Origin of the sequence: Collinsella aerofaciens (assembly GCF_040910245.1) — a bacterium.
Taxonomy (GTDB): domain Bacteria; phylum Actinomycetota; class Coriobacteriia; order Coriobacteriales; family Coriobacteriaceae; genus Collinsella.
Map to the genome: position 1 here is coordinate 1 of NZ_JBDGAY010000006.1, position 57,671 is coordinate 57,671.

General features: G+C 61.0%; 48 protein-coding genes and 1 tRNA gene (1 of these 49 running past the window's edge). 4 read left to right on the forward strand and 45 right to left on the reverse strand.

Features of this window, described 5'->3' with window-relative positions:
- The 4 genes from AB5Z20_RS03465 to ileS form a co-directional block, all read right to left on the reverse strand.
- Positions 1-924, reverse strand: a 924-nt coding sequence (locus tag AB5Z20_RS03465; RefSeq protein WP_368156241.1) for a glycosyltransferase family 2 protein, incomplete at its 3' end; no start/stop codon positions are given.
- An 82-nt stretch (positions 925-1,006) separates the two neighbouring features.
- Positions 1,007-2,020 carry an RluA family pseudouridine synthase gene (locus AB5Z20_RS03470; protein ID WP_368156242.1) on the reverse strand — a complete coding sequence of 338 codons (1,014 nt, stop codon included), beginning with the start codon at positions 2,018-2,020 and terminating at the stop codon, positions 1,007-1,009.
- A complete protein-coding gene (gene lspA / locus AB5Z20_RS03475) occupies positions 2,020-2,547 on the reverse strand; it encodes a signal peptidase II (protein WP_368156243.1) in 528 nt (175 codons plus the stop codon). The genes AB5Z20_RS03470 and lspA overlap by 1 nt, the downstream gene beginning before the upstream one ends.
- Positions 2,548-2,991: 444 nt before the next feature.
- A complete protein-coding gene (gene ileS, locus AB5Z20_RS03480) occupies positions 2,992-5,769 on the reverse strand; it encodes an isoleucine--tRNA ligase (protein ID WP_438861066.1) in 2,778 nt (925 codons plus the stop codon).
- Positions 5,770-6,279: 510 nt separating this feature from the next.
- Here ileS and AB5Z20_RS03485 point away from each other — a divergent pair.
- Positions 6,280-7,362, forward strand: coding sequence for an iron-containing alcohol dehydrogenase family protein (locus tag AB5Z20_RS03485; RefSeq protein ID WP_368156245.1), 1,083 nt, complete (start codon positions 6,280-6,282; stop codon positions 7,360-7,362).
- A gap of 50 nt (positions 7,363-7,412) precedes the next feature.
- Here the strand turns inward: AB5Z20_RS03485 and AB5Z20_RS03490 are convergent, their stop codons facing one another.
- Positions 7,413-7,868: a DUF523 domain-containing protein gene (locus AB5Z20_RS03490; protein ID WP_368156246.1), complete on the reverse strand. Its 456-nt coding sequence runs from the start codon at positions 7,866-7,868 to the stop codon at positions 7,413-7,415.
- A gap of 76 nt (positions 7,869-7,944) precedes the next feature.
- On the reverse strand, positions 7,945-9,837 hold the full coding sequence (ftsH, locus tag AB5Z20_RS03495) for an ATP-dependent zinc metalloprotease FtsH (RefSeq protein WP_368156247.1): 1,893 nt from the start codon (positions 9,835-9,837) through the stop codon (positions 7,945-7,947).
- A gap of 92 nt (positions 9,838-9,929) precedes the next feature.
- Between ftsH and AB5Z20_RS03500 the strand changes: the two genes are divergently transcribed.
- Complete coding sequence (locus AB5Z20_RS03500) at positions 9,930-10,415, forward strand: cob(I)yrinic acid a,c-diamide adenosyltransferase (RefSeq protein WP_368156248.1); 486 nt, start codon at positions 9,930-9,932, stop codon at positions 10,413-10,415.
- A 22-nt stretch (positions 10,416-10,437) separates the two neighbouring features.
- On the opposite strand, the gene AB5Z20_RS03505 is transcribed toward AB5Z20_RS03500, so the two are convergent.
- The 4 genes from AB5Z20_RS03505 to thyA all read right to left on the reverse strand — a co-directional run bounded on the left by AB5Z20_RS03505 (position 10,438) and on the right by thyA (position 14,313).
- A complete protein-coding gene (locus AB5Z20_RS03505; RefSeq protein ID WP_368156249.1) occupies positions 10,438-11,787 on the reverse strand; it encodes an MATE family efflux transporter in 1,350 nt (449 codons plus the stop codon).
- A 125-nt stretch (positions 11,788-11,912) separates the two neighbouring features.
- Positions 11,913-12,827, reverse strand: a complete 915-nt coding sequence (locus AB5Z20_RS03510) for a TrmH family RNA methyltransferase (RefSeq protein WP_349089566.1) — start codon at positions 12,825-12,827, stop codon at positions 11,913-11,915.
- A 109-nt stretch (positions 12,828-12,936) separates the two neighbouring features.
- Positions 12,937-13,455: a dihydrofolate reductase gene (locus AB5Z20_RS03515; RefSeq protein ID WP_368156250.1), complete on the reverse strand. Its 519-nt coding sequence runs from the start codon at positions 13,453-13,455 to the stop codon at positions 12,937-12,939.
- A gap of 9 nt (positions 13,456-13,464) precedes the next feature.
- On the reverse strand, positions 13,465-14,313 hold the full coding sequence (thyA, locus tag AB5Z20_RS03520) for a thymidylate synthase (RefSeq protein ID WP_055309513.1): 849 nt from the start codon (positions 14,311-14,313) through the stop codon (positions 13,465-13,467).
- A 166-nt stretch (positions 14,314-14,479) separates the two neighbouring features.
- On the opposite strand from thyA, the gene AB5Z20_RS03525 reads away from it, so the two are divergent.
- Entirely contained in the window at positions 14,480-15,244 is a 765-nt protein-coding gene (locus tag AB5Z20_RS03525; RefSeq protein ID WP_368156251.1) for a DUF134 domain-containing protein, read from the forward strand.
- Positions 15,245-15,360: 116 nt separating this feature from the next.
- Here the strand turns inward: AB5Z20_RS03525 and ffh are convergent, their stop codons facing one another.
- From ffh to AB5Z20_RS03655, 26 genes are all read right to left on the reverse strand, one after another.
- Positions 15,361-16,836, reverse strand: coding sequence for a signal recognition particle protein (gene ffh, locus AB5Z20_RS03530; RefSeq protein WP_349100254.1), 1,476 nt, complete (start codon positions 16,834-16,836; stop codon positions 15,361-15,363).
- A gap of 10 nt (positions 16,837-16,846) precedes the next feature.
- Complete coding sequence (ftsY, locus tag AB5Z20_RS03535; protein WP_117564147.1) at positions 16,847-17,764, reverse strand: signal recognition particle-docking protein FtsY; 918 nt, start codon at positions 17,762-17,764, stop codon at positions 16,847-16,849.
- Positions 17,764-21,300 carry a chromosome segregation protein SMC gene (smc, locus tag AB5Z20_RS03540; RefSeq protein WP_368156253.1) on the reverse strand — a complete coding sequence of 1,179 codons (3,537 nt, stop codon included), beginning with the start codon at positions 21,298-21,300 and terminating at the stop codon, positions 17,764-17,766. The genes ftsY and smc overlap by 1 nt, the downstream gene beginning before the upstream one ends.
- A gap of 10 nt (positions 21,301-21,310) precedes the next feature.
- Positions 21,311-22,036, reverse strand: a complete 726-nt coding sequence (gene rnc / locus AB5Z20_RS03545) for a ribonuclease III (RefSeq protein ID WP_117583423.1) — start codon at positions 22,034-22,036, stop codon at positions 21,311-21,313.
- A gap of 3 nt (positions 22,037-22,039) precedes the next feature.
- On the reverse strand, positions 22,040-22,282 hold the full coding sequence (locus AB5Z20_RS03550; protein WP_035138134.1) for an acyl carrier protein: 243 nt from the start codon (positions 22,280-22,282) through the stop codon (positions 22,040-22,042).
- A 124-nt stretch (positions 22,283-22,406) separates the two neighbouring features.
- Complete coding sequence (plsX, locus tag AB5Z20_RS03555) at positions 22,407-23,426, reverse strand: phosphate acyltransferase PlsX (protein WP_035138131.1); 1,020 nt, start codon at positions 23,424-23,426, stop codon at positions 22,407-22,409.
- Positions 23,427-23,513: 87 nt separating this feature from the next.
- Positions 23,514-23,693: a 50S ribosomal protein L32 gene (gene rpmF, locus AB5Z20_RS03560; RefSeq protein ID WP_022094017.1), complete on the reverse strand. Its 180-nt coding sequence runs from the start codon at positions 23,691-23,693 to the stop codon at positions 23,514-23,516.
- 64 nt (positions 23,694-23,757) lie between these two features.
- Positions 23,758-24,312 carry a DUF177 domain-containing protein gene (locus AB5Z20_RS03565; RefSeq protein WP_368156255.1) on the reverse strand — a complete coding sequence of 185 codons (555 nt, stop codon included), beginning with the start codon at positions 24,310-24,312 and terminating at the stop codon, positions 23,758-23,760.
- Positions 24,312-24,809 (reverse strand): hypothetical protein, encoded by a 498-nt coding sequence (locus AB5Z20_RS03570; protein WP_022094019.1) that lies wholly within the window; start codon positions 24,807-24,809, stop codon positions 24,312-24,314. Before AB5Z20_RS03570 ends, AB5Z20_RS03565 begins: the two co-directional genes overlap by 1 nt.
- A gap of 68 nt (positions 24,810-24,877) precedes the next feature.
- Complete coding sequence (coaD, locus tag AB5Z20_RS03575) at positions 24,878-25,375, reverse strand: pantetheine-phosphate adenylyltransferase (protein ID WP_368156257.1); 498 nt, start codon at positions 25,373-25,375, stop codon at positions 24,878-24,880.
- On the reverse strand, positions 25,368-26,012 hold the full coding sequence (rsmD, locus tag AB5Z20_RS03580; RefSeq protein ID WP_368156258.1) for a 16S rRNA (guanine(966)-N(2))-methyltransferase RsmD: 645 nt from the start codon (positions 26,010-26,012) through the stop codon (positions 25,368-25,370). The genes coaD and rsmD overlap by 8 nt, the downstream gene beginning before the upstream one ends.
- Entirely contained in the window at positions 26,009-28,186 is a 2,178-nt protein-coding gene (recG, locus tag AB5Z20_RS03585; RefSeq protein WP_368156259.1) for an ATP-dependent DNA helicase RecG, read from the reverse strand. Before recG ends, rsmD begins: the two co-directional genes overlap by 4 nt.
- A 9-nt stretch (positions 28,187-28,195) precedes the next feature.
- The gene (locus AB5Z20_RS03590) at positions 28,196-29,857 is read right to left on the reverse strand and encodes a DAK2 domain-containing protein (protein ID WP_368156261.1); all 1,662 of its coding nucleotides are present in this window, start codon (positions 29,855-29,857) and stop codon (positions 28,196-28,198) included.
- A 27-nt stretch (positions 29,858-29,884) separates the two neighbouring features.
- On the reverse strand, positions 29,885-30,274 hold the full coding sequence (locus AB5Z20_RS03595) for an Asp23/Gls24 family envelope stress response protein (protein ID WP_006234031.1): 390 nt from the start codon (positions 30,272-30,274) through the stop codon (positions 29,885-29,887).
- A 161-nt stretch (positions 30,275-30,435) separates the two neighbouring features.
- Positions 30,436-30,510: transfer RNA gene (locus tag AB5Z20_RS03600), tRNA-Asn, on the reverse strand.
- A gap of 188 nt (positions 30,511-30,698) precedes the next feature.
- Complete coding sequence (rpoD, locus tag AB5Z20_RS03605) at positions 30,699-32,039, reverse strand: RNA polymerase sigma factor RpoD (protein ID WP_368156262.1); 1,341 nt, start codon at positions 32,037-32,039, stop codon at positions 30,699-30,701.
- Between the two features lie 110 nt (positions 32,040-32,149).
- Positions 32,150-34,279 carry a DNA primase gene (dnaG, locus tag AB5Z20_RS03610; protein ID WP_368156264.1) on the reverse strand — a complete coding sequence of 710 codons (2,130 nt, stop codon included), beginning with the start codon at positions 34,277-34,279 and terminating at the stop codon, positions 32,150-32,152.
- Positions 34,272-35,279 carry a riboflavin biosynthesis protein RibF gene (gene ribF, locus AB5Z20_RS03615; protein ID WP_368156265.1) on the reverse strand — a complete coding sequence of 336 codons (1,008 nt, stop codon included), beginning with the start codon at positions 35,277-35,279 and terminating at the stop codon, positions 34,272-34,274. Before ribF ends, dnaG begins: the two co-directional genes overlap by 8 nt.
- Positions 35,276-36,208, reverse strand: a complete 933-nt coding sequence (gene truB / locus AB5Z20_RS03620; RefSeq protein ID WP_368156266.1) for a tRNA pseudouridine(55) synthase TruB — start codon at positions 36,206-36,208, stop codon at positions 35,276-35,278. The genes ribF and truB overlap by 4 nt, the downstream gene beginning before the upstream one ends.
- Before the next feature lie 15 nt (positions 36,209-36,223).
- Positions 36,224-37,267 carry a bifunctional oligoribonuclease/PAP phosphatase NrnA gene (locus tag AB5Z20_RS03625; RefSeq protein WP_368156267.1) on the reverse strand — a complete coding sequence of 348 codons (1,044 nt, stop codon included), beginning with the start codon at positions 37,265-37,267 and terminating at the stop codon, positions 36,224-36,226.
- Positions 37,260-37,670, reverse strand: coding sequence for a 30S ribosome-binding factor RbfA (rbfA, locus tag AB5Z20_RS03630; RefSeq protein ID WP_117647311.1), 411 nt, complete (start codon positions 37,668-37,670; stop codon positions 37,260-37,262). Before rbfA ends, AB5Z20_RS03625 begins: the two co-directional genes overlap by 8 nt.
- Positions 37,671-37,681: 11 nt before the next feature.
- Positions 37,682-40,396 (reverse strand): translation initiation factor IF-2, encoded by a 2,715-nt coding sequence (gene infB, locus AB5Z20_RS03635; RefSeq protein WP_368156268.1) that lies wholly within the window; start codon positions 40,394-40,396, stop codon positions 37,682-37,684.
- A gap of 91 nt (positions 40,397-40,487) precedes the next feature.
- On the reverse strand, positions 40,488-41,735 hold the full coding sequence (nusA, locus tag AB5Z20_RS03640) for a transcription termination factor NusA (protein WP_022094169.1): 1,248 nt from the start codon (positions 41,733-41,735) through the stop codon (positions 40,488-40,490).
- A 1-nt stretch (position 41,736) separates the two neighbouring features.
- The gene (gene rimP / locus AB5Z20_RS03645) at positions 41,737-42,231 is read right to left on the reverse strand and encodes a ribosome maturation factor RimP (RefSeq protein ID WP_118267782.1); all 495 of its coding nucleotides are present in this window, start codon (positions 42,229-42,231) and stop codon (positions 41,737-41,739) included.
- 256 nt (positions 42,232-42,487) lie between these two features.
- Positions 42,488-45,064, reverse strand: coding sequence for a leucine--tRNA ligase (gene leuS, locus AB5Z20_RS03650; protein ID WP_368156269.1), 2,577 nt, complete (start codon positions 45,062-45,064; stop codon positions 42,488-42,490).
- Positions 45,065-45,434: 370 nt separating this feature from the next.
- The gene (locus AB5Z20_RS03655) at positions 45,435-46,946 is read right to left on the reverse strand and encodes an IMP dehydrogenase (RefSeq protein WP_055251158.1); all 1,512 of its coding nucleotides are present in this window, start codon (positions 46,944-46,946) and stop codon (positions 45,435-45,437) included.
- Between the two features lie 193 nt (positions 46,947-47,139).
- Here AB5Z20_RS03655 and AB5Z20_RS03660 point away from each other — a divergent pair, with 193 nt between their 5' ends.
- Complete coding sequence (locus AB5Z20_RS03660; RefSeq protein ID WP_349088072.1) at positions 47,140-47,484, forward strand: winged helix-turn-helix domain-containing protein; 345 nt, start codon at positions 47,140-47,142, stop codon at positions 47,482-47,484.
- A 133-nt stretch (positions 47,485-47,617) separates the two neighbouring features.
- Here AB5Z20_RS03660 and AB5Z20_RS03665 read toward each other — a convergent pair whose 3' ends face one another.
- The 9 genes from AB5Z20_RS03665 to pelG all read right to left on the reverse strand — a co-directional run.
- Positions 47,618-48,610, reverse strand: coding sequence for a PLP-dependent transferase (locus AB5Z20_RS03665; protein WP_368156270.1), 993 nt, complete (start codon positions 48,608-48,610; stop codon positions 47,618-47,620).
- 96 nt (positions 48,611-48,706) lie between these two features.
- On the reverse strand, positions 48,707-50,239 hold the full coding sequence (locus tag AB5Z20_RS03670) for a glycoside hydrolase family 32 protein (RefSeq protein ID WP_368156271.1): 1,533 nt from the start codon (positions 50,237-50,239) through the stop codon (positions 48,707-48,709).
- Positions 50,240-50,345: 106 nt separating this feature from the next.
- Positions 50,346-51,746, reverse strand: a complete 1,401-nt coding sequence (locus AB5Z20_RS03675; protein ID WP_368156272.1) for a PTS transporter subunit EIIC — start codon at positions 51,744-51,746, stop codon at positions 50,346-50,348.
- Between the two features lie 184 nt (positions 51,747-51,930).
- Positions 51,931-52,902 (reverse strand): LacI family DNA-binding transcriptional regulator, encoded by a 972-nt coding sequence (locus tag AB5Z20_RS03680; RefSeq protein ID WP_368156326.1) that lies wholly within the window; start codon positions 52,900-52,902, stop codon positions 51,931-51,933.
- A gap of 248 nt (positions 52,903-53,150) precedes the next feature.
- Positions 53,151-53,816 carry a DUF4956 domain-containing protein gene (locus AB5Z20_RS03685; RefSeq protein ID WP_368156273.1) on the reverse strand — a complete coding sequence of 222 codons (666 nt, stop codon included), beginning with the start codon at positions 53,814-53,816 and terminating at the stop codon, positions 53,151-53,153.
- Between the two features lie 3 nt (positions 53,817-53,819).
- Positions 53,820-54,611, reverse strand: coding sequence for a polyphosphate polymerase domain-containing protein (locus tag AB5Z20_RS03690; RefSeq protein ID WP_368156274.1), 792 nt, complete (start codon positions 54,609-54,611; stop codon positions 53,820-53,822).
- Positions 54,598-55,041, reverse strand: coding sequence for a hypothetical protein (locus AB5Z20_RS03695; protein WP_368156276.1), 444 nt, complete (start codon positions 55,039-55,041; stop codon positions 54,598-54,600). The genes AB5Z20_RS03690 and AB5Z20_RS03695 overlap by 14 nt, the downstream gene beginning before the upstream one ends.
- A 48-nt stretch (positions 55,042-55,089) precedes the next feature.
- A complete protein-coding gene (locus AB5Z20_RS03700) occupies positions 55,090-56,367 on the reverse strand; it encodes a CotH kinase family protein (protein ID WP_368156277.1) in 1,278 nt (425 codons plus the stop codon).
- On the reverse strand, positions 56,357-57,671 hold the 3' portion of the coding sequence (pelG, locus tag AB5Z20_RS03705) for an exopolysaccharide Pel transporter PelG (protein ID WP_368156278.1). It continues 230 nt past the right edge of the window; 1,315 of the gene's 1,545 nt are visible here — the last part of the coding sequence; its start codon lies off the right edge, out of view; its stop codon occupies positions 56,357-56,359. The genes AB5Z20_RS03700 and pelG overlap by 11 nt, the downstream gene beginning before the upstream one ends.

A 57,671-nucleotide genomic window follows, 5' to 3' on the forward strand; every position in this document is an offset into this window, starting at 1 on the left:
GGTCATAAACATGTCATATGCGGCAAAGCGATGATAGCGGAACGTCGATTTGACCAGGTGCTTGCCGTAGGTAAAAAAGACCTGGTAGAAGCCCTTGGTCCAGCGCATACGCTGCTTCCAGGAAGCCTTAAACGTCACCGGCTGCTCATCAAAGAACTCCGCCGGCGCATAGCCAATGCGAATGCCGTGAATGGCGCAGAACGTGGTGAACTGGATATCCTCGGTCAGCGTATGGAACTGCCAACCGTGCATGCCCTCGATCACGCTCGCCGAAATAAGGTAACCCGAACCCGAGACAGCGCAGGACGTCTTGCAGATATTACGCGCGTTGTTGAGGAAGCGGGCCTCACGCAGATACCAGGTGGCGTTGGCAGACGAAATCCACGAACTGCCGAAGTTCTTAGAGTTGCGGTAGCTCGTGACCACATGGAAACCCTGGTCAAAGGCATCATTCATCTTGGAGACGTAATCGCGGGAGATAACATTGTCGGCATCGAAGATAAAGTAGCCCTCAAACGTGTCGGGATACTCGTTGAGAATGCGATCGAAACCATAGTCCATGACCCAGCTCTTGCCCTTGCGGGCCAGGTCGTTGCGCTCGTAAACAATGGCACCGGCCTCGCGCGCGAGCTGTGCCGTGTTATCGGTACAGGCATCGGCGACCACAAAGACCTCGATGAGCTCGGACGGATAATCCTGGTCCTTGATGGAGCGAACAAGATTGGCGATAACGGCCTCCTCGTTATGCGCCGCGATAAAGAAGGCATACCGGTGGAGTTTTTTGGCCTTGGGAGGTGCGACCTCGCCCCGAAGAGCGCCGATGACAAAAAAGACCACCTGGTAGAGGAAGCAGACCGTGAGCAACGTGACGACAATCTGGTTGAAGATCACGATGGGCGTGTTAGTTTGTAAAAAGGCGAGCATGCAGGCTCCCAGGAACGCGTTACGTAAACAACCGTATATCTTACCGCAGGCTAACCGAGTTCAAGAAACCACCTAATACTGGTTAGGATTCGAGAAGACCGAGCTGCGGGACGATTTCGTCGCCGGCAGCGGTGCGGCCGAGCGAATGCGGGGCCAAATCATCCAGAACCGCCGCAAGGTCCCACGGCAACTCGTCGCGGCACTCAATGCGCTCCCCCGTCACGGGATGGTCGAACGCGACGCGCCAGGAATGAAGGAATTGCCTGGTCAGCCCCTGATCGGCGCGTGCATCGCACTTGCCGTAGAGTGGATCACCCACACAGGCGTGGTTGATATGGCGCATATGCACGCGAATCTGATGTGTGCGGCCCGTAAACAGGTGGCACTCGACGAGCGTATAACCGTCGTCAAAACGCGTGGAATCGAAGCGCTCGAGGACCTTAAAGGTCGTGATGGCTTGGCGCGCGAAAGGATCGTCAGAAACCGCCATCTTCACGCGATCGCGCGTCGATCGGGCGATACCGGTGTTAATGGTTCCCTCGTCCATGGCAATGTGCCCGTGAACAAGTGTGATATAGCGACGGTCGAGCGTACGCGTGCGGATAAGATTTTGGAGCGCGCGCTGGGTGTCGTCGTCCTTGGCCGCAAGCATGAGACCCGAGGTATCGCGATCAAGACGATGCACGATGCCGGGGCGATCCTCACCCTGTACGGTACCAAGATGGTCGATGCCGCAGTGGTAGACCAAGGCGTTCGCAAGCGTACCGCTCTCATGACCATGCGCAGGATGGCACACAAGGCCGCGCTGCTTGGAGAGCACGATGAGATAGTCGTCTTCGTAGCGGATATCGAGGGGAATGGCCTCGGGAATCACGTCGGTCTGATCGTGCGGTTCGGGCAGGTCGACCGAAATGCGGTCACCGGAGCGCACGGCGTACTTTTTAGACAGGCAGATCTCGCCGTTGACGGCGACGGCGCCACCCTCGATCAGATGAGCGCAGGCAGAGCGCGTGGGACAGCCATCGTTGGCGCCCAGATAAGCGTCAAGACGCTGACCGGCGGCATCGTCGGCAACAAGAATATGGATGTCGGCCATTAGCGCTCATTCCTTTCGCGAATCTTGCGGGCACGCTCCCCACGCTGCTGGGCCTTGCGCTTAGCGCGGGCCTCGTCACGGGCGTTAAGCTCGGCGGTCGCATCGACCTCACGGGCGGCGGGACTCAAGAACATGTAGCCGAAAAGGGCGAGCACGACGCCCAAGGTAATGCCGATATCGGCCACATTAAAGACGGGGAAGTCGATGAAGGTGGTGGCAATAAAATCGGTCACGAAGCCAAAGGCCAAACGATCGATAGCGTTGCCGATAGCACCGCCCGCAACCATCGCCATGCCCACAACCTCAAGATGGGCGAGCTGGGGTGCACGAACGAGGTACACGGCAATAGCGATAATGACCGCCAACGCCAGCACGGCAAACGCGATGCCATGCCCCTCACCCATACTAAAGGCAGCGCCGATATTGCGGACAAACATAAAGTCGATCACACCGGGGACAACAGTCACATGCAGAGCATCGCCCACGGCACGAACCGCAAGCTTGGTCAGCTGGTCAACAAGCAGCACAACCAGCGCCACCCCACCAGCAACACCCAACCGCCAACGCAAAGGCGGCGTCATATCCCCAGTACGACCCAAAGAAATCCCCTACCCTCAGATAATCAAATTCCGTTTACGCAATAATCCATCTTATATTGCCATACGCAGAACGCACGACATATCCACCAACGCAAGCGAAATAACCAGCTAAAAAGTGACGAAAGTAGACGTTGGGGACGTTCTTGTTTGACTAGTCATTTAAGAACGTCCCCAACGACTAGTCATTTAAGAACGTCCCCAATGACTACCCCGATGTTTTGGCTTGTGAGCGAGCGGGTCGCATTTGAGACAAGGTGACGTGAAATGAAAGGGCGCTGACCTTTCGGTCGCGCCCTTGAAATTGAACGTCAGATTGTCCAAATGCGGCCCGCGCAGCGTCGAGCCGTTACGCGGTTTGGAAAAACCGCGTAACTACAAAGCCTCCGCGCAGCGCTTACAGATGTGAGCGTGGCCGTTGTACTCGCCGACGGTGGTGCGGTAGTTCCAGCAACGGTCGCAGCACTCGCCCTCGGCAGCCTCGATGGCAACGGAGAGCTCCTCGCCCTGGGTCAGCTCAACATCGGAGACGATGTAGAACTCGGCGAGGTCGACGGCCTTGTCGCCGGTCAGCAGCGCATACATCTCGGCGGGAACGACCGCCTTGACGCGGACCTGCTGGCTCTTAGTGAAGGTGCCAGCGGAGCGGGCATCCTCAAGGGCCTTGGTCACGGCGCTACGGAGCTCGAGCGAAGCCTCGAGCACGCCCTCAAACTCATTGGCCTCGTCGACCGTGATGGGCGACTTGTACCAATCGAGCAGCGCGGCGTACTTCTGGTGATCGACGCAGCCGGCGGGCGCATAGGCCATGGCCTCGTCGACCGTGTAGGACAGGATCGGCTGCAGGTCGCGCATGAGCATCGAGAAGAGCTCGGCAAGCACGGTCTGGGCGCTGCGGCGCTCGAGCGAGCCGGGCTTGTCGCAGTACAGACGGTCCTTCAGAGCGTCGAGGTACACGTTGGAGAGCTCGGTAACCACGAAATCGTAGAGCGCACGGTAGGCGCGCGGGAACTCGTAGCTGGCGTAGGCATCGTCGACCTCGGCCTGGACCTGGGTCAGGCGGGCAACCATGAGCTTGTCGAGCGGCAGCAGGTCGGCAAAGGCGACGCCGTCGGTCTCGGGCTCAAACTGGCCCTCGAGCTCGGAGAGCAGGAAGCGCAGCGTGTTGCGGAAACGACGGTAGGCATCGGACGTACGGGCAAGGATCTCGTGGTCGATGGACACGTCGGAGCTGGTATCGACGGAGGCAACCCATAGGCGGATGATGTCGGCGCCCATCTCGTCACAGACCTTGTTGGGGTCGATGACGTTGCCGAGCGACTTGGACATCTTGCGGCCCTGGCCGTCGAGGGTGAAGCCCTGCGAGACGACCGCCTTGTACGGAGCGTGACCGTTGGCGCCCACCGAGGTGAGCAGCGAGCTCTGGAACCAACCACGATGCTGGTCGGAGCCCTCGAGGTACACATCCGCCGGGTACTCAAGCTCAGGGCGATACTCGCAGACGGCCTTCCAGGAGACGCCGGAATCCCACCACACGTCGAGGATGTCCTTATCGGCCTTGAGGTGATGGCCGCCGCACTTGGGGCAGACGCAGGCCTCGCCCAGGTAGCTCTCGGGAGCGTCGGTAAACCAAGCGTCGGAGCCCTTCTCGTGGAAGAGCTTGATGACGGCGTCGAGCGTGGCGTCGTTCATGACCTTCTCGCCGCAGTCGGCGCAGGTGTAGCTCGGGATGGGCACGCCCCAGTTGCGCTGACGGCTGATGCACCAGTCGGGACGCTGCTCGACCATGGCGCCGATGCGGTTTGCCGCGTGGGCCGGATTCCACTTGACGTTCTCGCGGACCTCCTTGCCAGCCTGCTCGCGCAAACCGGTCTTGTCCATCGAGACAAACCACTGGTCGGTAGCGCGGAAGAGCACCGGGTGCTTGCAGCGCCAGCAGTGCGGATAGCTGTGCGTGATCTTCTTCTCGAGGACCAGGGTGCCGCGCTCGCGCAGGAACTCAATGATGTGCGGGTTGGCCTCATCGGTATCCATGCCGCTGAAGGGGCCACCGGTGCCGAACTCCTCACCGGTGTAGAACTTGCCGTCGTCATCGACCGGCATGCATATGTCGGTGATGCCCTCCTTGAGGCAGGCGAAGTAGTCGTCGACGCCGTGGCCGGGCGAGTTGTGGACGATACCGGTACCGTCATCGACACCGACGTAATCGGCCAGCAGCGCCACGCCCTCGACACCGTCAAAGATCGGCTGCTTGTAGTGAATGTGGTGGAAGGTCTCGGCGGGAACCACGTAGGGCTTACCGTCGACCAAAACCGGGGTGTACTCCCAGCCAAACTCCTCACAGCACTTGAGAGCCAGGTCCTCGAGCATGACCTCGGCACGACCGTCGTGCTCAACGGCGACATAGGCGGCGCCGGGCTTGAGGGAAACGGCCTGGTCGGAGGGGATGGTCCACGGCGTGGTCGTCCAGATGATAAAGTCGACCGGGCCGTCGAAGTTCTCGAGGCCGGCGGGCTTGGAGGTCATCTCAAAGCGAACGAAGATGGAGGGGCTCGTCTCGTCGGAGTACTCGATCTCGGCCTCGGCCAGCGCGGTGTGGCAGTGCTTGCACCAGTGAACCGGCTTGTGGCCACGATAGATCATGCCCTTATCGAACATGGCCTTAAAGACCTCGATGTCGGCGGCGTCATGCTGATGATAGAGCGTCAGATACGGGTTGTCCCAGTCGCCGAGCACGCCCAGACGACGGAAGCCGGCCTTCTGCAGTTCGATGTTCTCGACAGCGAACTTGTTGCAGAGCTCACGGATCTTGGCCGTAGAGGTCTGGTTGAACTTCTCGGTACCGAGCTTCTCCTCGACCTTATGCTCAATCGGCTGACCGTGGCAGTCCCAACCGGGGACATAGGGGACTTCGCAGCCCTGCATCATCCAGTAACGGTTGATCATGTCCTTAGAGATCTTGTTCATGGCGTGGCCGATGTGGATCGGGCCGTTGGCGTACGGAGGGCCGTCGTGCAGCACGAACTTCTTGTGACCCGCGTTCTTCTTTAGAACTTGCTCGTAGACCTTGTTGTCCTGCCAGTCCTTGAGTCGCTTGGGCTCGGACTTGGAAAGACCGGCACGCATGGGAAATCCGGTTTTGGGCAGATTCATCGTCTGCTTGTACTCGTTTGCCACGGTACTCCTTTCTTGTCATGGGCGCGCACGCCCTCTGGGCACCAAAAAAGCGCCCGTCCCTACAAGCTGGGACGAAGCGCCACAAAACGGGCAGTCTGCCCGTAAAAGCTCTTCGCTTAACCACCCAGCTTAGATGCCCTCGCTCGCGTCGCCGCGCGCTCGCATCCGTTACTCGGCTGGTCTGTATCGACGACCATCTCGGCGATGTCTACTAAGACGAACCTGCGCGGCACGTCCGTTGGGACCGCAGCTCCGGGGTGATTTTCATCGGTCGCATGCACGGGTTCTCAGCGCTCCCCGCTCTCTGTAGCATGCGGACGGCCGACTACTCGTCCCCATCAACGCTTATGCGGAGTATGCTAGCACGTTCCGCGCCGGCGAAAAACCCTCAACACTGGTTTTATACGTTCGAAATTTCTCGCGGCTGTGGACCTTCTCTTGGAGCAAAATACCTGAAAGCACTTTATCGAACGAAAGAAGGTTGCTATGCGCACGATTGGAATGAGCGACTACACCGTTGGCGAGGATTGCTTTGACGAGCTGCCCGCCGCACTGGCAGAGTACGGAGCGGCCAAGGTCACGATCATAGGTGGCAAGCGGGCACTGGCCGCAGCACTTCCCGGTATCGAAGCTGCACTAGCGGGTACCGACGTCGAGATTCTGGAGACGCGCGTCTATGGCACCAACAGTACGCGTGCCAATATCGCCAAGGTCGTAAACTCCCCTGCCTGCCAGGAAGCTGACGTTCTCATCGCCTGCGGCGGCGGCAAGGCGCTCGACACCGTGAAGACCGCAGCCATCGAGCTCAAGAAGATTGTCTTCACTGTCCCGACGATCTGTTCCAACTGCTCCGCCGCGACCGCCATTGCCGTCGTGTACAACGACGACGGCTCGCTCGAGGGCTATTCGTACCCCAACCGACCGGCGCACATCTTCATCAACCCCAAGATCATCGCCGAGGCACCGGCAGAGTACTTCTGGGCCGGCGTAGGCGATGCCCTGTCCAAGCAGCCCGAGGTCGAGTACGCCACGAGCGCCGGTAATTTGGAGCACACCGCCGGTCTTGGCCTGGCGCTTGCCCACACCTGCTCCGAGCCGCTGTTTACCTATGGCGTCCAGGGTCTTGAGGACGTACGCCAGGACCTGTCGAGCGAGGCCGTCAAGCAGATCGCGCTCGACATCGTGGTTAACACGGGCTACGTTTCCAACCTGACCAACCAGAACGATTACTACTACAACTCGAGCGTGGCGCACGCGTTCTACAACGCTACTTGCAGCATTCCGCGCGAGGGCACCTACCTGCACGGCGAGGTCGTGAGCCTGGGCGTGCTGGTACTGTTTGCCTATACGGGAGACACCGAGAACCTTGAACGCTACGCCGCCTTTAACAAGCAGATGGGGCTACCCGTGACGCTTGAGCAAGTCGGGCTTTCCGAATCCGATATCCCGGCCCTGTGCGAATACGCACACGCCACCAACGAGTGGAAACAGGGTAACCCGGAGCCCTTCACCGACGAGAAATTTGCCGCCGCTATCAAGGCCGCCGACGCCTACGGCCACACCCTCTAGCTCTAGCCCAAAACCACCACAAAGGGGACAGGCACCTTTGTGGTGGTTTTTTATTGCTCCAACATGCTGGGGTCGAACTCGCTTGCCGGGATCACACGGTAGCCGTGGCGCAGGAGCAGGTCGACGAAAACACCGTTGCCCACGGTGAGCGTACCGCTGAACGTTCCGTCGTAGATGCGGCCTGCGCCACACGAGGGACTACGGTCCTGCAGGATGCACGCGGCGATCTCTTCCGGACCGCCCGCTTGCTCGCACATATCGAGCGCACGTTGAGCGCCTAGGCGAAACTCACGATCGACCGAGATACCCTCGCAGGTACGGACCTCGCCGTCCACGATCTCGGACGGCTTGCGCGGTGTGGGCAGGCCGCCAAAGACCTCAGGGCATACCAACAGGACCTCGGTCCCCGTGCGCTCGCAAGCCTCGACCAGTTCGCGATGGTAGTTGTCGAGCCCGTTATACTTGCAGCTCTCGCCCATTAAACAGGCGCTCACCACGATCTTCATATACAACACTCCCCACGCAAAACGCCCCATTTGAGATGGACACTCAAATGGGGCGATTGACATTGCGTAACTAGTATTACTGCTGCTTCGGCATCAGCGGATTCTCGCGCGTGAGGAGATTCATAAACTCCTCGCCCGTGATCGTCTCCTTCTTGTACAGATAACGAGCCAGCTCGTGGAGCTTGAACTTGTTCTCCTTCAGGATCTGCAGGGCGCGGTCGTGCGCATCCTCGATCAGCTTGGCGACAATCGCGTCCACGCGCTCGGCCGTACCGGGGGCGCAGGTGAGCGACGTGTCCTGGTTGAGATACGCATTCTGAACGGTACCGAGCGCCATCATGCCAAACTCATCGGACATACCAAAACGCGTCACCATGTTACGGGCGAGCTTGGTGGCCTGCTCGATATCGTTGGCGGCACCGGTCGTCATCTCGCCAAAGATGAGCTCCTCGGCTGCACGGCCACCGCAATAGACGGCGAGCTTGTCCAGGACCTCCTGGCGTGTGGTCAGGAAGCGCTCGTCCTCCTCGACCTGCATGGTGTAGCCCAGAGCACCGCTCGTGCGCGGCACGATGGTAATCTTCGTGACCGGCGCAGAACCCTTTTGGCGAGCGGCAACGATGGCATGACCGATCTCGTGGTAAGAAACGACCTGTTTCTCGTGGTCGGACAGCACCGTGGACTTGCGCTGCTGACCGGCGATGACGACCTCCACCGACTCCTCAAAGTCATCCTGCGTGGCGCGCTTGCGACCCTCGCGAACGGCGCGCAGGGCGCCCTCGTTGATGATATTGGCCAGGTCGGCGCCCGAGGCACCGGGCGTGGCGCGGGCAATCGCGGTCAGATCGATCGGCGGCTCGGTCTTCACACTCTTGGCGTGGAGCTCGAGGATGTTCTTACGGCCGGTCAGATCGGGCAACTCGACGGGGATGCGGCGGTCAAAACGACCGGGGCGCAACAGGGCCGGATCAAGGCTGTCGGGACGGTTGGTAGCAGCGAGAACGACAATACCCTTGTGGTTATCGAAGCCGTCCATCTCGGTCAGCAGCTGGTTGAGCGTCTGCTCACGCTCATCGTTGCCGCTAAAGCCACCGCCATCGCGCTTCTTGCCGATGGTATCGATCTCGTCGATGAACACGATACACGGGGCCTTTTCCTTGGCCTGCTTAAACAGGTCACGCACCTTGGCGGCGCCGCGGCCGACAAACATCTCAACAAACTCAGAACCCGAAATACTAAAGAACGGCACGCCCGCCTCGCCGGCAACGGCCTTGGCAAGCAGGGTCTTACCGGTACCCGGAGGGCCGACAAGAAGAGCACCGCGCGGCAGCTTGGCGCCGATTTCCTCGTAGCGCTGCGGCTTCTCCAGAAAGTCGACGACCTCCTTGAGGGACTCCTTGGCCTCTTCCTGGCCGGCGACATCCTTAAAGGTCACGAGCACGTCCTTGGAGGCGATCACGCGCGCGCCGGACTTACCCAGTCCGCCGCCGCCAAAACCACCGCCGCCAAAGTTCATCGACGGACCGTCATCGCCCATGGCCTTCTTCATGCGGCGGTTGAGCCACCAGCCGATCAGGAAGAAGATGGCTATGGGAAGAATGAGGGTGAGCAAGTAGTAGGTCATCAGGCCCGAGTTCTTATCGGGAACAACCGACTCAAGCGAGGCGCCAGATTCAAGCACGCGATCGGTAAAGCCCGCGTCATTCGGCACACCGGTCGTCTTGTAGGCGATGTTCTCGTCCTCGCCATTCTTGGTGTAATAAATCGTGTAATCGTCCGTGTTGTACTCGACCTTGTCGACACTCTTCTTATCGAGCGCTTTGACAAACGTCGAGTAATCGGTCTTCGTAATCTGCTGCGTGTGACCGATGTTGGGGAACAGTACGGTCGAGAGCACGAGGTAGACGACGAAGGCGATGAGCAAGTAGAGGATCATATTCCGTCTACGTTTGTTGTCATCCATCTCCATCTGCTTGAACTCCATCTACTGGGGTTGATAATGTTTTCTAGAATACCCAACCCGGACGGCGATAAACCGACGCCGGGCACGAAAGGACAGAGATGGCATCACTGGAAGTCGGCAAGGTTCAAATCTATACGGGCGACGGCAAGGGCAAGACGACGGCTGCGCTGGGGCTCGCGCTACGCGCCACGGGCTATGGACTTAACGTGCTCATGCTTCAGTTTGCCAAGAAGCTGCACTGTGCCGAACATGACGCAGCACCTCGATTGGGGCTACGCATCGTACAAGCCGACCGCGACACGCCCGAAGCCTGTGCCGCACAGATCATGGAGCTGGCGCGCGAGCAGATTAGCCAGGTCGACGTGCTGATCTTGGATGAGCTGGGAGAAGCCATGCGACGGGGCTTTGTGACGCGCGAAGATGTCGAAGCGTTGATCGCGATGAAACCGACCACCACGAAGCTCGTGTTCACCGGCCGTGGCTTGCTGCCCCTCGCCGACCTTGCAGACCTAGTAACCGAAATGCGCCCCATCAAACACTACTTCGACGAAGGCCTCCTAGCCCGCCAAGGCATCGAATACTAGCCATTGCGGACGTCCCCAATGGCTAGGCAGTGGCGCGACCTAGCCAGTTGCCGCTGTGGTGGTAGATGGTGAACATTATGGCGGTGATGAGCCAGGTTACGGGGTAGACCAGCAGCAGGTGCTCAAGCGACGGATCGAACGGCATAATCGCAAACACCCAGATCACCCTGAGCACGACGGTGCCAAAAATCGTGAGCAGCATGGGCTGCAAGCTCACGCCGGCGCCGCGGATGGAACCCGAGGCGTTCTCGATAATCGAGAAAATCGCATAGAACGGCGCAATGAAATGGAGGATGGTCGTGGTGTACGCCGAGATCGAAGCATCGTCGACAAACAGACGAGACAGCGGACCCGAGAATACCAGCAGCACGGCAGACAGGCCACCAATGAGCATAAACGACAGTACGAGCGACGTATGGTAGCCCTTGCGCATGCGCTCGTAGTTGCGCGCGCCAAAGTTCTGTGCCGAGAACGTGGTGATCGACACGCCAAGCGCCTCGGTAACCATCCAGACAATGCCATCCAGGCGGCCCGAAAGACCCCAAGCCGTGGTGACATCGGCACCAAACGAGTTGACCGACACCTGAATCAAAACGTTGGAAATCGAATACGCAGCAGACTGAAAGCCAAGCGGCAGACCACACGAGATCATGCTCTTACAAATGCCAGGATCAATGCCGAGTTTGGACAGTGAAAGCCGCCACGCACCCGGTGCGTGCATCATACGAATCACGATCATCGTGGCATTGGAGCAAATGGTCAGCGCCACCGCGATGCCACAGCCCAGCGCTTCCATGTGAAGCACGGCAACGAAGATGACATCCAGCACCGCATTAACAAGGCAGCCGGAAGCGATGATCACAGCGGGCCCGCGCGTGTCGCCCACGGCGCGCAGCAATGCCGTTCCCATATTGAGTAGAAGCGCCGCAACCATGGCGGCAAAATAGCAACGAGCATAGGCCACGCCCTCGGCCAATAGTTCATGCGGCGTGTTCATAAGCACCAGCATGGGCTCAACGAACACTATGCCAAGAATCGAGAAGGCGATGCCGCCCACCAGCGCGAGCGTCATGGCCGTATGGACCGATCGGCTCAGGCGCTCGTCATCGTGCTGGCCAAAAAACTGGCCCGTAATGACCGCGCAGCCGGCACCGACGCCGACACAAAAGCCGATGCAGAGCTCTGTAAGCACCATCGTGGCCTGAATGCCACCCAGCGCGAGCTTGCCGCCAAACTGACCGACGATATAGGTACCGATAAGCGTGTATGCCTGCTGAAAGAACGAACTAAAGAAGATGGGGACGCACAGCGACAGCAGCTGCTGCCAAATAACGCCCTGCGTTACATCGATAGCCGTAGACTTCTTAGCCACACGCCCTCCCCACTAGCGTACGTCAAACAACAAAACGGCAATTTAAGACCAAAGCCAATACCAGCTTAGCACCGACCGGCGTTGACCGATACACCCCGAACCAGAGCCCGGTGCGAAATATCTGTCTAGTGATACAAACCCGGCTGGTAGTGGTATTCATTACTCACATGCGGGCACAGCTGCCAAAAGGCGACGGCACTTGCCGCGGCCACGTTGAGCGAATCGACCCCATGCGCCATCGGAATACGCACGGCGCGGTCACAGCCTGCAATGGTCTTGGCGCCCAAGCCAGCACCCTCGGTGCCCATAAAGATTGCCAGGCGGTCAATCTCCTGCAGCGCGGGATCGTCCAATGACACCGAATCATCCGTCAACGCCATTGCGGCACACGAAAAGCCGGCATCGTGCAGCGCCGCCAGCCCATCATGCGGCCATACGCGCGCCTCGCTGCCAATGCGTGTCCAGGGCACCTGGAACACCGTGCCCATGCTCACGCGGGCCGAGCGACGGTACAGCGGGTCACAGCACGTGGGGCTCACCAAAATACCATCGACGTTCAGCGCAGCCGCCGAGCGGAAAATCGCGCCGACGTTGGTGTGGTCGACAATGCCCTCAAGCACGCACACGCGCACCGGGCGCTCCCCCGCCGCCTCGACGACGCCACCCAAGAACTCATCAACCGGAATCTGACGCGGGCGACGGAACGCCGCGAGCGCACCGCGCGTCACGTTAAAGCCCGTCAGCTGCTCCATAAGCTCCATCGAGGCCACGAACACGGGAACCGGGCCCGCACCTTCGCGTACTGCCAGGCGCTCAAACAGCGGCATCATCTGGTCGAGCCAGCGTTCGCCCAAAAGAAAGCTCACCGGCTCGTATCCGGCGCGCACCGCGCGCTCGATAACCTTGGCACTCTCGGCGATAAAGATGCCCTTTTGCGGCTCCAGCACGCAGCGAAGCTCGCGCTCGGTCAGTCGCACGTAGGCATCGAGCCGCTCGTCCTCGAGCGAATCGATTCGCAGCACCTCAACGGCATCAGTCATAGCAGCCAGCCCGCACCCTTCTTTACAGCACCTATACAAATATCGGGGCAACGCCATGCGCCGCCCCGCCACTCATTCCAACCCGATAATACCGAAGCGATAATCGGGTTTACGCATCAACGCGACGATACGTCACGAACTCATATTTGAGGCCCTCATCGCCCTCTCCGGCAGCGACAACCGCCGATTCGCTGGCCCGCGCAATCTCCCAAGCGGGATCGGCATCCAGATCGGGAAAGTACGTATCCACGTCATGCACGCAATGGTTATGCGTAACCTCGGCCTCGACGCAATACGGCAAAAACTGTCGATATACCTCGCCGCCGCCAATCACCCACGCAACGCGTTCATCAGCTACCGCGGCGAGCGCTTCGTCGATGCTATGCACCACGTCGACGCCCTCGGCAGCAAAGCTCTCGTCGCGCGTGAGCACAATGTTGCGGCGATTCTTAAGCGGACGCCCGCCGGGAAAACTCAGCAGCGTCTTGCGTCCCATAATGACCGGGCACCCCTTTGTACACGCCACAAAATGGCGCATATCGGCGCGATTGGACACGACCATGTCGCCCTCGCAACCAATACCCCAGTCATCGCACACGGCGACAATAGCAGAAAGCTTACACGTCATGCGCGTCACCTACACCGCAATGGGGATGTTCTTAACCTGCGGACCGTGCTCATAGCCCTCAACGATCAGGTCATCGGTCGTAAACGCGTAGAAATCATGCACATCGGGGTTAAGCGTTACCTTGGGAGCCGCAAACTGCGGACGCTCGATAAGCTCGCGGACGATATCGACATGACGGTCGTAGATATGGGCGTCGGCGATCACGTGCAGCAGCTCGCCGGGAATCATATCGACGGACTGCGCGACCATCATCAGCAAAATGGCATACTGGCACACGTTCCAGTTGTTCGCGGCCAAAATGTCCTGGCTGCGCTGGTTGAGAATCATATTGAGCGTCGGTTTGTCATCCTGTGGGCGCTGCGTGACGTTATACGTCACGCTATAGGCGCACGGGTACAGGTGCATCTCGGACAGATCGCTAAACACATAGGTGTTCGTCATAATGCGGCGGCTGTACGGCGTGTGCTTAAGGTCGTACAGCACGCGGTCCATCTGGTCAAAGTCGCCCTCGGCATAATGGCTCTTCTGCCCAATCTGATACCCGTAGGCCTTGCCGATGGAGCCGGTCTCGTCAGCCCACTCATCCCAAATATGGCTGTTGAGGTCATGCACGTTATTGGACTTCTTTTGATAGATCCACAGGATCTCGTCCATAGCAGATTTGAGGGCTGTACGACGCAGGGTGAGCGCGGGGAACTCCTCACGTAGGTCATAGCGTGCCGTAACGCCAAAGTTTTTAATGGTATAGGCAGGGGTGCCGTCCTCCCACACCGGGCGGACCTTTTGGCCCTCGGTGGTGGTGCCATGGTCCAAGATATCGCGACACATGGTTACAAACTGTTGATCAGCCTTGCTCATTGACCCTCCTGTCAGTCGCCTATAAGCGAGATTCATTGTAGCCCAGGCGCACGCGGCGCCACAGCCCCAACATAAGCCCTCATTTTCTGACATATGCCAGAAATTCCTTGCGCAAATCCGTACGTTCGCTATTCTATTGTTGACATATGTCAGATAAGGAGCACGTATGGCAGGAAGACGCGAAAAATTACGCCGCGTCGGGATCATCCCCGAATATCGCAGCTTTACCCCTGATGGTCTTGCCAGCGGAGACGCCATCGAGATGACGGTCGACGAGCTCGAAGTCCTGCGTCTGTGCGACCTGGAAGGCCTCAATCAGGAGGAAGTCGCCCAGCGCATGGGCATTGCCCGCGCCACGGTGGCGGCAATCTGCAGCCGCGCGCATCGCAAGGTGGCAAACGCGCTGGTCAATGGACGAGCGATCGTCATCGAAGGCGGCAACATCGCGTACTCCCCCATCACCACGACAACGGCCGCATGGCCAGCAAAGGAGGTCGACGCCATGAGGGTGGCAACGACGTACGACAACGGCAACATCTTTATGCACTTTGGCCGCAGCGAGCAGTTCAAGATCTATGACATCCAGGATGGCAAGGTGCTCAACGAGCAGGTCGTAGGCACCGGTGGCACCGGCCACGGCGCCTTGGCGGGCCTGCTCGCCAACGGTGGCGTTGACACGCTCATCTGCGGCGGCATCGGAGGCGGCGCCATCAATGCGCTCGCACAGGCCGGCATCACCGTCTATGCAGGAGCCCAAGGCAACTGCGACGCTTGCGTCGAAGCCCTCATCGCAGGCACGCTCGCGCAGACCAGCGAAGCCACCTGCGACTGCCACGGACACAACCACGAGCACGCCCATGAGCATGGCGAGTCCTGCGGCTGCCACGGCTATCACGACCATGATGGACACGAGGGCTGCGGCTGCCACTAACGTCAAATGCCTTGGCGCCAGCAAGCTTCCGCACGTGCAACAACCCATAAACGAACGGCGAAGGCCGCCCGGAACACCATCCAGGCGGCCTTCGCCATATACGACTCAACCGGTCGTTACTTCTTATTACGCATCTGCGCTTCCATTTGACGCAGCAGGTCCATATCGGACTTGGGGCCGCCCGTTCCCAGGCCACCCATACCGCCCAGACCCATGGCATCTAGGCCGGGAATATTGGGCATGCGCATCTTTTTGCCCTTCTTACCCTTTTTGCCCTTCTTGCCGCCGGCCTGTGCCTGATTGGCCATCGTGCGCATGCGGCCCATCATCTTATTCATCTCGCCCCACTGCTTCATAAGGCTGTTGACCTCGGTGGGGGTTACGCCGGCGCCCTTGGCGATACGTGCGCGGCGCTGGCCGTTGATGATGGAGGGACGCAGGCGCTCCTCCTTGGTCATCGACATGATGATGGCCTCGTTCTTATCGAAGATGCCCTCGTCCAGGTTGCCGCCCATCTGGTTGAGCGCGCGCTGGCCACCGGGAAGCATGCCCAGGATACCCTTCATGCCGCCCATCTTTTTGACGGCTTTCATCTGGTCGAGCATATCGTTCATGGTGAAGCCCTCGCGCAGCATACGCTCGGCAGCCTCAAGCTGCTCTGCATCGGCTGCCTCCTGGGCCTTCTCGATAATGCCGACAACATCGCCCATGCCCAGAATGCGCTTGGCCATGCGATCGGGATAGAACGGCTCAAGCGAATCGGGTTTCTCGCCCATGCTCACAAACTTGATGGGCTTACCGGTCACCTGACGCACCGAAAGTGCGCCGCCGCCACGGGCATCGCCGTCGAGCTTGGAGATGATCACACCGTCAAAGTCGGTGCGATCGGCGAAGGTCGAGACGACGTTGACGATGTCCTGGCCGGTCATGGCGTCGACGACCATCAGCACCTGGTCGGGCTTGACGGCCTTCTTGATGTCGACGGCCTCCTGCATCATCTGCTCGTCGATCTGAAGACGACCGGCGGTATCGACGATGACCACGTCACGCAGGTGATCGACGGCCTCTTGGATGGCGCCCTTGGCGATATCGACCGGGTGCGCACCGTCGCCGCGAAAGACTGGTACGCCAATCTCGCCGCCGAGCGTGGCAAGCTGGTCGGCAGCGGCGGGACGGTAGACGTCGCACGCGGCGAGCAGCGGCGAGCGGCCCTGCTTCTTGAGCAGGTAGGCCAGCTTTACGGCCGCCGTGGTCTTACCGGAGCCCTGCAGGCCCACGAGCATGATGACATTGGGAATACGGTTGCTAAAGACGAGCTTGCTCTCGGTTGAGCCGAGCATCTCGGTGAGCTCGTCGAGCACGATCTTGACGACGTTTTGCGCCGGCGACAGCGACTCCATGACCTCGGCGGTCATGCAGCGCTCCTTGGTCTTGGCGACGAACTCCTTGACGACCTTAAAGTTAACGTCGGCCTCGAGCAGGGCCATGCGAATATCGCGCATGGCCGAAGTAATATCGGCCTCGGTCAGCTTACCCTTGCCGCGCAGGCGGTCAAATGTGTCGTTGAGGCGATCGCTCAGGGAATCAAACACTGGTTACTCCTTAGTTGGACTCGCCCACCAGGGCGCGGCAGAAATCTTTGGCGTTAAACTCCTGCAGGTCATCGACCTGCTCGCCCACGCCGATGCGCAGGATCGGGAGCTTGAGCTTCTCGGCCACGGCCATGGCGATACCGCCCTTAGCCGTGCCGTCGAGCTTAGTCATGATAATACCGTCCAGGCCCAGCGCCTCGTTAAACTCGAGCGCCTGGTTCAGACCGTTCTGACCAGTAGCGGCATCGATCACAAGCACGACCGAGACCGGCATGGGACCGGCGGCCATATTGGCGGCGCGCTTACGAGTCACATTGACCACCTTAGCGAGCTCGCGCATGAGCTCGGGGCTCGTGTGCAGACGACCGGCGGTATCAATGAGCACCAGGTCGCTGCCGCGCTTATCGGCCTCGTCGAGCACGTCATAGCACACGCTCGCCGGATCGGAGCCGCGGTCACGCTTGATAACCGGTACGCCGGCACGCTGGCCCCACACATCGAGCTGCTCGATGGCGGCGGCGCGGAAGGTGTCGGCCGAACCGATCACCACGTTCTTCCCGCGGGCGGCCATGGCGCTCGCGATCTTGCCGACCGTGGTGGTCTTGCCGGCACCGTTGATGCCCACAAACAGCACGCAGCTCGGCGTATCGGAAAACGGGTCGCGCTCAACAGGCACAAAATGGCCCTCGAGCTGCTCGGCCAGGGCGCGGCGAAGCTGCGGGGCGGTCTTGAGGTTCTTCTTGGCAGCGGCGTCGCGCAGGTCATCGGAGACCTGAATGGCGACCTCGGCACCCATGTCACCCATAACGAGGGTGTCCTCAAGGTCCTCCCAAAAATCCTCGTCAACCTCACCGCCAAAGTAGAAGACCTCGTTGAGGGCCTCGCGGCTGCGCTCAAGTCCGCGCGAGAGTGCGTCAAAGAATCCCATTATGCATTCACGACCTTTCCGGTTTCGCGATCGAGTTTTTGCGAGACGACGCGACTGACGCCGTCGGCTTGCATCGAGACGCCGTAGAGAACGTCAGCATCCTCCATAGTACGGCGCTGATGCGAGATTACCAAGAGCTGCGTATCGGAACGCAGCACATCGAGAGCACCGATGAGCTTGGACAGGTTGGCGTCGTCGAGCGCCGCCTCGACCTCGTCCAGCACATAGAACGGCACCGTACGCGTGCGATACACGGCAAAGAGCAGGGCGAGCGCCGTCAGGCTCTTCTCGCCGCCCGACATGAGCATCATCTTGGTGATGCGTTTGCCGCGCGGCTGCGCCACGACCTCAATGCCCGTCTCGGCAGGATGCTCGGGATCGGTCATCTCAAGGTGAGCCTGACCACCCGGGAAGAGCATGGCGAAGATCTCGCGGAAGTTCGCGTCGACCTTCTCAAACGTCACCAGGAACGCCTTGCGCATCTTGCGGTCAATCGCCACGGTGATCTTGGTGAGCGCCTTGCGCGCGCTCTCCAGATCGGCCAGTTGCTCCTCGATGTAATCGGCGCGGCGCTTGAGCTGCTCGTACTCCTCCATGGCAACCTGGTTCACGGGGCCCAGATTGTTGATTTGGCGCACGAGTTGGTTGAGCTCGCGCTCGGCAGCGTCGCGATCGGTGGGCGCCGGCAGCATGAGCGCCTCCTCGAGCACCGTGGTGCCGTCGGCGGTGATGGCCTTAATGGCAGCCTCTACCTGCACCTCGAGCTTGCCGCGCGCCACCTTGAACTCATTTTGCGTCGTGGCGGCAGCATCGACCCTCTCTTTGGCGCGGGCGACCTCGGTCTTGGCGTCCTCGATGGTCTTCTTTAGCGAAGCCGAGTCCGCCTCCTCAAGCGTTGCCTGATCGCGCAAGCGCGCAGCCCAGTCCGAGGCGCGCTCCAACAGGGCAGAATAGCGCTCGTGCATGGGATCGACGCGAAGGCGCAGCAGCTCAAGCGAGCGCGAGGCCTGGCGTGTTCCGCGGATACGGCGGTCGATGCCTTCCAGGCGATGCTCAAGATCGGGCACGCGGCCCTTCAGCGAACGCAGGCGCTCGCTCGTCTGGGCCAGGCGGACCTTGGCATCGGCGAGCTTGCCGGCTGCCTCGGAATCATCACGGCGCACGCGATCGAGCTCATCATTGGCCTCGGCAATCTGCAAGCCCAGATCGCTCGCTTGCGCACGAGCCTCGTCACGCGAACGGGTAAGTTCATCCACGCGCGGACGTGCAGCACGAACGGCCTCGGCAGCCTGCTCGCGGCTCTTGGAAATACGCACGCGCTCGACCTCGGCGTTGTTGGCACTCTGCTCCAGGCGGCCGATCTCGGACAGCAGGGAGCGACGCTCGCCCTCAAGGCGGGCAATCTCGCCGGCAGCATCGCCCTCGGCAGCACGGGCCTCCTCAACGGCCGCATTGGCCTCGACGACCTGATCAGAAACATGCTCAAACGCGGCAGCAAGATCGGGCTCCAGGCCTTCCAGCTCGCGGATACGACGCTTGCGCTCCAGGGCGCCCGAAGCCTCGCCGGCATCAAGCCCCACGCGAACCAGGCCGCCGCAGGCAACGCGGGCGCCATCGGGAGTCACATAGGTCACGCCATCAACGACCGGCGCGGACAGCGCGGCAGCCAAGTCATCGACCACGTAATAGCCGCCGAGCAATGCCTCGACGACCGGACCGTAGCCCGCTCGCACGGACAGACGATCAACAAGACGGGTACCGGCGGCACCCTCGGCAGCCGCAGAGCCACTCACGCTGCGCGCCACCAGCAGCGCCTCGCCCGAGGCCTTCTTCTGGTCCAGCGCAGCGCGACCGGCGCGCTCAAGTGCGGCAGCGTTATCGAACAACAGGGCATCGATATCGCCGGCGAGCAGCTGCTCAACCAGGCCCTCAAGCTCACGAGGTGCCTCGAGCACATCGCCCAGACGACCCGAGACATCGTCGCCCAGCGCGCCCACCAGACGGCTTACGAGCGGCGAGCTGTCGGCCATGCGAGCATCAAGCTTCTTTTGGCTGGCAAGCTCCGAGCGCACCTCGGACAGCTTGTTGCGTGCCTCGCCTTCGCGGGCACGCAGGTCCTTGAGGGCAGCCCGTGCCGTCTCGGTGGCCTCGCGCGCATCGCTCTGGGCCTGACGAGCCGCCTCAAGGGCGCTCTCAAGCTCCTCAGCACGGTCGCGGCGGCTATCAAGCGATGCCGTGACCTCCTCGAGCTGTTCATCGATCTGCTCCAGGCGCGAGGCATACATGTTGTCCTCGACCTCGGCGTTGCTCAGCGAGTCCTTCACCTTGGCGAGCTCGAGCGCAGCATTATCGGCAACGCGCTGCACATCGCGCTGTTCGCGCGTGAGCTGCGAAATCTGATTGTCGAGCGCAACGCGACGCTCGTGGAGCTCGGCGGCGGCAGGACCAGCGGCGTCAACGTCCTCCTGGGCCTGCATATGCGCGCCGGTCACTTCCTCGAGCTGAGCACGTGCGTCCTCGAGCTCCTCAACCACGCGACGGCGCTGATGCTCGGAGCTCGAGATCTGGCCACGCATGTCGGACAGGCGCGACACCATGTTATGGCCCTTTTCCTCGAGCAGGCGCATATCGGAGTTAATGCGACCGACCACGTCTTGCATATGACGGCGCTGCTCGCCCAAGTCGCCCACAAACAGGCCCTTTTCCTCGAGCATAACTTGGAGCTTCTCGAGCTCGCGCTCCTTTTCACCCAAGCGGTATTGCGCGAGCTCAAGCTCGGCAGCGCCCTCCTTGGAGCGGCTCTCCAGGTCGTTCCACTGCGATTGCAGTGAACGCAGCTCATCGACGGCCAGCATCTGCGTAAGCTCGTTCGCGCGCGAGGACAGCTCTTTGTACTTGCGCGCGCGATCGACCTGACGCTCCAGCGGCCGCAGCTGACGGGCGATTTCCTTATTGATATCGCGGGCACGGGTCAGGTGCTCGTCCATCGACTTGATCTTTTTGAGCGCACGTTCCTTGCGACGCTTGTGTTTGGAGATGCCGGCGGCCTCCTCAATGAGGGCACGGCGCTCCTCGGGGCGGCTCTGCAAAATGGCATCGAGCTTGCCCTGGCTGATGATGGAATGCGTATCCTTGCCCAGTCCCGAATCGTGCAGGATGTCCTGAATGTCCATCAGGCGGCACGGGCTCGAGTTGATGAGGTACTCGCTTTCGCCCGAGCGGTACATACGACGGGTGATAGCCACCTCGTCAAAGTCGACGGGCAGCATATGGTCCGAATTGTCGAGAACCAGCGTGACCTCGGCCACGCCTACCGGCTTGCGCGCCGACGAGCCCGAGAAGATGACGTCTTCCATGGCCTGGCCGCGCAGCTGCTTGGCGCTCTGCTCGCCCAGAACCCACAGAATCGAGTCGGAGATGTTCGATTTTCCCGAGCCGTTGGGACCGACGATGACGGTCAGGCCCGGCTCAAACGTCATATGGGCGCGGTCGGCAAACGACTTAAACCCTTTGAGCGTGAGGGACTTGAGATACACGGTTCCTCGCTTAAACAGGCTTCTTGTTCAGAATCACGCCGTTGGTGGTGTAGCCCATGCGGTCGAGCGCCTCGAGTGCAGCGGCTCCCTCGGCTTCCTTCTTGGAGGAACCGGTACCGCGGCCCTGGCGGATGCCGTCGATGAGCACCACAGCGGTAAAGGTGGGCGCATGCGCGGGGCCCTCGGAGCCAACCAGCTTATACGCGGGAGGCTCGTGGCCGTCGGCCTGCACGCACTCCTGCAAAAACGACTTGGGGTTCGCGGGGTGCTCGGCACGCTCGGAGGCCAGGTGCGGCTTAAGCGTGCGGTGGATGAACTCCGCCGCAGCGTCCCAGCCGGCATCCAGGTACAGGGCGCCCACGAGTGACTCGTAGACGTTCTCGAGCGCCGAATGCAGGCCGCGCGCGCCCGTGCCGGTCTCGGAGGCACCAAAGATGATGATATCGTCGATGCCCAGCTCATGGGACACCTCGGACAGCGTGGCACCCGAGACGAGCGACACCTTCAGTCGCGTAAGCTTGCCCTCGTCAAACTCCGGATAGGACTCAAAGAGCGAACGGGCAACCACGGCGCCCAAAATCGAATCGCCCAAAAACTCAAGGCGCTCATAGCTCGCCGAGACGGGCTGACCTTCCACGGCAGAAGGGTGCGTGAGCGCCGCGCGCAGCAGCACCTTGTTATTGAACTCGTGGCCCAGGATTTCCTGGGCGCGCGCGAGTCGTTGAGATAAAGCCAAGACTTAGGCCTCCTTGGCGTTTTCAATAGCGTCGACAGCGTCGGCGACAGAGTTGAGCGACAGCAGGGTCTCGTCATCGATCTCGAGGTCGAACTCGTCCTCGATGGCCGTCACCAGCTGCAGACGCTCGAGCGAATCGGCATCGAGATCGTCAAAGGTAGTCTCGTCGCTAATGTCGGCGACATCGACGCCCAGAACGTCAGCGGCGACTTCGGCGATCTTATCGAAGATTTCGGAGCGGTCCATAGCGCTTCCTCTCGTATTGCGTGAACATCAACGCGCTGGCGCCGCAAGCGCAGCGCCAAGACACGGTTTTGATTCTACCCCACGACGCAGGCCGCGAGGCACATAACAGCGCTCTAACTCGCTCCTACAAAACGATGCCGTCCATAGAGTTGGCGACGTTCTCGACCAGCCCGGCGCGCACGGCCTCCGCCGCGGCGAGCGTACCGTTTTTGACGGCCTCGACCGAGGTGGCACCGTGGCCGATCAGGACCACGCCACGCAGGCCCAGCAGAATGGCGCCGCCCTTAGCATCGCCCGAGAGTTTTGCCTTGATCTCGCGCATCTGCTTTTTGATGAGCAGCGCGGCGATCTTGGTGCCGAGCGAAGCCATAAAGGCACCCTTGAGCTCTTGTAGCAAAAACTTAGCGGCGCCCTCGGTCGCCTTGAGCGCGATGTTGCCCGACATGCCATCGGCAACGACGACGTCAAAGTTACCCGAGGTCAGGTCGGTGCCCTCGCAGTTGCCCACAAAGCCGGGAACGGCGGCCTTCATGGCAGGGAAGCACGCCTTGGTAAAGTTGGAGCCCTTCTCATCCTCGGTACCGTTGCCGAGCAGACCGACGCGGGGATGCTCAATGCCCAAGACGACGCGCGCATAGGCGCTACCCATCTGGGCAAAACGCACCATGTCGTCGACCTCGACATCGGGGTTGGCGCCCATGTCGCACAGGACCGTCAGGCCGCCGGCGCGGTTGGGCAGTGCATTGGTGAGGCACGGACGCACCGGCTGCTTCTTGCCCTCGGCCTGATACCTAAATGGCGTCACGTAGGCGGTAGCGGCAGCGGTCATGGCGCCGGTGGAGCCGGCAGAGAAGAACGCGTCCGCGTTACCCTTCTTGATAGCGCGGCAGGCAAGTACGATCGAGGACTTACGCTTGGTCATCACGGCTCGAATGGGATCGTCATCCATGGCGATGACATCGGGCGCCTCCAAGGCCTCAACACGAGCGTGAGCCGCGGCAAAGGGGTTCACGATCTCTGCGGGACCGACGGCCAAGACCTCGATATCGGGATCCGCCGCAAGCGCCGCCTCGATACCGTCGAGGACAACCTGAGGCTTCTCGTCTCCACCCACAACGTCTACACAAACGCGAACGTTACTCATATACATGCTCCTTATACAAAAATGGCCGACTCATTGAGCCGGCCATTGTGGTTCCAGTTGGAACGGCATCGCATCCAGAGTATACAGTTACTCGGTAACGATAACCTCGCGGTCCTTGTAGAAACCGCAGCTGGGGCACACGTGGTGCGGGAGCTTGACAGCGCCGCAACGGGGGCACGTGGACTGAGCCGCAGCCGAGATCTTCATGTTGGCGGAACGGCGGGTGTGAGTGCGGATACGACCCTGCTTTTGTTTAGGTACGGGCATAGTGACCTTCCTTATGAACTATCCAGTGTGGCGATTACGCGCAAGTAGCGATACTACCACAGTTTTACTCGTCAAGCTTGAGATTCTTCAATGCTGCAAATGGATTTTCCGTGGCAGCGGCCCATTCGGCCTCTGCTTGAGCGGCGCAATCGCATTGCTCGACGTTGAGATTGATGCCGCAGGTGGGGCACAGGCCGCGACAATCGGGCTTGCACAGGACAACGAACGGCGTGTCCATGACGACCGCGTCGTTGATGGGCTCGCCCAGATCGACGATGCGATCCTCGCCCAGCAGCTCGTAGCCGTCTTCGTAGGCCTCGGGGTCCTCGGGCTCGTTAAAGAGATAGAATTCCTCAATCTCACCGGCGATATCAAACGAAGCGGGCTCCAAGCAGCGGTCGCACTCGCCGGTGGCGTGGGCGCGGACCATGCCCGAGAGCAGAACGCCGGTGCCGGCATTGGTAAAGACCACGTCGTAGTCAATGCCGTCCTGCAGCTGGTACTCCTTCTCGCCCACCGTATAGGCGGCGACATCGACCTTGCCGGTCAGCGGATACGAGTCTCCGGGAAACTCGAGCTGTTCGGAAAGATCGACGGTAACGCTCGGGAACTCAGCCATTACCACTGACCATTCTGCTGGGCGGCACCCTCGTTGAGCTGCTGACGGCAACGGGTGACGGTGCCGGTCAGGCTCTTGAGGTTCTCCTCGAGGTGCGTAAAGACCTGCTCGGCGTAGTCCTCGGCGGCATAGCGCGTCTCGCGCTCATACTGCTGGGCACGGTCGCGGATATCGTCGGCCTGCTGCTGCGCTAAGCGGACGATCTCTTGCTCACCGGCAATGGTGAGGGCCTGCTGCTGAGCATCGGCGATGATGGAATCGGCCTGAGCGGCGGCGGAAGCCATAAGCTCCTCGCGCTCCTTGAGGATACGGCGGGACTTCTGCCATTCCTCGGGATAGCTCATGCGGATCTCGTCGAGGATGTTAAAGAAGACGTCGGCGTCGATAACCTTCATCTGGGCGTTCTTGCCGAACGGCGTCTTAGCCTCTTCGATGAGCCCCTCGAGCTCGTCGACAAGACTCACGATCCTGTCGCCAGGAAAATTCTCGCCCGGCATCCGGTCTCCTTTCATAGGTAACATATCATCGTGTTAGTTTACCACATGCCACCAGGCATTAAAAAACGTCACGAAAAGCGATGTTTGAGCGCCTTGACCACATTAGACGGAACAAAATTAGAGACGTCGCTACCGAGCGAGGCAATCTGGCGAACCACCGAGCTCGAGATATAGCCGTACTGCGGCGCACTCATGACAAAGATGGACTCCAACTCGTTATCCAGGCGGTAGTTGAGGTCGGCCTGCTGCAGCTCGTACTCAAAGTCGGTCATGGCACGCAGGCCCTTGACCACGGCTCCTGCTCCCTGTTCGCGGGCAAAATCGACCAAGAGGCCGGTGAAGGGCAGCACCTCGACGCCGTCAATATCGCCGAGCGCCTCACGGGCCAGCGCCACGCGCTCGTCGAGCCTAAACGTGGTGCCGACGCCGTTTTTTCCCTGCGACTCGGCAACGGCAACGATCACGCTGGGAAAGATGCGGCGGGCGCGGCGGATGACGTCGATATGGCCAAACGTTATGGGATCGAAGGTGCCCGGGACAATCACGCGGTTGATGGTGTCATTCATGGGCGTCCTCCAAAAGCGAATCATCGTCATGGTCGCTGTCGCCGGCATTGCCAGCCTCGTTCGTGGCCGACCAGCGCAGCAAGTCAACCGAAGTTATGCCGTAGCGCTTCTCGCGCACGGTCTCAAAACCGGTCGGGTGAGCGCCCGTATCGGCCGCGGCGTGCTCAAAGAGTGCGTAGGCGCCCTGCGCCAGCAAGCCTTGCTGAGCTAGGTTTTGCAGCAGCTCCTCGACCGGCTCGGCGCCAAAAGCATAGGGCGGGTCGAGCAGAACCAGGTCAAAGGGACCGCCTGGCACGCGGCCGCGCGAAGCGCTTGCCAGCACGTCACCCGTCACCACGCGCCAACGCGCACGGTCACGGCACAGCGACTCGATATTCTTGGTAATCAGACGAGCAGCGTTGCGATCGATCTCGAACGTGGTGAGCGAGCGGGCACCACGCGAGAGCATCTCGATGCCCAAGGCGCCGGAGCCGCCAAAGGCATCCAGCACGCGGACCTCGTCCAGATCGAAGTCGAATGCCGACATGACCATAGATGCGCACGCCTCGCGAACGCGATCGGTCGTGGGGCGGGTGACATCTCGACCACGGGGCTCCTCGATCTTACGACCGCGCCATTCGCCTCCGATGATTCTCATCCTCCGCTGACCTCCTTAAAGATGTGTCGATACCGCGTGGCGACCGCATCGCGCAGAGGGCGCGTCGCCACGGAGTCAAGGTTGCAAGCATACCGCAAGAGCTCGACCGCGTCCAAATGTGCCCACTCGATCAATTCCTCGTCGGCATCGAGGTCAACAAAGCGCAAGGTCACGCCGCCATGCTGGCGGTAACCCAGGATTTCACCCTCGTGGCGCAGACGCAGGTCCATCTGGGCGAGCGTAAAGCCGTCCGAGGTCTTCTCGAGCGACTGGAGGCGGTCTTGTGCCGCCGACGCGCCGCCGTTGCCCTTGGAGTGCGTCATGACCAGGCACGTACCCGACACGCTGCCGCGGCCTACGCGCCCGCGCAGCTGGTGCAAGGCCGCCAAGCCAAAGCGCTCGCCATTCTCGATAACCATGACGGTGGCGTTGGGCACGTCAACGCCCACCTCGACCACCGTGGTCGAGACGAGCACATCGATCTCGCCACGCTTGAAGGCATCGATGACCCGGTCCTTCTCCCCCGCCGGCATGCGGCCATGGAGACGCTCGATGGTAAACCCCGGTAATGCCAGACGAAGGCGATCGAGCTCGGTCGCCGTGTCATGCAGCGGCACGGGCACGGTCACGCGGCCCTCGTCGTCGCGAACGATGCCGGGTACGTCTTCGAGCTCATCGGCCGAATCGCTCGGCTCCACGAGCGGACAGATCACGTAGGCTTGCTGCCCCTTTTCGTGTGCCTCGCGAATGGCGCCATAGGCCAGGTCACGACTCGACTCGGTGAGGACGCGCGTCGTCACGCCGGCACCCGGAACGGGACGATGGCGGATGATGCTCGTATCCAGGTCACCGTAGACCGAGAGCGCCAGCGTGCGCGGAATCGGTGTGGCGGTCATGACCAGCAAGTCGGCACCCGGGCCTTTTGCGCGTAGAGCGTTACGCTGGCCCACGCCAAAGCGGTGCTGCTCGTCGATCACCACAAGCGACAAATGCTTGAACGTGACGTTCTCCGAAAGCACCGCATGGGTACCAAAGAGCACGTCGAGCTCGCCAGACTGGAGCCGAGCATGAATCTGTTCACGCTCGGCCGCCGGCGTGGCGCCCGTCAGGAGCGCCCAGGTCATGCCAGCCTGCGAGAGCAAGGGGCCGGTCTTATCGGCATATTGACGCGCCAGCACGCCCGTGGGCGCCATGACGCACGCCTGGGTGCCGCTATCGGCCGCAACCGCCAACGCGCAGGCGGCAACGGCGGTCTTACCGGTACCGACGTCACCCAGCAGCAGACGGTTCATCACACGACCGCCATCGCACATGTCATGCAGGATGTCTTGAAATGCAGCCTCCTGCTCATCGCTCAGCGAAAACGGCAGGGCCTGTTTGAGCGCAGCCAAATGCTCGCCCGCGTCATGCGCATAAGGCACTACGTCGACCATACCGCCATCGTTGCGCAGACGCAGCGCGAGCTGCAGGCAGAGACACTCCTCGTAGGCAAGACGCCGGCGTGCGATGTCGCGCTCGGCCATGCTCGAGGGAAAGTGGATCGAGCGCAGCGCACGGGCATTGCTCATGAGCTTCCGCTTTGCGCGCAGCGGCGCGGGAATGGGATCGAACGGATTGGCGACCACTTCGAGCGCACCGCTCACGATACGGCGCATCCATGCCTGACTCACGCCATCGCTCACGTAATGGACCGGTAGGATGGTGCCGGCGGCGCGCCCGTCCTCGAGCTTTTCAAAGTGGGGCGAGGCCATCTGCTTAAAACCGTAGGCAAACTCGACCTTGCCCATCACGGCCAGGCGGTCGCCCTGCTTGAACTGCTGGGCAATCCAGGGCTGACGGAAAAAGGCAACCTGCAGCACGCCCGTCTCGTCCACGAGCGAGACCTCAGTCACCTGCATACGCGGACGGGGCTGCTTTTGGACAATACGATCGACCGTGGCGATAATGGTGCACACGGTACCGATGGGCGCCATCTCGATGGACCACGAGCAAGTGAAGTCCAGGTAGCGATGGGGAATATGGAGAAGGAGGTCCCCCACCGTCCGAATTCCCAGACGGCGAAGGGCCTCCTCACGTTTACCCGAAACATATTTGAGTCGCGCGATATCCTCGTCGAGCGCATTGCTCTGGGCAAAACGCTCCGAGACGCGCGGCACGGAGCACAGCTCGGACATAGGCAGAGCCTACTCGATCGAGAAGATCACGGGATAGAGCGGCTGCTCGCCACGATGGGCGTCGATCTCCAGATCGGGCTGAGCTTCCTCGATGGCATCGACGATCTCCTGGAAGGCCTCATCGGACAGCTCCTCGCCGGCCAGAATCGTCAGCGCGTCGCCCTCCTCTTCCTCCTGCATACGGTTGATGCAGTCGAGCGTGACCTGCTTCACGTCAGAGCCGACCACGTCGATGGAGCCGGCGATGATGCCCATGACGTCACCGGAGTGAATCGGCGAGCCGTCGGAGGCGCTGGAGTCGCGCACGGCACGGGTGACCTCGCCATCGCGGACCTCGCTGATGGCGTCGACCATGGCGGCAACAGCATCCTCGAGTTCGGAATCGGGCAGGACCGCGAACAGCGCGGAGAACGCCTGCGGGACGGTCTTGGTGGGAACGACGGCGACCTTCTTGTCGGTGCAGGCAGAAGCGGCAGCCTCGGCAGCCATGCGGATGTTGCCGTTGTTGGGCAGGATGATGACCGAGGTCGCGTTGACCTGGTCGACGGCGCCCAGCAAGTCGGCGGTCGAGGGGTTCATGGTCTGGCCACCCGACACGATCACATCGACGCCGAGGGACTTGAGGATGTCGGCCTCGCCGGAACCGGCGGCAACGGCGACAAAACCCAGCGCCTTCGCAGGCTCGGCGGACTTCTCCTGGTCCTCGTGGATCTTAGCGGTACGGTCGTGGGCCTCCATCTCCATGTTGTGGATAAAGACCTCATAGATCTGACCGAGCTGCAGCATGTGCTCGAGCACCAGGTTGGGGGTGTTGGAGTGCACGTGGATCTTGTAGTCGGGGTAGGCGCCCACGAGCAGCTCACAGTCGCCCATAGAACCCAGGAACTTCAGGCACTCGTCCTCGTCAAAAGGAGCGTCGGCCTTAAAGAGGAACTCGTTGCAGTAGCGGAACTCCGAGCCCTCCCAGTCGTCGTTAGCCTCGATCTCAACACGGCCAAGAGCGGCATCGCGAGCAGAGCCGGCGGAATCGAACGTAGCGGAGAAATCCTCGACCACGGTGCTGCGGCCAAGAGCAGCGGCAACAAAGTTCTCCAAGAAGATGGCAAAGCCAAAGGCGCCGGAGTCGACCACGCCGTTCTCCTTGAGGACGGGCAGCAGGTCGGGTGTGCGGGCGACGGACTGGTAGGCCTCGACGACGATGGCGTCAAGCGCATCCTCGGCAGAGAACTTCTTCTTCTCGCACTCGTCTGCCTTGGTCGAAACATCACGCAGGACCGTGAGAATCGTGCCTTCGATGGGCTTACGAACAGCCTGGAAGGCAACCTTGACGGCACGGCGGAAGGCGAAGGCGATATTGGCGGACGTAATGGGCTCATCGGCAGAGACAAGGCCCTCGGCCACACCGCGCAGAATCTGCGAGGTGATGACACCGGAGTTGCCGCGGGCGCCCATCAGGGAGCCGTGGGTGATGGCGCCAGCAATGGCCTCCATGTCGGCATCGGCGGGAAGGGCAGAAAGCTCCTTGGTCACCGAGGCGAGCGTGAGCGACATGTTGGTGCCGGTGTCACCGTCGGGTACGGGGAAGACGTTGAGCTTGTTGATCTCCTCGGCCTTTTCGGAAACGGCAGCCGCAGCGATCGGAAAACAGGTGCGAATGGTCTTTGCAATCATGAGTGGTGAAATCTCCGTATTCGGATGCTAGTTCAGACGGCTCTTGAGCGCGTCGATGTGAATGCCGATCTTAAGGCTGGCGGGATCGATTTGAGCGATCTCCTGCAGGGTGAAGGCGACGGAGCTCGAAAGATTGTGGCAGACGGACTTCATGTTGACGCCGTTCTCGAGCACGACGTGAAGGTCGACCGTAAGGCCGTTCTCGTCGGCGGAAACAAGCACGCCCTTGCGGAGGCGCTGGCCGGCAAGCAGGCGCACGCTCTCGGCGCCCTGGAGCTGCTCAGCCATACCGACGACGCCGTAGCAGGTCATTGCGGCATAACCGGCAATATCGGCAATAACGTCGTTCGAGACGCTCAGGCTGCCGTTAATGGTCTCAGACACAAGAATCTCCTTTTCTGGTGCTCGCGGCACCATGTCGTGGGAGCAATCATTCCAACATTCTACAACGAGCGCGCCATGTTGAGGTGGCGGGGTTCGCGATTACATCCTCGACACGAAATGTTGATACGGTAACGTTCGCCACAGGCGATCGCGGCATGAAAAAACCCGCCGCATAAGCGACGGGTTTTACAACCTGGCTCCCCGGGTAGGACTCGAACCTACAACAGCGCGGTTAACAGCCGCGTGCTCTACCATTGAGCTACCGAGGAATAGGTGCGTGCTCTCAAGCAACGAAATTTATTATACGGACGATTGGACGAAGGGCAAGAACTTTTTTGAGAATTTTTCCGACCTAGTCATTGGGGACGTTCTTAAACGACTAGTCATTCAAGAACGTCCCCAATGACTACATGAAAGCGCCCCCGAGCGGATGTACCTGAGGGCGCTTCTTGCTTGACTAGCTTTCGATGTAGTCCTTAAGCTTGCTGCTGCGGCTGGGATGGCGGAGCTTGGCCAGGGTCTTGGACTCGATCTGGCGGATACGCTCGCGCGTGACGCCAAACTCGCGACCGACTTCCTCGAGCGTGCGGGGATGTCCGTCGACAAGGCCAAAGCGCAGCTCGATAACCTTGCGCTCGCGATCGGCAAGCGAATCGAGCACCTGAGTGAGCTGCTCCTGCAGCATGGAGAAGCTGGCGGCATCGGGCGGGACGATAGCCTGGGAGTCCTCGATGAAGTCGCCCAGCTGGGAATCCTCTTCCTCGCCAATCGGGGTCTCGAGCGACACGGGCTCCTGCGAAATCTTCTGGATCTCGCGGACGCGGTCGGCGCTCATGTCCATCTCGGCACCGATCTCCTCGGGAGTCGGGTCGCGACCCAGGTCCTGGAGGAGCTGGCGCTGCACGCGGACGAGCTTGTTGATGGTCTCGACCATGTGCACGGGAATACGGATGGTGCGGGCCTGGTCGGCAATAGCGCGCGTAATGGCCTGACGGATCCACCACGTGGCGTACGTGGAGAACTTAAAGCCCTTCTGGTAGTCGAACTTCTCGACGGCGCGGATCAGACCGAGGTTGCCCTCCTGGATCAGATCCAGGAACAGCATGCCACGGCCAACATAGCGCTTGGCGATGGAGACGACCAGACGCAGGTTTGCGCTGATGAGCGCCTGCTTGGCCTCAAGACCAACGTTCTCGATACGCGTAAGACGACGCATCTCGGCGCGCGTGAGTTCAATCTCGCCCGCATCGGCAGCCTCGAGCTTCTCGGTAGCCTCGAGACCGGCCTCGATCTTCATGGCCAGATCGACCTCTTCAGATGCGGTCAGCAGGTCGACCTTACCGATCTCCTTGAGGTACATACGAACCGGATCGCCGGTCAGCATCACCGTGGAGGCATCGATGCCGCGCACGCGCGAACGCGAACGAGACGTGCGCACGGTGCGCTTCTTCTTGCTCTTGGAAGAGCCCATCTCGGCATCGGCCTGGCGGGCCATCTTAAGCTCGTGATCGTCAAGCGAGCCGGAATCGTGCTCGTCATCGTCGAAATCATCGGTATCGTTATCGTCATCGTCGACGTCCATCGGGGCGTCGTCGTTTCCGCTCGCGGAGATAATCTGGATGCCGCTGTTGCGCAGCGCGGAATACACCGCGTTGAGCTGCTCATCAGAGACATCGATATCCTTCAGGGCGACCTGAATCTCGTCCTCGGTTACCGAAGTCCTGTTTGAGCCGTTGCCCATGAGCTTTGCAACGTAGGATTCCAGCCCAGTACCCGTGCTCTCAGTCTTTTTTGGCACAGATTCTCCCTTCGTAGTCCACAGGACTCATTACTTTAACACACACATAGACGTCTATACCCAAAATAAAGACAGGATATAGGCGAGAATACGCTGGTTGACCACAACATCTAGGCCTGATCGGCACCCGCGGTCTCCAAACCGATCAAACGGAACGGGTCGGCCACGCCACCGATCGACTTTTGGAGCTCGCGCTGGCGCTGTGAATCTTGCACCGCCTGCACAGTCAGCACGCGACGGGCCTCATCGTCGAGTGAACGGTCCTGACGCAACTTGGCCTGCGCGGCTCGCATGCGACGTTTGATGGTGTAGAGCTCGAGCGTATCGAGCATAAAGACGATGTTCGTCTCGGTCGGGTGCTTACTCGTTGCCGAGATGCGCCCGGCGCTGACAAGCGATGCCGCCTCGGGACACACCGCGCGTGCCGCATCCATGCATGCCGCAGGATCGGTTCCCGGCGGCGTTGCCAGCACGGCCCACGCAATGGACTCGTGACGCGGGTCGACCCACTCAATAGAACAAATGCGATCGGCATACGTGCGGAACAAATCGGGGTAGCTCGTGAGCATCGTCAGCAGCTCGCGCTCCCCCGCCAGGGATTTCCGCTCCAGATCGGTCAAAACAATCGGCATCGACGGAGCTGACGCCGCGCTTGGACTATCGGCAACGGGCGCAGCGCTTTCCATTCCCGCCGGCACATCGATTGGCGGCAGGTCCTCGACGACCTCCACCGGTGCGGCCCCATAGGCATCAAGCGGAACGTAGTCGTACGGGTCCTCCTCGACCGGTGCGGACACCGGCGGCGTCGCACCCGCGGCCCAGGCACCGCGACCGGCACTGCGCGCACCAGCCGCACCGCCGCCCGAGCTTCGTCCCTGCGAACCGCCCGCGCGCTCAGCTTGCGCGCGTTGACGCTCGTAGTTCTGCTCACGCCGGCGCTCGGCATCCTCACGCTTGGCGACATCGCGAAACACGCGGCCCGAACTCGCGCGCACGGTCTCCAGGTCCAAACCCAACAGGTCGGCAATCTGGATAAAGTACGTGTCGATCATATAGCTGTCACGCAGCGGATAGATGAGCGTCAGCGCATCCTCGAGCGCCTTGGCACGACCGCCCGGTGTGGTAATGTCGCTCGACTCCTGCAGCGAACGGTAGACAAAGTCCATGAGGGGCTCGGCCGCGTCAATGCGCGCCTGAAGCTCCTGACCGCCATGCGCCGTGATGAACTCCATGGGGTCGTTACCGTCGGGCAGCACCACGCAGCGCAGGTCCATCGAATCCTGCTCGATAAACTGAATCGCGCGGCGAGCAGCCTTTTGACCGGCGGCGTCGCCGTCAAACATATAGACAATGCGCTTGGCAAAGCGGGTAAGCGTCTTTACGTGATGTTCCGTCAGCGCAGTGCCCAGCGTGGCGACGACGTTTTTGATCCCCGCCTCCCAGCAGGCGATGCAGTCGGTATAGCCCTCCACCACGATGGCGGTATCCTGCGCGACGATAAACTCCTTGGCCCAGTTAAAGCCATAGAGGTTTCGTTTTTTATGAAACACGCTCGTCTCGGCGGTGTTGAGGTACTTGGGCTGTCCATCGCCCATGATGCGCCCGCCAAAGGCGATATTGTGACCCTGTTCATCAAAGATGGGAAACATCACACGGTCGTAAAAGCGGTCCGCGAGCTGTCCGCGCCCACGGCTTACGGCCACGTTGGCGTCGATCATCTCCTGCGGGGTAAAGCCCGCCTGAGACAGGTGCGAAACCAGCGCGTTGCGACCAGGCGCAAAACCCAGGCAGTAGCGTCGGCAGACATCGCCACCCATACCGCGGCTGGCAAAGTACTCGCGTGGACGGCTGTCCTTACCGCGCATAAGCATGGTGTGGTAGAACTGAGCCGTCTCGGCGCACAGGTCATAGATGCGAGCGCGCTTGGTGCCGCGATCGCGCTGCGCGCCGGTATCGTGCAGTTCAATGCCCGCACGATCAGCCAAATAGCGGATCGAATCGGGAAAACTCAGGTTCTCGCGCTTCATGATATAGGTAAAGACGTCGCCGCCCTCGCCGCAGCCAAAGCAGTGCCACACCTGCGTAGCAGGGATAATGTGAAACGATGGGGTCTTTTCGCCATGAAACGGGCAGCAGCCCCAAAACTCATGGCCGCGGGGCTTGAGCTCAACCGTTTCCTGCACGATGGCAACCAAGTCTGACGCCGCGCGTACCTGATCTTTTTCCTCATCGCTAATCACGGATACTCACCCCCTGCTCACCCAAGTTATGACGGATATCGTCGATATTACCCTCGACGGTCGCGATAAGCTCGTCCAGGGAATCGAACACGCGAGACGGACGCAGCCAGCGCGTAAACGCCAGCGACACGGAAGCGCCATACAGGTCGCCCGCATAGCCGATCAAGTTGGCCTCGAGATGCGCCGAGGCGGCATCATCGGCATAGGTCGGCGGCAGGCCGACGTTAACGGCAGCAGGCCATACGGTATCGTCGACCAGCACCAGACCCTCATAGACGCCATCGGCAGGCACTTGGATGCCGTCGGGCACCTGGATGTTTGCCGTGGGAAAGCCCATGTCGGAGCCCTCGTGACGGCCAGCCGCCACAACGCCGCGCAGCATATAGGGACGGCCGAGAAGCTCTGCGGCCAGCTCCACATGACCCTGACCCAGCTCATGGCGGATACGCGTGGCGCAGATGGACTGCCCGTTAACGCAGAGCAGGTCGTGACCGTAAACGTCAACCCCACGCCCGGTGCCCCAGACACGCATCTCGGCAACGCCCGAAGCGCCGCCGCGGCCGAGCCTAAAGTCGCTGCCTACACGAATGGAGCGAATATCGACAACGCGCGACAACAGCGCCAGAAACCCGACATGGTCGAGTGCCGCCACGGCGGGCGTAAAGGGAACGGCCACCACCGCATCGACCCCGGTTTGAGCCAGGGCATGCAGGCGGTCGGCCGTCGTCATCAATTTTTGAGCGGGCGATGGACTTACCACGACATCCGGATCAGGATCGAAGGTGACCACGACCGCTTTGCTGCCGTGGTCATGCGCATCGCGAATAACCGCATCGATCAGCTCTTGGTGCCCACGATGTACGCCATCGAACACGCCAATGGCGATTGAAGCGGCACCCAAGAACTCGCACCCATCAAAAGCATCGGCAGAAACGATACGGGCCTCATCCAACTCACCCGCGAAAAAAATACGCGCGAGCTCGTGGGGCGCCAGCATCATCGAACACCGCCGATCGCCTGCGGAAAGACGTGCTCCATCACAAAGCGGCCGCCCTCGATACGAGCAAGCGCCTTCAATCCACCATCGAGCACCAGCGCAAACGGCGCCTTCGACGCATCGAAGTCCACAAGCGCACGCTCGACGGGAATGCGGCGGCCACAAAGCAGGTCGTCTGCAAGATTACCCGGCAAATCGACACGCGTGGCACCTAGGGCGGCGATGGGATCCAGAGCGAAACCGGCAGCGGTCTCGGCAGAGAGCTCCTCTACCGCATGACAGGCGCCAATGGAAACCACGCCGGAGGCCGTACGGCGCAGCGCGGAAATATGTGCAGCGCTATCGCAGGCACGACCCAGATCGCGAGCGAGCGCGCGAATGTAGGTGCCTTTGCTTACCGAAAACGCCACGGTCCAGACGCACGTATCGCCCTCGCCGCTCACGGCGATCAGGTCGGCGGCATAGATCTCGACGGGGCGCGGAGGCAAGTCTACCGCATTACCCTCGCGAGCACTCTTATAGGCGCGAACACCATTGACCGAGATGGCCGAAAAAGCTGGCGGCACCTGCAACTGCGGACCAAGCATAGCGGCAAGCTGCACACGGACGTAAGCGAGATCGTGCAGCTCGGGGGCAACGGGCACCGTGCGAACGGCCTCGCCCTCCGCGTCATCGGTGTTGGTCTCGACGCCAAACGAAATGTCGGCGACATAACTTTTGGTATCGAGGGTTAGCATGCCCAGCAGACGGGTCGCCTGGCCCACGCCCACCACCATGACACCCGAGGCCATGGGGTCGAGCGTACCGGCATGGCCGACGCGTCGCTCATGGAGGGCGCGTCGGCACTGCGATACCACGTCGTGGGATGTACAGCCCACCGGCTTATCGACGGCGAGCAGCATATTCAATTGAGAAGGCGTACGACGAGCCATGTACCATCCAAAATGTTAGAGCTCGACGGTCACCGAAGCGGGATCCTCCCCTACCAGCTCGGCCAGCATGGGAAGTGCCACGGCGAGCGTCTCGCGAATCGTTCCGTTGTTGGAAAAACCGGCGGCGGCATGATGCCCGCCACCGCCAAAGTTGGCAGCGATCTCGGACACATCGAGGTCACCCTTGGAGCGCAGGTTACCGCGTACCTTGGTATCGCCCTCAATGCCCTTCAGGAACAGGCAGACCTCCACGCCCATCACCGAACGCACCACATCGACCAGGCCGTCGCACTCATCCGAAGTGACGCCGCAAGCCTCGAGGTCGCTCTGGTACGCATAGCTATATGCCACGCGACCGTGCGCCACGGTCTTGATACGACCCATAACGATGGACTTGAGATGCAAGAACTCTACGCGCATGCTCTGGTAGACCTCGAGCGCGACGCGCGCCGGATCGGCACCGTGCGCGACCAGGCGCGAGGCGGCATGGAACGCAGCGGCATCGGCGTTTTGGTACTGAAAACGACCGGTATCGGTCACCAGGCCGCACAGCAGGCAGGTCGCGACACCATCGCGAGCCACAATGCCGCAATTGTCCAAAAAGCGGTCGATGATCATGGCGCAGGCCGCGGCGCCGACGCACCTCAGGCTCAGCTCGGCAAATTCCTCGCGCGCCGGATGGTGATCGAAACACACCACATGCGACGAGCGGCGGAGCACCTTGGCTGAGTTGTTCAGACGCTCGACGACCGGCACGTCCACCGAGATGAACAGGTCCGGATTGCCGGTATACGCAGATGCCGGCACCAGACGGTCGGCGCCCTCCATAAAGCGGTAAATACGCGGAACCGGGTCATCGTCTGCCAGCAGCAGGGCAATGTCCTTGTTGGGGAAAAACTTCATAAGCGAGAGGCCCAGACCCAGCACGGAGCCCAGGGCGTCACCATCGGGAGACGTATGTCCCGAAATCGCAATGGAGGACGCACCCTCGATAAGCTCGAGGATGCGTCGCTGAATATCTGCAGACTCGCACGATGCGAGGTCGGCGGAATTACTCATCTAAAGCTGCCTCCTGGGCGGCATCCGCAATTGGATAGCCGTCCTCGTCCTTTTCGATCGCAAGCGTGGCGGGAACGTTTTCCAGCGCGCGCGTGATGCGCTCGGCCTCATCGGTCGAGCGATCGATGCGAAAATCGAGCTCGGGCGTGACGCGCCAATCGAGCGAGCGGGCCAACAGGCTACGGATGCGGCCCTTGGCGCTGGCAAGCGCCTCCATGACCTCGTCGTAGCGGCTCGCGTCGCACGACACGTACACGCGCGCGAACGAGCGGTCCACCGCGACCTCGACCGCGGTCAGGGTGACCAGGTCGAGACGCGGATCGGAAACCTCAAAGAGCAGGATATAACCGAGCTTCTCGCGAAGCTGCTCGCCCAGACGGCGGGTTGCCTGCGTTTGCTTCATAGCGCTACCCCCTACTCGGTACGGGCAACCTGGTCGATGCGGTAGCCCTCAATGGTGTCGCCAGGCTTGATGTCCTGGAAGTTCTCCAGGCCAATACCGCCCTCGGAGCCGCTCTTGAGGCTCTTGGCCTCGTCCTTGTAGTGGCGCATCGAGGCGATTTTACCGTTGAAGACCACGATGCCGTCGCGCACCAGGCGTACGGAATCGGTCGCGGCGATCTCGCCCTCTTCGACGCGGACACCGGCGGCGATGCCGACTTTGGGCACCTTGAAGGTGTCCAGGACGGTCGCAGTGCCCGTGGAGACCTCAACCTCGGTGGGCTTGAGCATGCCGATACGGGCAGCGTCGAGGTCCTCGAGGCACTTGTAGATGACGTCGTAGCAACGGATCTCGACGCCCTCGCGCTCGGCAGCGGAGCGGGCCTTGCCGTCGGGACGGACGCCAAAGCCGATGATGATGGCGTTGGAGGCGTCGGCCAGGACGACGTCGGTCTCGTTGATGGCACCAACGGCGGAGTGGATCGTGTTGATGCGCACCTCGGACTGATCCATCTTGTCGAGAGAGTCCTGAAGGGCCTCGATGGAGCCCTGGACGTCGGCCTTGATGATCAGGTTGAGCTCCTTGACCTCGGCGTCGGCGATGGTCTCGAAGAGATTCTCGAGCGTCACGTGCTTCACGCGGCTCTGCTCCTCGATACGGGCCTTGAGCGAACGCTCGTCGGCCAGCGCACGCGCCTCGCGCTCGTCCTCGAACACGCGGAACTCATCGCCGGCGTTGGGGACGGACTGCAGGCCCAGGATCTCGACGGCGTCGGAAGGACCGGCCTCGGTGACGGCGTTGCCCTTGGGGTCGAGCATGGCACGGACGCGGCCATAGGTGAGGCCGGCGACCAGCGTGTCGCCCACGCGCAGGGTGCCGCGGGTCACGAGAACGGTGGCAACCGAGCCGCGGCCCTTGTCGAGCTTAGCCTCGAGGACGTTACCCGATGCGAACGTATCGGGGTTGGCCTTGAGCTCGAGCACGTCGGCCTGGAGCAGCACGGTCTCGAGCAGGTCGTCGATACCGATCTTCTGCTTGGCCGAGATGTTGACGAACATGTTCTGTCCGCCCCACTCCTCGGGGATGATGCCGTACTCGGTGAGCTCCTGGCGCACGCGGTCGGGGTTGGCACCCGGCTTATCGATCTTGTTGACGGCGACGACGATGGGTACGCCGGCGGCCTTGGCGTGGTTGATCGACTCGATGGTCTGGGGCATGACGCCGTCGTCGGCAGCCACGATCAGGATGACGATATCGGTCACCTTGGCGCCGCGGGCACGCATGGCCGTAAAGGTGGCGTGACCGGGGGTATCGATGAAGGTGATCTTGCGGTCGTTGATCATGACCTGCGAAGCGCCGATGGCCTGCGTAATGCCGCCCGCCTCGCCGGCAGCGACGCCGGTGTGACGGATGGCGTCGAGCAGCGAAGTCTTGCCGTGGTCGACGTGGCCCATGACGGTGACGACCGGGGCACGCGGCTTAAGGTCGGCGGGATCGTCGTAGAACGAGAAGGTGTTCTCCTCCTCGGGGGTGATGATCTTGATCTGACGGCCCAGGTCGTCGGCAACGAGCTCGACGAGGTCGTCGGACATGGACTGCGTCATGGTAAGCGGCGTGCCCAGCAGGAACAGGCGCTTGATGATGTCGTTGGCCGGAACGTCGAGCGCCTCGGCGAGCTCCTGGACGGTAACGCCCTGGGAGACCTTGATGGCGTCGAGGTCCTCGGGGTTCACGCCCTGGGCCAGCGCCTCCTCTATCTTGCGCTCCTCCTGAGCCTTTGCGGCCTCGCGCTCGCGCTTCTCCTTGCGCTTTTTGCGGCGACCAGTGGACTCGCGAGAGGCCTCCTCGACGGCGGCACGAGCCTCCTCGAGCACCTTCTCGCGGCTGTACTCCTCGGCCTCGCGAGCCATGCGGCTGTAGTGGTCCTCTTCGTTGTTGTGACCGCCCTTGCGCTTCTTGCCCTTGCCCTGCTTGTCGGGGTTGGGGAAGTCCATGCCGGCAGCGACGTTGTTGCTGGCATTGGTGCGATGGCTGTGGGGACGGTTCTCGGAGGCATTGCGCTCGGAGTTGTTGTCGGAAGCGTTGCGATCGTTACGACGGCCACCGCGACGGTCGTTGTTGCCGCCACGACGGTTGCCGCGCTCGGCAGCGCGCTCGGCCTTGGCCTTCTCCTCGGCGTCCTTCTTCTCCTTGAGGACGGTCTCCTGTGCGGCGATCTGGTCGAGCAGCGAACGGAAACGCGAACCGGAATCGGAAGCGGGAACGGCGCGGCGCTGGGCCTCGCGGGCAGCCTCCTCCTTCTCGCGGGCAAGGCGCTCCTGCTCGGCCTTCTTCTTAGCCTCGGCCTCGGCGCGGGCGGCCTCCTCGGCAGCCTGGGCAGCGGCGAACTGGCGGCGCTCCTCCTCGCGTGCCTTCTCGGCGGCGATGCGCTCGCGCTCTGCCTCGGCAGCGCGTGCTGCCTCCTCGGCGGCAGCGGCCTGCTCCTCGGCCAGCTTGGCGGCCGCGACTTCCTGGGCGCGGGCCTCAATCACCGAGGCGAGCTGCTTGCGGACCATGGCGACGTATGCGTCCTCCAGAGCGGAGGAAGCGGACTTAGCGGGAATCTTCATTTCGGCGAGATGACCCATCAGTTCCTTGGAGGTCATGCCGAACTCTTTGGCCAGGGTGGACACACGGACTTTTGCCATATGACTTCACCTACCCTTTCTGGCACCTTGGGTGCCTAGAGACTGAACGAGCGTGGGGTATGCGCTGGGACCCGCCCGGCGCGACCGCGCGCTAGATCAGGTCCTCCGCATCATCGAAGGCGTCGGTGTCGTGGACACCGCAGAAACGGGAGCCGGGACGGGCCTGGTTGCGGCACTGGATGCCGTCCTCGGACACGAACTCGCAGCGACGGACGTCCTCGTCCTCCTCGTCACCGATCAGGTCGGCGGCGGGCTCCTCGTGAACGGGAACATTCTTGAGGATGTCGGCGGCAAGGGTCTCGGACTTAATGTCGATGTGCCAGCCGGTCAGACGCGCGGCGAGGCGGGCGTTCTGGCCCTCCTTGCCGATGGCGAGGGACAGCTGGTCGTCGGGCACGATAACGCCGGCGTAGGCCTTCTCCTCGTCGATGAGGACGCGCGTGACCTTTGCGGGCGACAGGGCGTTTGCGACGTAGACTGCCGGATCGGCATCCCACAGGATGACGTCGACGCGCTCGCCACGGAGCTCGCCCACGACGGCGCGAACACGGCTGCCCTTAGGGCCGACGCAGGCGCCCACGGGATCCAGGCGATCGTCGAGCGAGTGGACGGCGACCTTAGAGCGCTGACCGGGCTCGCGGGCGATCGACTTGATCTGGACGGTGCCCTCATAGATCTCGGGCACCTCCTGCTCAAACAGACGACGCATGAGCTCGGGGTGGGTACGGGAGATGACAATCGGCGGACGGCTGTGCTCGCCGCGAACCGGCTGCAGGTTGGAGTTGGGGTCGCGAACGTCGATGATCACGGCCTTGATGTGCTGGTTGTGCAGGTAGCGCTCGCCCATCGGACGCTCGTTGCGCTCGTTCTCGTAACGACGCTGGTCGAAGTGCGGCAGCTCGGCCTCGACGCCCTCGCGAATCTTGACGATCGTGAAGTCGGGAGTGGACTGCAGCACGGTACCGCTGATGAGGTCACCGATGCGGCCGGAGAACTCCTCGTAGATCTGCTCGCGGGCGGAGTTGCGCACGATGGCGTTGATCTCGGCCTTGGCGTGCTGGGCGGCAATGCGGCTCGTGTTCTTGGGAGTGACGTCGATCTCCTCGAACTCGGTGAAGTTGCCCTCCTCGTCCATGGAATCGTCGATCGGCTCCAGGCGGTAGACGTAGATCTTGCCGGTGGTGCGGTCGATGGTCACCTTGGCGCCCCACTCAAGATGCAGGATCTCGGCATAGCTCTTGGCGAGCGACTGCTCCAGGCGGTCGATCAGGTAGAGCTGGTCGATGTGCTTCTCCTGGCAAAGCTCCATCAGGGCGGACATCATGTCGGATGCTGCCATCTTACTTTCCTTCCTTCGCGGGCTTAAAGTCATAGGTGGGCTTCAACTTGCACTTTTTAACATCAGAGAAATCGAGGGTAACGGACTCGCCGTCCTCGAGCTCGAGGGTTACGTTCGTCTCGGTGGCGGCGGCAATCTTGCCGGCGTACTTGCGACGGCCCTCGGTGGCGGTGGAGGTGAGCTCACAGTTCTCGCCCACAAAGCGGGCAAAGTCACTCGGGCGGCGCAGCGGGCGCGCCATACCCGGGCTCGACACCTCGAGCGTATAGCTCGAAGAGATGGGGTCGAGCTCCTCAATCACATCGCCGACCCATTTGGTGTTGGCCGTGACGTCATTGAGCGACAGGCTCTGACCCTCGGCACCCTCGATACGCACACGCACACAGGGGGCCTTGGTGGCACCCACGAGCTCAACGTCGACGATGTCGACATCGTGCTGGGGAGCAACGGCCTCGAGCGCGTCGATGATCGCCTGCTCGGTCTTGGTCTTGACCATTGCGGCACCTCCATCCATACAAAAAAGAAGCGGGGCCGAAACCCCACTTCTTTCAATTACAACTTCATTTGCAAGCAAACTATACCAATACCTGCACAAACGTGCAACCACAACACAAACCCGCAGGTCAGCGTGAGCACAGGTTCTCCACAAGAAATGGATAATTGGGTGTTGTCGCAAGTATCCATAACCAAAAAGAGGGGCGACTCCTGCGGAATCGTCCCTCGCCTTTTCATGTCAGCTATACGCGCAGCGCTTACTTGACAACCAGGTTAACCAGCTTGCCAGGCACGCAGATGGCCTTGACGACCGTCTTGCCCTCAAGCCACTTGGCAACGGCTTCCTCAGCGGCAGCCTGCATCTCCTCGTTGGAGGCGTCGCGGGCGACGTCGATGCGGCCACGGACCTTGCCGAGCACCTGGACGACGATCTGCACCGTGTCCTCGATAGACTCGGCGATGTCGAACTCGGGCCAGGCGGCGGTGTAGGCGTTGCCCTCACAGCCGAGCGCCTCGTGCCACAGCTCGTCGGCCCAGAACGGGCAGATGGGGGCAAGGACGCTCACGATATCCTTAGCCACGCCGTAGCACAGGGCCTTGTCGCGGTCAGCACCCTCGGTGGCGTTGAGGTAGGCGCTCGCGGCGTTGACGAGTTCCATGACGGCCGAGATCGCGGTGTTGAACTGGCCGCGGTCAAAGTCCTCGGTGCACTTGGCAATGGTGCGGTGACGCTCGCGGTAGAGCTTCATCGCGGTCTCGTCGAGCACGGACTTGTCAAAGGCCACGTTGGCGTCACCCGACTGGACGAGCTGCCACACGATACGCCAGGCGCGTTTAATGAAGCGATTAGCGCCCTCGACGGCCTTGGGATCCCAGTCGAAGTCCTTCTCGGGCGGGGCGATAAACAGGATCGCCAGACGCATGGTGTCGGCGCCGTAGGGCTCGATGACCGAGCTCGGGGGCACGACGTTTCCCTTGGACTTGGACATGGTGTCGCCGTTCTCGTCCTTGACCATGCCCTGGCACAGCAAGTTGGTAAAGGGCTCGTCCACGCTCAGCAGGCCCAGGTCGCGCAGCGCCTTGGTAAAGAAGCGACTGTAGAGCAGGTGCAGAATGGCATGCTCGATGCCGCCGATGTAGTTATCGACGGGCATCCAACGGTCGGCGGCCTCGCGGGAGAAGGGCAGCTCGGTGTTGTGCGGGTCGGTATAGCGCAGGTAATACCAGCTGGAGCAGGTGAAGGTGTCCATGGTATCGGTCTCGCGCTTGGCCGGGCGGCCGCAGACCGGGCAGGTGGTCTCGTAGAACTCCTTGCACTCGGCGAGGGTCTCGCCGGCACCCAGGTCCAGGTTCTCGGGCAGCGTCACCGGCAGCTGGTCCTCGGGCACGGGCACGATACCGCAGTGCTCGCAGTGGATGGCCGGGATGGGGTTGCCCCAATAACGCTGACGGCTGATGAGCCAGTCGCGTAGACGGAACTCGACCTTGCGACGACCGCAGCCCATGGCCTCGAGGTCGGCCACGATGGCAGCCTCGCCCTCGGAGTGCTTACCGCCGCGCATGCCAGTGTACTTGCCGGACTGGACGAGCGTGCCCTCGGCAGCGTGGGCGCAATCCCAGTCAACGTTCTCGGCATGGAAGGTATCGATGGTCTCGCCGCTGGCCTCGACGGCAGCGCGGTCGTCATCGTCCAGGATGATCGGCACAATAGGCAGATCGTACTTGCGGGCGAACTCAAAGTCACGCTGGTCGCCGCAGGGAACGGCCATGACGGCGCCGGTGCCGTAGTCGGCAACGACATAATCGGCAACCCACACGGGGACCTTCTCGCCGTTGACGGGGTTCACCACATAGCGGCCGGTAAAGGCACCGTGCTTCTCGAGGGTGCCCTGGGCACGCTCGACGGCAGAGATATGCTTGGAGTCCTCGACGATCTTGGTGACGGCCTCCTCGTACTCCGTGCCCTCGACGAGCTCGTGCAGGCGCTCATACTCGGGAGCCAGGACAAAGAAGGAGACGCCAAAGAGCGTGTCGGCACGTGTGGTGAAGACGGTAATCTTACCCTCGTCGCCCTCGATAGGCTCGCCATCCTTGTCGCACAGGGTAAAGTCGACCTCGGCGCCCTCGGAGCGGCCGATCCAGTTAGCCTGCATCTGCTTGACGCGCTCGGGCCAGCCGGGGAGCTTCTCCAGGTCGTCGAGCAGCTCCTGGGAGTACTCGGTAATCTTGAAGTACCACTGCTCCAGGTCGCGCTTCTCGGGCTCGGTGCCGCAGCGCCAGCACTTGCCCTCGGTAACCTGCTCGTTAGCCAGAACGGTCTTACAGGTGGGGCACCAATTGACCGGATTCTTCTTGCGGTAGACCAGGCCCTTTTCCCACATCTTCTCAAAGATCCACTGGCCCCAGCGGTAATAGCCGGGGCTGCAGGTCTTGACCATGCGATCCAGATCGTAGGAGAAGCCCATGCGCTTCATCGTGGAAAGCGCCTGATCCATGTTCTTATACGTCCAGGCGGCAGCCTGCGTGTTGTGCTTGATGGCGGCGTTCTCGGCGGGCAGCCCAAAGGCATCGAAGCCGATGGGATGCAGCACATCGTAGCCGCGCATGCGGGCCTGACGGGCCATGGCATCGCCGATGGTATAGTTGCGCGCGTGGCCCATGTGCAGGTCGCCCGACGGATACGGGAACATCTCGAGCACGTACTTCTTGGGCTTACTGTCGTCGGTGTCGACGGCAAAGAGGTTGGAGTCCTCCCAGGCCTTCATCCACTTGGACTCAATGGCCTGCGCGTCGTAGACAGGGATCTCGTCCTTATGATCTGTGCAATCGCACATATCAGCTCCTTTAATCTTAGCTGGGGTCGGTCGGCTTGGCTTTATTCGCTACTGCGGACAGTCCTGCGCAAGACGAAGAGCACATTTAGTGCTCTTCTTTGCGTGCGGAACTTGTAGCGAACAAAGCCAAGCCGACCGACCCTAAGGTTAACTTGACTGATGATAGCAAATACGACAAGCGAGATGCCTGCGACTTACATGCATCTCGCTTTATCTAAATAACGTGGTTGTGAATCAACCGCTATTTGTTAATCGTCCTAGCATGGACGGGTTTTCCAAGTGCCGCAGATTGCCGTGAAAGAGGAGCGACGCGTACTTTGGTACGCGAGCGACGGTTTGAACGGCAAGGTGCGGTGCTTGGGAAAGCCGTCTAGCGGTAGGAAACGCTCTGCTGGGAATCCTTCACGACAACGTCGTGGGCGCCGCCTTCGACGATAGAGGTGGAGCTGACCAGCGTTAGGCGCGCCTTTTCCTGGAGCTCGGGGATCGAGAGGGCACCGCAGTTGCACATCGTGGACTTGACCTTGTAGAGCGTGCCGCCCACGCCGTCCTTGAGGGAACCTGCGTAGGGAACATAGGAGTCGACACCCTCGACGAAGCTGAGCTTCGCGGCGCCGCCCAGGTCGTAGCGCTGCCAGTTGCGGGCACGCGCGGAACCCTCGCCCCAGTACTCCTTCATGTACTGGCCGTTCACGTTAACGCGCTCGGTCGGGCTCTCGTCAAAGCGGGCGAAGTAGCGGCCCAGCATCATAAAGTCGGCACCCATGGCAAGGGCGAGCGTCATGTGGTAGTCGTAGACGATACCGCCGTCGGAGCACACGGGCACGTAAACGCCGGTCTCCTCGTAGTACTCGTCGCGAGCACGGCAGACGTCGATCAGCGCGGTGGCCTGGCCGCGGCCGATACCCTTGGTCTCACGGGTGATGCAGATGGAACCGCCGCCGATACCGACCTTGATGAAGTCGGCACCGCAGTCGGCCAGGAAGCGGAAACCCTCGGCGTCGACGACGTTACCGGCACCGACCTTGACGTCCTCGCCGTAGTTGGCGCGAATCCACTCGATGGTGCGCTTCTGCCACTCGCTGAAGCCCTCGGAAGAGTCGATGCACAGGACGTCGGCGCCGGCCTCGATGAGCAGCGGCACGCGCTCGGCATAGTCGCGGGTGTTGATACCGGCGCCGACCATGTAGCGCTTATCGCCGTCGAGCAGCTCGTTGGGGTTGGTCTTGTGGCTGTCGTAGTCCTTGCGGAAGACGATGCCCATCAGGTGATCGTTGTCGTCGACGATGGGCAGGGCGTTGAGCTTATTGTCCCAGATGACGTCGTTGGCAACCTTGAGGCTGATGTTCTTGTCGCCCACGATGAGCTGCTCACGCGGGGTCATGAACTCGGAGACCTTCGTCTGGTGGTCATCGCGACTGGGGCGATAGTCACGGCTGGTGACGATGCCCAGGAGCTTACCCTTGGGAGTGCCGTCGTCGGTAACCGGCATGGTGGAGTGACCGGTCTTCTCCTTGAGCTCGATGACCTGCTCCATGGTCATGTCGGGGGTCAGCGTGGAATCGGACTGAACGAAGCCGGCCTTGTGATCCTTGACGGCCTTGACCATGGCGGCCTCGGACTCGGCGCTCTGGGAACCATAGATGAAGGACAGGCCACCCTCGGTAGCGAGCGCGACACCCATGTCGACGCCCGAGACGGACTGCATGATAGCGGAAACCATGGGGATGTTCAGGGTGATTGCCGGCTTCTCACCGCGCTTAAAGCGGGTCAGCGGCGTCTTAAGAGAGACGTTGTTGGGGATGCACTGCGAGGACGAGTAACCAGGGACCAGCAGATACTCCGAAAACGTGTGGGACTCACCGGGAAAGAACGTAGCCATGTTTCTCCTTTTTCCATGCGACCGGTCGGCTGCAGGCCTCGTAGGACCCAGCCCTACCTTGGGCGCCCAATACTGGGCAAGTATCTTAACGCACTTTGACTGCTACAATGCATGATTTAAGAAGTGCACACGAGGGTTTGACGCAGACTTTGCGTTTGCCCAGCAAACACTTTAGCGGGGAGACGTGGAGCGTATGGAGTACAAGACGACGGCAAAGTTGGTCATTCAAGCGTGCGACAAAGATCTGCCGGGCGTGTTTGGTCACGGCTGCGTCTTGCTGCTGCAGGGTATTGCCCGCGAGCACTCGCTGAACCGCGCCGCCAAGAGCATGGGCATGGCGTATTCCAAGGCTTGGCGCATTGTAAACGAAGCCGAAGGCCAGCTGGGCTGCAAGCTCATAGAGCGCGACGGCGCCCGCGGATCCACCCTCACCCCCGCCGGCGAGCGAGCCATAGCGGTCTACGAGGAGCTGCAGGCCGACATCAACAACGTCATCGCCACCAAAGCCGACGCTCTCATCGCCAGCATCAAAGAGTAGCCCATTTGGGACAGGGCCTTATAGCCACACAACCCCCTCTCATAAGTTGCGGTGAAATAGGGACTGTTTATGCGGTTAAAGCGGTAAATCAATCCATATTTCACCGCAACTTATGGAGTTGAGGATGATATAGCTAGTTGCGAAGGGCGTTGTCTAGGGTTGACGCTACGACCAGGGGGTCATCGGTGCCGGCGAAGAGGCGGATGGTGCTCCCCTGCTTGCCGCGTGGGGCCGAAAGGCGCGTCGTTGCGCCGCCGGCGGGTGATGTGCGAAACTCCCCAGGCAAAGCATCGATCAGCTCGCCCGCGCTACGTTCGATAAGATCGAACTCTACTGCCGGGCCAAAGCCGTGCTCGAGAATTCCCGTTGCAGCCACATGGTCGGGATGCGAACTCAGCCCAGGGTAGCGCACGTTGCGCACTATCTCGTTCGCGGCCAAGTATTCAGCCAGGGCACGGGCGCGATCGAAGTGCGCCTGCATACGGGTGTCGAGCGTGTCGAGCCCGAGCTCTAGAACCTTGGCCTCATCGGAGGACAAGTCAAGCTCGGCCAATCCGCACCCCTCGAGCAGCGCATGCGCGCACTCGGCAGCGGCATCCACACGATGGCGCTTGAGCTGCGAGCGCGCCACGGAGGCGGCTACGAGCTTGCGTGGAGCCTCACCGGCGCACACACGGTCGAGCGCTTCGAGCGACAGTACGGCACCCAAACGCAAAGGATCGCAGCCAAAGATGGAAGCCACCGTGTTGTCAACGACGAGCAGCGCACGTGCCTCGCGAGCCGTGCGTCCCAGAGCACGAAGACCGGGCACACGCAGACCAAACCCGCCGATGGAGTTGACAAACCACCACAGGTGCGGCCCCTCGGCATCAAACGAGCCGGCAAAGCCCTCGGACGCGGCGGCAAACGCTGCGGCCGACGGCTCATCCACCATAGCCACATCGCAGGCATCAAAGCCGCTCGCAAACGCTTCGGTAAAGTCATCCGCAAAGGCCACCAGGCGGTCACCGGGACGCACGATTCCCAGCAGCGACAGCGCTGCCGGCACATGCGGGGCCGCAACAAGACGCGCCTCGCGCGCACTGGACCTCAAAGCCCAGGCCTCTTCTAGCTGCTGTACATCCACGCGGCACCGTCCCTTCATAAGCAAAAACCCACGATGCGGGTGTTCCCCGCATCGTGGGCAACGGCTGCAGTATAGCGCCGGTATGCGACGAATCGTCTAGATGTTGAGCTCGTGGTAGGTCACGCTCGCGCCAGCGGCGTCAACGGACACGCCATAGGTCGCAGGGTAGATGCGCGTGGAGAACACAAGCGCACCTTCGTTGACAAATACCTCGACCGAAGAAACATCGCCAACAATGCGCACGTTACGAACCTCGTCGACGGGCTCCCAACGCACGGTGCGACCGCAGCCGGCAGAAGCGCGACCCTCATCGGTAAATCGCATCTCAAAGCGCGCGGGCAGCTCGCCCTCGGCGGGCACAAACGCCAGCCTCAGCTCGCCATCAACGATTGCGGTAAATGCGCCGTCGACACCGTCGACAACAACGTCAAAGCAGGTGTCGCCGGCAACCTCCAATGAACCCTCCCCCATACGCACCGAGGCATAATGGTGCTCGATCTCGCGCACCGGCTGCTGCAGCACCACGCCGCCGGCACCGGCCGTAAGCTCGCGCGGCACCGTCATGCAGTGCTGCCAGCCGCACACCACGGTGGGCGCGTTGTCATAGGTCGGCTCATCGGGCATGCCCATCCAGCCGATCAGAATGTGGCGACCATCCTCGGACGTAAACTCCTGCGGCGCATAGAAGTCAAAACCAGCGTCCCACAGGCGGAACTCGCCCAGCTCATAGGCACCGTCACCACCTGCAATGTCGCCCGTTACAGGCATGTAGCCAGCAGCGTATACGTTGCCGCGGTCCCAACGACCGCCCTCGAGCCCCTGGGGGGAGAAGGACAGCCACTTCGCCGGCGCACCGTCATCGGCCTCAAGCTCAAAGTAACCCGGGCATTCCCACATAAATCCAAAGCGATCGGGCGTAGACACACGGCTCTCGAGCTCCCAGCTCAGCATATCGGCCGAGCCATACACCAGGATCTCGCCCACATCGCGCCCGGCACCCCCGCCATGCATGGCGCAAAAACGGCTCTCGACATGCGGCCCGTCCACGCGACGACGCGCGCCCAGCACCATGTGGTAACGCCCATCATCATCGCGCCACACCTTGGGGTCACGCACGTGGCAGGTCAAATCCTCGGGATAGTCCTCCGACGCCAGCACCACGCGCTTTTGGCTGAACGTCTGTCCATCAACACTCTCGACATACACGGTGTCGGCGCGACGGCCGGAGTTGACATAGTCAAAGACGCCGTCCTCATCGGGGAGCTTAACGTTGCCGGTATAGAGCACGCGAATGCGACCGTCCTCGACTAATGCCGAGCCCGAATACACGCCATGGCAGTCGAACGGCTCGTCGGGAAGCAGCGGCGCGCCAACATATTCCCATTTCATAAGGTCGCGGCTCGTGGCATGACCCCACATCTTGACGCCGCCGTTCACATCAAACGGAGCATACTGGAAGTATGCGTGAAACACGCCATCGGCCTGGCAAAGCCCGTTGGGGTCGTTGAGCCAGCCCGTGGGCGGCATAATATGAAAGCGCTGGCCATACGCGCCATGACCGCACTCAGAGGCGGCGGCGTCAACAGCGGCGACCAGCTTTGCAAGGTCGCGACCGAGTGCATTAGACATATCAAAGTCCTAACGGATCGAAAGTTACAAGGTGCCAAAGATCGGCGCCAGATGCGGGGAACACCCGCGAGCATACAGCCCGCGGGCACCCCTCAATCAAAAGCTCTTAGGCCTGCACGGAAGCCTTGGGCTCGTCCTTGTACAGGACAAACGAGACGGCAAAGGAGACCAGCGCGGCAACCGCAAACATGATCGCGTACTGCACGGGCTGGGCCAGGCACAGCAGGATACCGAAGATACCCGTAACACCCGTGCCGGAGGCAGCCAGCGAAGTGAGCGCGCAGACCAGGGCACCGCAACCGCCGCCGATGCAACCGGCGATGAAGGGCTTAAAGAAGCGCAGGTTCACACCAAAGATGGCAGGCTCGGTAATGCCCATGAAGGCGGACAGGGCCGAAGGAAGCGCCAGACCCTTGATCTTGGCATCGCGGGTCTTAAAGGCAACGGCGAGTGCGGCGCCACCCTGGGCGATGTTGGCAGCGCTGGCGATGGGCAGCCAATAGGTCACACCGTACTGAGCGAGCTGGCCCAGATCGATGGCGGTGTACATCTGGTGGATACCGGTAACGACCGTGGGGGCATAGAACAGGCCGACGATAAAGGAACCGATGCCAAAGGGCAGGGTGAGCAGGGCCTGAATCAGACCGAGAATGGCGTTCTCGGCCCACACGAAGATGGGGCCGACGGCAACGAGGGTCACGAGCACGGTCACGAACACCGAGACGAGCGGGGTCACAAAGAGGTCGAACATCTCGGGAACGATCTTGTGCAGGCGCTTCTCGAGGAAGGCCAGAATAGCGCAGGCGATGACGATGGGGATAACGTGGCCTTGATAACCGACCCACTCAAAGCTGTACACACCGGGGATGACGTTGACCATGGTCTGCACGCCCTCGGAGGCAACCGTGTAGGCGCTCTGTAGCGAGGAGTTGATGAACGCACCACCGACAACGGCGCCCAGATACGGGTTGGCGCCAAAGGCCTTAGCGGCGGAGTAACCGATCAGGATCTGCAGAATGCCAAAGGACGCGCCCGAGACCAGGTCGGCAATCTTGTAGATAAAGTTATTGGTGTCGAGCGCGATAAAGCCGTTGGAGGCCATAAAGTTGAGGGCGCTCATAATGCCCAGCAGCAGACCCGAGGCCACGATGGCAGGGATGATGGGGACAAAGACGTCGCCGAGCACCTTAATGGCGCGCATAAAGATGTTCTGCTGCTGCGCCGCGGCCTCCTTGACCTCGGCCTTGGTGGCAGCCTCGATGCCACTGAGCGCGATGAACTCCTCGTAGACCTTATTGACGGTGCCAGTGCCAAAAATAATCTGGAGCTGGCCCTGGGCTTCAAAGACGCCCTTAGCGCCGTCAATATTCTCGAGGGCCTCCTTGTCAACCTTCGCGTTATCGGCAATCACCAGGCGCAGACGCGTGGCGCAGTGTGCGGCCGAAACAACGTTGCCGGCGCCACCGATGTTGTCGAGCACCTCTTGGGCTGATTTGCGGTAGTCCATGACTTCCCTTTCCTCCAACGGGTGCATGCGCACCCGACTACCTTTGACACTTACACTGTAATCGTTTTCAGTTTCATATGTCTGTAATCGTTTTCATAGTAGGGTGAACGGTAGGAAAAAGCCGGCGAATGGTAGTTTTACCGCAAAAACAGGGGCCTCAAAGGCAGGCAGACATGCCCAAAGCCTAGACATTCATAAGTTGATGGCCGAGTTTGAGCGTCTTGAGACCGCTCTCCCCCTCCACGCCATCGAGCGTGTTGAGCAACATATTGGTCGCCTCGACGCCACTGGTCAGGTAGCCATAATGCACGGTGGGAATGCCGCCCGTCAGCGCGCGCAAAAACGCGTTGTCGCCAAAACCGCTCACGCGGTGTATACCCTCGCCCATGCCGCGAACCTCATCGATGGCACGCAGCGCGCCCGCCGCCATGGTGTCGGTCGCGCACGCGATAAACGAAACATCGGGGTCGACGGAAAGCAGTTCACGCGCCGCACCATAGCCCGAGTCGAGCGTAAACGAGCCCAGGCGAATCAAGGCGGCATCGAGCGGGTTGCCCGCGGCGCGCAAGCCGGCCTCAAAACCGCGACGGCGGTCATAACCGGCCGCGCGGTCCTCTTCGGTAACTCCAATATAGGCAATCTTGCCGTCCACGCGACCCGCAAGCGCATGGCCCAGCTCAAAGGCGGCCTCGTAATCGTCGTGATAGACGCACGCCGCGCCCTCAACATTCTGACCGATCAGCACGATGGGCACACGGCACGATTCAATCGCCCGACGGTGCTCGTCGGTAATCATGGTTGCTACCAGCACAATGCCATCGACCGGATGGTTCTGGAACAAATCAAGATACTCGAGCTCGCGATCGGCCGCGTTGTCGGTATTGGCAAGCAGCATCTGGTAGCCACGGCGACCGAGCACCTGGCCAATGCCGGCGGTAATGCGGCTCACGGATTCCGAGTTGATCTTGGGCACGATGACGCCGATGAGCTTGGTGGAGCCGGTGCGCAGCGCGCGAGCCTGGCTGGACCGCACATATCCGGTCAGCTCAATCGCTTGCTTAATGCGCTCGGCCTTATCCGCCGAGATATACCCACCGTTGAGGTAGCGCGAGACCGCGGCGCTCGAAACGCCCGCCAGCTCGGCCACATCTTTCATCTTTACCACGAGCACCCCTGTCATTGAAATCGCTTTCACCATAATACCCGTGAAGACGGCCTGCGGACCAAATCGGCCCGCCCAGGTCAAGCAAACGTCAGCGAGCGCGCAGCCGCCGTGGCGAGGTGCCGCGAAAGAGGAGCGACGCGTACTTCATGTACGCGAGCGACGGTTTGAGCGGCAGATCGCCCGGCAGATGCGTGCGCAGCGTCGAGCGGTCCGGCGTTTGTTAAAACGCCGGAACATAGTTACCCGTGGTATTCGCCGTTATATTGGATCAATGTGAGGTCTTCCACGCCATCGAGCGCGCGGATGGCGTCGGCATAGGGCATATCCACACCGTCCGAGAACACTTCGACGGCCATCTCGACTTTGTCGCCGCGCATAGTCTTGGACTTGACGGTGAACTTGGTGCGCCCAAAGGCGCGCACGATATCGTCACCGGTGGTCTGGCCCGTGTAGTGAATGACCATCATGTACACGCGCGCCTTGTCCTGGTGGCTCGCGAAGCCGGCGATCATCGCCACGATGACCACCGCCGTGAGCCCCACGAGCGCATACATGCCGGCGCCCGCCGTAATGCCCGTGGTAATGGCCCAAAACAGATACAGCAGGTCGAGCGGATCCTTGACCGCCGTACGGTAGCGGACGATGGACAGAGCACCGACCATACCGAGCGAGATGACCACGTTGGTCGAGATCGCAAGCGTGACCATGCAGGTGAGCACACACATGCCCACAAGCGTCACGGCAAAGCTGCGCGAGTACACCACGCCGGTAAAGAAGCGCTTGTACACGCAATAGATCAGGATGCCCATGGCGAGCGCCACGAGCAGCGACAGGCCAATCTTGGAAGGGTCGACCTGACCAAACGCCTCCAAGACGGAGTTCTTAAAAAAGTCTCTGGTGCTCATGGTCTAAATATCCCCTCGGTTCTCAAAATCCGATTCCCAGTAGTTAAAGCCGCGCAAGTAGGCGGTCTTTTCGTAACACAGGCAGTACTTGGAGACCGCCGTGAGCTCCGCCGCGCCAGGCGGTACCATATCGCGCACCAGCTGCGGGCAAAACTCGGTAAATTTGACCTCCATCACCAGCTTGCCGGGCTCCAGCACGGGCAGCGCGGGCAAGGTCGCGTCAAAGATATCAAAGCTCCCCACCGCCGCGCGCACGTTCATGTCAAACGTAATACGCACGGTTCCTTCGTCCATCACCCACGGCTCACGCTCGTAATCCACAATGGTCCGCGGGCGCATCATATTGCAGATGCACTCGATGTAGAACTCACGGCAGAGTTGGTGGGGGCTCCGCAGCAAAAAATCGTAGTCGCCGGCTAGGATCTGCTCAAACTCGCCACGCGTGAGCGGCGCGTCCTCCTTGTAAATCCAGCTGCCGTACTTCTTTTTGCGCTCGAGCTTAATCGCCTTGTCGCTACCGTTATAGATGCGCACGCGATACTTTTTGCGCATGAGAATACCGGCATCTTTTTCCTCGTAGGCCGAGTTGCAGTAGTCGTCAAAATACAGGCTGCGGATGGTGTAACCGCCCGCCCGTGCATGCTTGTCCAGCTTAAAGACCGGCGACATGCGACAGGCAAGCGCGGCGTGCTCGCCCTCGTTAATGAGATATTTGAGTTCGTGGCGGTAGCGCTCCTGCGTAGCACGCGCAGGCGGGGCCGCCAGGCGCTCAAGCAGCGCGCTAGCCCTCCTCATACGTGTCCTCCACGACCTTACCGCCGTCTTGCACGTAGAAGCACTTCATGCCGTACTGCTTGCCGTCATCGGTCACGTAGTAGTCAAACGCATCTTGCGTATAGCCGTCGGAGTTGGTGGCGCGCACACGCACAAAGTACTGGCCGGTGTCGGGCGCGTCGCACGTCACCTCGGGCAGCAGCACGTCCTCGGCCTTAAAGACCACGTCGCTTATGGCATAGTCGCGCGCAAGCTCCACGGTATAGCGAATGTCGCGCGCCTTAAAGTCGTAGGACGCATCCCAGTTGATGCGCAGCTTACCGTTATCGATCTGCGGCACGCCAATGTAGAACGGCATGGGCTTTTTATAGCTCTCGCGAAAGCTCTTATAGTTCTCCTCGATCTCGGAAGGAATCGCCGCGGCAATCTGCTCGTATTCGTCCTTGGTCACGGGCAGGTTATCGAGGTCGGGCGCAGCAAAGACGAGCGGCTCCGTGACCTAACGATAATGCTCGACCATCTTGCTCAGACGCTCTTCGGTCAAATACGAGCGCAGGTCCTTGACGGCGCTATCGAGTTCGCTGCGGAACGACTTGCTGCGCAACGCGCGGTTAAACAGCACGTTGCCCCAGTAGTTGCTCACGCCGCGCTCCCAGCTCGCATAATCCGAGAACCCTGTCAGGCTCAACTCGAACTTGCGCAGCATGCCGTCGTTGTCCCAATCCAGGATGTACCAGACCTTGGAGTTAAGCGGGCTGTACAGATAGCAGTTACGGTTCTGCGTATCGCAATTGCCCGTCAAGATCTGAAACGCCATCCAATAGACCAGGTTCTCGGTATCGAAGTAGGTGTCGAGCACATCGTCGATCTTTTGCGTATCGTCGTTGAGCGCATGGAGCATCTCGATCAACTTGGTATGGTCCGAATCGCCCTTAATCTCGAGCATGCCCTCAAACGCCGTCTGGTTATAGTCGGGGTCATCGGTGAGCTTAATGGTGTCTTCGAAGCGATGGAAATCGAAGCTGTTCACCTTATAGAGATGCCCGCTCTTATCCAAACCGTGGGCCTTGAGCGCCGTCTTGTTGAGCTGCTCGACCTGCGTAAACAGTCCGTAGTCCTCAAAGGTGTCGTTAGATTTTTCGGTCTGGTCGCACACCCATAAGTGCACAAACTGCGTGCGCAGGCCCATCATCTGGGGAATGCCACGGATCAGATCGTAGGCCATCTTGTTACGAAAGCGCATGCCCTCGCCTATGTGCTTGTTGAGCGCAATCGCGCGCTGCTGGCGCCACGTGCCCTTGCCCTTTTTGAGCTCCACCTTGTAGTTCTTTTGCGTATAGGTACTCGACGTCTGACCGCGCACCTGCACCGTGGCGTTGGGTGCCTCCTCGCCATAGCCGACCTCGCCAGCAACGGGGCCCTTATCATCGCCAGGCTGCAGCAGGCCCATAACCTGATAGCGCGTCACGCCCATGTCGGCATAGTCGTAGACCGAGTAGGTATTGATCTCGGTCCAGCTATGATCGGTATTCTCAGAGCTGTTGCCGCGAGAGACCGTCAGGTACATGCATACGATGCCCGAGTCGTCGTAAACCTCGTACAGCTCGTCCTTGTCGCGAAGATGCTTGATCTCGCTAGACGCATCGGCCTTTTTAATCTTGTCCTGCTTCTTGGTCTTTTTTGTCGAGGATTCGTCCTGCGAAGAGCAGCCCGAAAGCAGCAGTGTGCCGGCAGCCGCCTCAATCAAGCGGCGACGCGATATCATCCTATCGGTCATCAGGACCTCCCCAACGATTGCGATACACACGGACCACCGTGCGCTCAAACGCACCATGCGGCTCGCCCTCTAGACGCAGCTCCTCGTAGCGCTGTTCGGCACGGTCGAGCAAGCAGCCCAGCTCCGTAAAGCGACCCGTCTTGTCGGTCGCCACAATGGGCTGCTGACTCAGGATACGATACGGCAAGTTGGCGGTATAGGTATCGAGCCGCATGAGCGCCACAACAAAAAACACCGCCGCGCCGAGCAAAAAGCCAAAGCCATAAAACTGCTGCGGAAAGAACAGCGAGACGATGGTCGCCAGCCCCGCCACGCCCGCGAACAGCCCGGAGGCAAGCACGGCGCCCTTGTAGTCGGTAAAGTACAGCAAGATGAGCATCACCGTATTGCCCACGGCATACAGGCCATAGCCCACGCACAGCGTACGGAAATACCCGTGCATCAGATTGTTGAAGCCCAGTGGCAGGGCCGAGAGCACCGTGGTCTCGAGCGAGATGACCGCTGCCGTCACAAACAACTGCTTGAGCGCGCAAAACCGCAGCTCCCGGTTGAGCGTGGCGAGCATTTCCTCCTCGGCCACCACGATGTCGCCCACCACGCCGCCGTCGTTAAACAGGCTGTAGTAGTCGCGGTAGCGCGGATAGAAGTTAACCTCGACCGACACCACAAAGTTGACGGTCGTGACCAGAATGGTCAAAAACGCAATGAGCGCCGGCACATCGTGGTAGGGTGCGCCATAAAACAAGCCCTTGACCTGCACGCCAATGGGGCCGGCCCAAATAATTACCAGATGTGCAAAGAGTCCCAGGTTGGTAAACAGGCCCGTGAGTGCCAGCGGCATAAACTGATCGAGCCAGCGCAAAAAGAGCCAGGGGCTACGTTCGCTCTGAGGAAAATACCGGTACAGCAGCACCACGTCCCAAGCGAGCATCACACCGTAGCCCAGGGCGATCGAGGCCAGCAGGCCCTCGACCGGCGGCAGCCCCAGTGCCAGCGCGGCCAAGGCACACAGGCACGCCACGCCAATGGCTGCGGCAAAGCTGCACAGAATACCCCGGTAGTCCTTAATAGCGGTGAGATAGCTCATGCCGTTCCAGTTGACGATCATAATGTTGAACAGCCACAGGCACAGCAGCGCCTGCATAAGCGTAGCGCCCGAGAACAGCAAAAAGACGCCGTAGAGCACCGTGCCCACAACGAGCATGATGGCATTGGAGCCCCAAAACGAGGGCAAAACCTCTTCTTCGCGCTCGGCAAAGAGCATGTCGGCCAAAAAGCGCGTGACCGGCATGGAGAAAAAGCTC

What these genes read in the sequence shown, in the direction of transcription:
- rpmF (WP_022094017.1), bottom strand. Translation starts at nt 23,693, where the DNA reads ATGCCCGTACCTAAACAAAAGCAGGGTCGTATCCGCACTCACACCCGC.
- AB5Z20_RS03570 (WP_022094019.1), bottom strand. Translation starts at nt 24,809, where the DNA reads ATGCCGGGCGAGAATTTTCCTGGCGACAGGATCGTGAGTCTTGTCGAC.
- plsX (WP_035138131.1), bottom strand. Translation starts at nt 23,426, where the DNA reads ATGAGTAACGTTCGCGTTTGTGTAGACGTTGTGGGTGGAGACGAGAAG.
- leuS (WP_368156269.1), bottom strand. Translation starts at nt 45,064, where the DNA reads ATGTGCGATTGCACAGATCATAAGGACGAGATCCCTGTCTACGACGCG.
- AB5Z20_RS03595 (WP_006234031.1), bottom strand. Translation starts at nt 30,274, where the DNA reads ATGGTGCCGCGAGCACCAGAAAAGGAGATTCTTGTGTCTGAGACCATT.
- thyA (WP_055309513.1), bottom strand. Translation starts at nt 14,313, where the DNA reads ATGAGCAAGGCTGATCAACAGTTTGTAACCATGTGTCGCGATATCTTG.
- ftsH (WP_368156247.1), bottom strand. Translation starts at nt 9,837, where the DNA reads ATGGAGATGGATGACAACAAACGTAGACGGAATATGATCCTCTACTTG.
- coaD (WP_368156257.1), bottom strand. Translation starts at nt 25,375, where the DNA reads ATGAATGACACCATCAACCGCGTGATTGTCCCGGGCACCTTCGATCCC.
- rbfA (WP_117647311.1), bottom strand. Translation starts at nt 37,670, where the DNA reads ATGAAGCAAACGCAGGCAACCCGCCGTCTGGGCGAGCAGCTTCGCGAG.
- AB5Z20_RS03525 (WP_368156251.1), top strand. Translation starts at nt 14,480, where the DNA reads ATGGCAGGAAGACGCGAAAAATTACGCCGCGTCGGGATCATCCCCGAA.
- AB5Z20_RS03510 (WP_349089566.1), bottom strand. Translation starts at nt 12,827, where the DNA reads ATGACTGATGCCGTTGAGGTGCTGCGAATCGATTCGCTCGAGGACGAG.
- AB5Z20_RS03515 (WP_368156250.1), bottom strand. Translation starts at nt 13,455, where the DNA reads ATGACGTGTAAGCTTTCTGCTATTGTCGCCGTGTGCGATGACTGGGGT.
- AB5Z20_RS03565 (WP_368156255.1), bottom strand. Translation starts at nt 24,312, where the DNA reads ATGGCTGAGTTCCCGAGCGTTACCGTCGATCTTTCCGAACAGCTCGAG.
- AB5Z20_RS03625 (WP_368156267.1), bottom strand. Translation starts at nt 37,267, where the DNA reads ATGAGTAATTCCGCCGACCTCGCATCGTGCGAGTCTGCAGATATTCAG.
- AB5Z20_RS03690 (WP_368156274.1), bottom strand. Translation starts at nt 54,611, where the DNA reads ATGAGGAGGGCTAGCGCGCTGCTTGAGCGCCTGGCGGCCCCGCCTGCG.
- AB5Z20_RS03590 (WP_368156261.1), bottom strand. Translation starts at nt 29,857, where the DNA reads ATGATTGCAAAGACCATTCGCACCTGTTTTCCGATCGCTGCGGCTGCC.
- rsmD (WP_368156258.1), bottom strand. Translation starts at nt 26,012, where the DNA reads ATGAGAATCATCGGAGGCGAATGGCGCGGTCGTAAGATCGAGGAGCCC.
- AB5Z20_RS03660 (WP_349088072.1), top strand. Translation starts at nt 47,140, where the DNA reads ATGGAGTACAAGACGACGGCAAAGTTGGTCATTCAAGCGTGCGACAAA.
- ftsY (WP_117564147.1), bottom strand. Translation starts at nt 17,764, where the DNA reads ATGGGATTCTTTGACGCACTCTCGCGCGGACTTGAGCGCAGCCGCGAG.
- AB5Z20_RS03700 (WP_368156277.1), bottom strand. Translation starts at nt 56,367, where the DNA reads ATGACCGATAGGATGATATCGCGTCGCCGCTTGATTGAGGCGGCTGCC.
- AB5Z20_RS03490 (WP_368156246.1), bottom strand. Translation starts at nt 7,868, where the DNA reads ATGAAGATCGTGGTGAGCGCCTGTTTAATGGGCGAGAGCTGCAAGTAT.
- AB5Z20_RS03655 (WP_055251158.1), bottom strand. Translation starts at nt 46,946, where the DNA reads ATGGCTACGTTCTTTCCCGGTGAGTCCCACACGTTTTCGGAGTATCTG.
- ileS (WP_438861066.1), bottom strand. Translation starts at nt 5,769, where the DNA reads ATGAATCTGCCCAAAACCGGATTTCCCATGCGTGCCGGTCTTTCCAAG.
- AB5Z20_RS03670 (WP_368156271.1), bottom strand. Translation starts at nt 50,239, where the DNA reads ATGTCTAATGCACTCGGTCGCGACCTTGCAAAGCTGGTCGCCGCTGTT.
- AB5Z20_RS03680 (WP_368156326.1), bottom strand. Translation starts at nt 52,902, where the DNA reads ATGAAAGATGTGGCCGAGCTGGCGGGCGTTTCGAGCGCCGCGGTCTCG.
- AB5Z20_RS03470 (WP_368156242.1), bottom strand. Translation starts at nt 2,020, where the DNA reads ATGGCCGACATCCATATTCTTGTTGCCGACGATGCCGCCGGTCAGCGT.
- nusA (WP_022094169.1), bottom strand. Translation starts at nt 41,735, where the DNA reads ATGGCAGCATCCGACATGATGTCCGCCCTGATGGAGCTTTGCCAGGAG.
- AB5Z20_RS03500 (WP_368156248.1), top strand. Translation starts at nt 9,930, where the DNA reads ATGGCATCACTGGAAGTCGGCAAGGTTCAAATCTATACGGGCGACGGC.
- rimP (WP_118267782.1), bottom strand. Translation starts at nt 42,231, where the DNA reads ATGGTCAAGACCAAGACCGAGCAGGCGATCATCGACGCGCTCGAGGCC.
- AB5Z20_RS03550 (WP_035138134.1), bottom strand. Translation starts at nt 22,282, where the DNA reads ATGGACCGCTCCGAAATCTTCGATAAGATCGCCGAAGTCGCCGCTGAC.
- AB5Z20_RS03685 (WP_368156273.1), bottom strand. Translation starts at nt 53,816, where the DNA reads ATGAGCACCAGAGACTTTTTTAAGAACTCCGTCTTGGAGGCGTTTGGT.
- ribF (WP_368156265.1), bottom strand. Translation starts at nt 35,279, where the DNA reads ATGATGCTGGCGCCCCACGAGCTCGCGCGTATTTTTTTCGCGGGTGAG.
- AB5Z20_RS03485 (WP_368156245.1), top strand. Translation starts at nt 6,280, where the DNA reads ATGCGCACGATTGGAATGAGCGACTACACCGTTGGCGAGGATTGCTTT.
- AB5Z20_RS03675 (WP_368156272.1), bottom strand. Translation starts at nt 51,746, where the DNA reads ATGGACTACCGCAAATCAGCCCAAGAGGTGCTCGACAACATCGGTGGC.
- truB (WP_368156266.1), bottom strand. Translation starts at nt 36,208, where the DNA reads ATGGCTCGTCGTACGCCTTCTCAATTGAATATGCTGCTCGCCGTCGAT.
- infB (WP_368156268.1), bottom strand. Translation starts at nt 40,396, where the DNA reads ATGGCAAAAGTCCGTGTGTCCACCCTGGCCAAAGAGTTCGGCATGACC.
- recG (WP_368156259.1), bottom strand. Translation starts at nt 28,186, where the DNA reads ATGTCCGAGCTGTGCTCCGTGCCGCGCGTCTCGGAGCGTTTTGCCCAG.